This window comes from Chryseobacterium candidae (genome assembly GCF_004916905.1).
In the GTDB taxonomy this organism is placed as follows: Bacteria; Bacteroidota; Bacteroidia; order Flavobacteriales; family Weeksellaceae; genus Chryseobacterium; species Chryseobacterium candidae.
In genome coordinates this window covers 230,687-283,885 of sequence record NZ_SDLV01000031.1, presented here as the reverse complement: position 1 = coordinate 283,885, position 53,199 = coordinate 230,687, and the positions used below count along the sequence as shown (strand labels likewise).

Here is a 53,199-nt window from a genome sequence, read left to right as displayed (position 1 = left end):
TTTTATTCAATATGCTTTTGTAAAAGATATTATGAAAACCGTCTTTGATTAGTTAAAGATTTAATGTTATTTGAGGTAATATTCCATACCAGTAAAGTATGAGATATTGCTGATTAAAGGCAAAAGTTAGTAGCTAATCAAAATGTTTGCTTAAGCAGAAGAGAGAAAATGTTCTGTCTAAAGATAGGAAACATATTAAAATGCTTTTTAAACATTAAAAAAAATATAATTATGCAAGAAATTAAGAATCAAGAAACCCTATTTAATGAGGCATTAAAAGCTTTGTATCCGGATATAGAAGAGCAAAATAATGTCATAAGTAATTTAATGAATGCAAATTTAGATTTCACTACTACCACCAGAAACAGTTTTGACAATAATGATAATCGTGAAGGGGTTGCAGAGAAAAAAGGTCCAATGAATTTTATAAAAGATTTTTTCAGTATGGTTCCTGTTGGTAATAATTTTGAACTGGATGTATATGGTTCTACCGCTAGAAATCTGCTTACCAAACTGTATGATCCTACTATCCCGATTGAAGTTAGACTTGAAAAGCAGAAAGAAATAGCGAATTCTTTGCGAGAGCTTGAAGCCCCGTTTAAAGAGTATCTGGAGAAAGAGAAGGTTGCTGAGCTATTAAACCAAGGACAAGAATTATCGAAGGAAAATTATTATCAGATACAAAGGTTGGCAATGATTAAGGAAATGAGCCAACTGAAACAACTGCCACAAAATCATAAGATAGAAGCAGTGCATGCCTTGGCGAACTTAGTTTATTCCTATGATCTTTTAGATAAGAAACCTCAGAAATCGGGTATTAATGTTAGATTTATGGAAAGGGTATATACAGAAGACGACGACTACTTGTTACCTATAGAACCCTTAAAGCCAATATCAGGATATGAAGATTTTGGTTTTAAGACTTTAGAATCTTCTCTAATTGATGAATTTATTGAAAAATTTTCAAATAAGAGCATAGAATATGAGGAGTGGGATGAATCGATGGATGGATATCCTGAAATCATGTTTCATTCATTGGATGAAGTAGATATGAAGGAAATGACAGACAATTATATATCTAGATTGGGATTACAAAGCGATTATACTTCACTAGAACGCAATGAATATATCAGAGAATATATAGAAGATCTGAGCAGTGATAGAGGTAGTGATATTGATAGTGATGAAACGTTAGATTGGCAGGAACAGCTAGCACGTAATTTTGATAGAGGATATAAAAAGACATTAAGTAAATTGTATCCAGATTCTGAAAATCAGAAACAGATGAAAGATATCATAGAATCGTTAGATACTTCTGATTTGGCAGATGTTACCAGTATAGGGTCTCCCAAAAATGTAATAAAAGAATTTTTGAGTAAGCTATCTTTGGATACTACTGAAGATCTTGATTTATATGGTTCTACCGCTAAACAGCTGATATCCCAACTGCATGATAGCGATATTTCAGTTGAAGACAGAAGGAGTATGCTGACGGGAATAGCGACTGCTCTGGGGGACTGCTCCACTCCGGTTAGAGATTATTTGATGGCAAAGAATGTTGCAGAGCTCTTAAAGTCAGAAAAAAATGGAACAAGTTTATCGCCTAAAGAAGAGCACATAATAGAAAGGCAGGCTTTGATTGAGGATATGGGTAAAATAGGTAGTTTGAATAAATTAGATGTTAAAGGCGATACAATAGAGTCGATAAATACCTTGGCTAACTTAGTTTATTCGCAAAAGCATGTTGAAAAATTTTTTAAAGATAATAAAGGGAGAATTAAACCAGATGCTGAACAGAAATTTAATGAATTTAAAAGTAAGATAAATGTTACTCATGAAAGAAATCTACCTTCGACTTCAAAAAATATAGAATTTGGTTTTAAAACGTTAAAAACTGGTTTATTTGATGAATTTATTACGAAGTATACTAAGGAGGCTGAAGATAAAAGTGTTCGTATTTTGAATGAGGAAAAGCTAAATGAAATAACAGAAAAATATAAAGAAAAGGCTTTGGAACCTAACAATAATCTTCTTGAAACGACACGGTATCAGTATTACGGGATGTATGAAAAAGAAATTAAGGGGCTTATTAATAATAGCGATTTAATAAATAATACTGATCAAGCAGCATTAAAACTATTAGATGAAATATCTGAAAAACAGACATATTTTAAGAATTTGCTAGAAAAAATTACTACGGAAGAATCAATAAAACAGACATACACAGATTTTTTATCGGAACAAGAGAGTAAAATTAATAATTTTCTAAGTGTACCTAATACCCAAAATGTTCAGGCAGGCGCAGGGGGAACAACAGAACCAATTTCTTTACAACAGTTAGAGTTAATAGAAAATCCCGTTATTAATAATGGGAATCCTCCGGTGTCTGCCCAATCTAAAACAGCGGGACAGGGACCAGTATCGACTTCTTCAGAATCCCAGTCTCAACCTCAGGCAGGGTCAACGGAGAATAGGGATCATCACATGGCAATTACCCAAACTGAAACAGAGAGAGGGAAAACTGGTGAGCTTCTTCAGAAGACACCTCCCCAAAATCAACCTCAGGCAGCGGGACAGGGACCATTATCGACCTCTTCAGGATCCCAGTCCCAAACTCAAACAGCGGGAGGGGAAAATAATAGTCTTTTTCGGATGACATTGCCCCAAAATCAACCTCAGGCAGCGGGACAGGGACCATTATCGACCTCTTCAGGATCCCAGCCTCAAACTCAAACAGCGGGAGTGGGAATAGAATCGGATCCTTTAGCACCTCCGCCTACAAAAAGACCACGCCATTAAAAAGAGAGTCCGGCGAGCGGTATGGATCTCAATGAATACTATGGAAAGATATATAAATCCTAAGAAGTAGGAATTATAAGAAACTAGTACTCTAAAATATCCATTTTAGAGTACTAATTTATAGTTTATTATAATGAGATTATTTTATTCAATATGCTTTTGTAAAAGATATTGTGGAAATCGTCTTTTATTAGTTAAAAATTAATGTTAATTCTATTAATATTTTATACAGGTAGAGTATTAGATATTACGGATCATACGCAAAATTTTGTTATAATCAAAAAAATTTACTTAATCAGAAGAGAGAAAATGTTCTGTATAAAGATAGTAAACAGATTGAAATACTTTAGATTAATAAAACTTTAAAAATACTTTTTAAACAAAAAAATTATGGTTATGAATAAACAACAATTAAAAGAACTTAGCAGAAGAATAGAAGAGGCTAAGAAGCAAGAGCAGCAAGAAAAGAGGTTAGATTTGTCAGGGTTATCTTTAAATAACGAGGCTTTACTTAGAGCGATGTCTGAAATAGAGAAGATTTCGGGTATGACGGAACTTGATTTAGGTGGCAACAATCTTAATAAATTACCTAGCAATATATTCACCCTAATAAATCTTAAGAGATTGAAGTTAGATAGGAATAAATTTACAGATCTTCCTGAAGAGTTTGAATTATTGGATAATCTTGAAAAATTAGATGTAAGTCACAACAGACTTTTGTACCTACCTGACAAGATTGGTCGTTCATCAAACCTTAAAGATCTGAATGTTTCAAACAATGAACTCTTATTTCTTCCTGACTTATCAGGATTTAGAAAACTCGAACGTTTAGATTTAAGTAATAACCGTTATCTTATGAAATTACCTGAAGAGATTGGTAATCTATCAAAACTTACCAAACTGAATGTAATTGGAACTGGAATTGAAGATATTCCTGAAGACCTTAAATTATTGAACAATCTCGAAAGAGCAGAAGTAGGTTTAAACAAACTTTTTGACGAACCTGAAGAGATTGATAATCCATCAAACCTTAAAGCTCTGAATTTTTCAAATAATGAACAACAATTAAAAGAACTTAGCAGAAGAATAGAAGAGGCTAAGAAGCAAGAGCAGCAAGAAAAGAGGTTAGATTTGTCAGGGTTATCTTTAAATAACGAGGCTTTACTTAGAGCGATGTCTGAAATAGAGAAGATTTCGGGTATGACGGAACTTGATTTAGGTGGCAACAATCTTAATAAATTACCTAGCAATATATTCACCCTAATAAATCTTAAGAGATTGAAGTTAGATAGGAATAAATTTACAGATCTTCCTGAAGAGTTTGAATTATTGGATAATCTTGAAAAATTAGATGTAAGTCACAACAGACTTTTGTACCTACCTGACAAGATTGGTCGTTCATCAAACCTTAAAGATCTGAATGTTTCAAACAATGAACTCTTATTTCTTCCTGACTTATCAGGATTTAGAAAACTCGAACGTTTAGATTTAAGTACCAACAATCTTAAGAAATTACCTGAAGATATTGGTAATCTATCAAACCTTACCAAACTGAATGTAAATGGAAATTTAATTAAAAATCTTCCTGAAGGCTTTGAATTATTGAAGAATCTCAAAGCATTAGATTTTAGGAAAAACCGGCTTTCAGATGAAGCATTTAATACTATTAAAGACATTACAGAAAAAATAAAGCAGGTACATCAAAAATCTGATTATACATTAAGGACTTTGTATCCGAATGATAAAGAGCTTGAAGAAATCAGACTTAAGATAGAGAATCCTGATTTAGGTTCCACTAGTATCACTATAGGGGACAAGAAAGTGGAAATATTTTCCAAAAATGTAGTAGAAGAATTTTTGAGTGAGATACCTTTGGGTACTCGTAGTGATATTTCTTTATATTATCTACCCGCTAAAGATCAGCTAATGAAAATGATTAATGACGACTCTAATCTCATTGATGTAAGAGATCTTACACTGAATAAAGTAGCGCAATCTCTGGCAGACGGTAATATTAAAGATTATTTGACGAGTGTGGATGCCGAACGCCGAAAGCTATATCCATTATCGGAATTACCAATTGAATCTGCTCAATCTCAGGCAGAGTCACAAGGAATTGGATCTGCCCCTTTAACATCTCAAAAAGTTTTGCGTAGAGAGTCAACAGAGGATAAGGATAGTCAGATGGCGGATGCCCAACTTCAAATAAAGGCACAGGGAACAGTATCGTCTCTTTCAGCGTCCCCTGTCTCTCCAAGTGAAACAGGGGTGAGTGTAAATGATAGGCTTCGTCAGATGACAATTGTCCAACTTCCAGCTCAACCTCAGGCAGATTCACAGGTAGCAGTATCGACTTCTTCAGTATCCACGTCTCAAGATGAACAAAAGGTACATATCAGAAACAACTCATCTAGCCAAGAGAACTCACCTAAGATTTTAAAAAGATAGTCCAGAGCGTTATGGTTCTCAACGAAGCCTAGGAAAAGATATATAGATTCTAATAAGTAGGAATTAGAAGAAATTAGTTCTGTGAAATATCCATTCTAGAGAACTAGTTTATAGTTTATTATAATTAGATTGTTTTTTTGTAAAACATATTGTGGAAACCATCTTTGATTAGTTAGAAATTAATGTTATTTTAAGTAATATTTCATACATGCAAAGTATGAGATATTGCTGATCAAAGGCAAAAGTTAGTAGCTAATCAAGAAGTTTGCTTAATCAGAAGAGAAAAAATGTTCTGTATAAAGATAGTAAATAGATTTGAATACCTTAGATTAATAAAATGTTAAAAATACTTTTTAAACATAAAAAATATGTATATGAATGAACAAGAATTAAAAGAACTTAGCAGAAGAATAGAAAAGGCTAAGCAGCAAGAACAGCAGGAAAAAAGCTTAGATTTGTCAGGGTTATCTTTAGATGAAATCTTTTTAGATAAACTGATGGAATGATATAGGGCAGATCCCTAATCTTACGGAACTCAATTTAAGTAACACCAGGCTCAGTAGCTTACCTGACAGTATTGGTTACCTATCAAACCTTAAAAATCTGAATGTTTCAAACAATAAACTTTTATTTCTTCCTGACTTATCAGAATTTGGAAATCTCGTACGTTTAGATTTGAGTAACAACCATGTTAAGAATTTAACTAGTAGAATTAGTAACCTTAGTAACCTACAAGCCCTTGAATATCTGAATGTAAGTGCAAATAAACTTACAAATCTTCCTGATACCATGTTAAATATGACAAATCTCGAAAGTTCGAATTTAAGTGATAACTCTCTTTCACCGGAATCACAAAATCTTGTGAATATTATTAATGCAAGAATAGATTATTTACCCAAAATGTTCACGAAGGCGCAGAGGGAACAACACAACTGATTTCTTTAATATCTCAAACAGAGTGACAGGGAACAGAATCGGCCTCTCCAGTATCTCCGTCTCAAAATCAACCAGCTTTACAGGGATCGTCAATAGAGAGGCCCATGAGTACTAATAGGTACAGTCAGATGACATCTGTTCAAGTTCAACCTCCACGTGTTCAGAGAGTAGAATAGCGTCCTCGATCGCCTCAACCTCAAGGTACGCAGTTAATAGAAGCGGTCCCTTTATCATCCCGTTCTCAACCGCCTGGACAACGACGTTAAAAAAGAGAGTCCGGAGAGTTGTTCGGTTCTCAACATAGACCAGGAAAAAGTAGATATAGACCCTAAGTAGAAGAAATGATTTCTATAAAGTATCAATTATAGAGAACTTGTTTATTCTACTTTAATAGGCTATAAGAAGTCTTGAATATGAAATTTTATTAAATTTTTTTCAATAATTTTTTTTGTGGCTTGAGATTCAAAAAAATCGTTGTTGGGGTTGCAAAAGTTTTGATATGATTTCCTAGTCGTTTTAAATGTAAAAATTGTGGCCTTTATTTTACTTCAGAGAATAAATCTGTTAGTCTAAAAAACAAAAAAACTTGGTTTAGAATTGTCGGGAAACAGACTTATGATCAGATTCAGCAGAATCGGTATATTTCATAAGTGCTTTTCAACGGCTTTTTCATTTGATGCTAAATAAGGCTGCAAAACTCAGTTACAGTCATAATAAGGAAGTTTATTTACTCATCGTTCCTATTTTTCTAATGTAATCTGTCTGGTTGTTTATAGATCTAGTATTTTAAAAGAAACAACAGTTCACAAGTTGGGATAAGTATTTGTAAATCAAATATTTAAATCATTTTTTTTTTTTTTTTTTTGAAAATTTATTTTATATTTGCATAGTAATTTAATGTTCTTACTAATAAAAAAAATTATCATAATATCAGTTTTATGAAAGTATAGCAATTTTTATTATTATTTAACCTTCAAAATATTAGCAAGAGTCATTGTAATTGAAGCCTACGAGTAAAGTAAAGCCTCAAAATAAGAGTTGTTATTGCAGGAAATTAAGAGATTAATATGTAAGAGTGTTGATGAAATTTAAGATTTAGTTTTAAAATATAAAATACAAAAAAATGAGAAATTTAAAATTTAAGAAAAAAAAATTAATTGCATTGTTGTTTTTAGTGAGTAATCTATTGTATTCTCAAGCGGGAGGTGGGGGAACAATTGAAACGAAAATTACTGGATGGACTGCTACTCTTAAAACATCTTTGAATGCGGGTGTTGCTGCATTTGCAATTGTTGGTGCTTTCCTGATATTTATTCAATACATGCAGGGTAATGAGCAGGCTCAAAAGAATTTTATTCGTTTTGTTATTGGTTTAGGAGTTTTTGGTTTGGTTGATGTTATTACTCATGTTTTTATCTAGAATTAATATATTTTAATCTGTAAATCTGTTTAAACTTTTTTAATAAAAGAATTTTGAAAAAATTAGCAAATTAAATCTGCGAAAAATAAGATCTTAAACTCATTATGAAAATTAATAATTATTCAATTAAAAAGTTAATTATCAGGGAAATTAAAAGATAGATTTCGATCTGTATACGAAACAATTCAAAACAAAAGATCATTTGATAAGTGTTCTTTAATCTTTTTCAAAGTATAGACATCAATTTAAAAAGTATCATAAACAATGCTTAGTTTATGGCTTAAAATGTTATATTTTCAAGGAAAATATTTTGTCTGGTGTCAATAAAAAAAGATTTTTTATATCTGTCGTATAATTGAGTCACTTTATAAAAATTATGGTAAATTAATTTGCTGCTTAAGTAGCTCGAACACAGTTTACGCTAATTTTTTGGTGACATGATGATAACACAATCAAAATACAGGTTTACGTTGTATAAATTCTGAATTTTTTACTAGCTATATTAATAAGATATTCGAATTTAATGGGCATTTTCTAATTGGTTAGTTTTTGCAAAATTCACTCCTGCATACATTTGTCTAATAAGATTTCTTAAAAGTACAAAAAACAATAGGAAGTAGAGCATTTAGAATATATACAACTTGTATTTTTTTTGATGATTTGATTTTTAAAATTAAAATTCATAAAATAATCAGTTGTTAATCAGTGCTTTGTAGGATTAAAAATTTAATTTTATCGGACATATGTTTAGTAATATTTATCTAATTGTTAATTATATTTTCCAAGAAACTATAACTAACATCTGAAATTAAAACTTTCTCAATATGCGGATATTAGGGGCCTTTCTTAAATCTATAAATATCAAAGAAGAAGTGGATTTAGCATCGATGAAGGCTAAAGAGAACACATCAATGATGAAATATAACCTTTTGGAAAACAATGGTTTGGAGTGTGGAAAATGTAAAAGTAGCCAAAACGTTAAGTTGGCTAATATTTTTTCTCTATCAGAAAATACAGAAGAAAATATATTTTTATGTGAAAATTGCAGAAAAATATATTTTAAAGTTAAAATATTCAGATGAATTTATATATGGTATATGTGCTTAAGTCATAATAATATCTATGCCAATTTGTTTATCAAGTAGATATTCCGATTGTATTTAAATGATTTCATTCTATGAATTAAACTAAGCATTTTACTAAAATAAACCATCAAATCAAAAAGAGCTTTAGTATAATTGACAACAGAGCTTTATAAAGTATTTAAATAGAAATGGATTTAAAAAAATTACGTGAGATTCCCTCTACTTATTCTTTAGTTAAAAAAGCATTATTTCTCAGCTTTTTTATTACGCTAATAGCAATAGTTTCCAGTTCTGTCTGGGCAGTGTACGTAAGTAAGATTTTTACTAAAAAGATATATATTATAACCGAAAAAGGGCAGGCCGCCATTGCAAATTCCATGAATAATGATAAAGATTATGAAAATTATAGACTGCCTGAGATTAAGAATCATATTAAAGTGTTTCACAGATTATTCTTTGGATATGATCAATTTAGTTATGATAATAATATTAATGAGGCTCTTTATTTGATTGGAAACTCTGGAAAGCAATTGTATTTATCTCTTAAAGCAAACGGTCATTTTGCGAGAATACAATCTCAAAATCTGGTTCAAAAACTAGATATAGATTCAATAAAAGTTGATGATAAAGAATATCCTTATCATGCATCTGTTTACGGAAAACTCAATGTCTCCAGAGTTGATCAAAACGTGAGTACAAAAAACCTTTTCTATTCTGAATTTGATGTATATAATGTAGCAAGAACTGAAAATAATCCGCATGGTTTACTTATTGAAAATTATCTATTCAAAAGTAAAGGTTTTGAAAATGCTTCAGCCCATGATTCTGGCAATAATGTGCAAGAGGAAAGCTACTCTAATAAAGAGGAAGACTGATACAATGGTATCTTAACTCTTTTTATAGTTAAGTATTGTAAATAATTTAAAATTTCAAAAAGCGATTCTCTTATAATTTGTGTACAATGAAAAATGATAAATATTCTTTAGATATTTTAATTATATTTTCCTTTTTAATAAGTATCCTATTGGTTTTAATAGATATTTATTATTCCAAATATAGTTACGTAGCGGAGAGAAACCTAAGTAATGAATATGTTAATATATTCATAGTAAAGTTTTATAAAACCTTTGCATTAATTAAGAGTCCTTTCGCATTAAGGGCTTTAAGCCTTGCCATAATTACCTTTGGTTGCTTTGGTTTTGAAGTCAAAAGAGAAGTAAAAGAAGACTCTTCTTTATTGAGGTATATTGTAGTATCAGGGGTATCTCTTGTCATTTTTTTAAGCCTATCGGTTTTGAATATTGAAATAGTATCTTATACAATCATATCTTTTGTTTCATATATTATTTATATAGTTGGTTTTTTAAAAATGAGAAAATACTTCAACTTTTATGATAAGAAGGATGAATTTAATGATAAAAATCAAATTTTTGAACAGGAAAAGGTAGTTAAAAGCAATCCTTATTCTGTAAATTTTAAGACAGAAAATGGAGTGATTAATGTAGTGAATCCCTTTAGAGGCACTATGGTTTTAGGTACTCCGGGATCAGGAAAGTCCTACTCGGTTGTTGAAGAATACATACGACAGCATATTCAAAAGCAGTTTTCGATGATGGTGTATGATTTCAAATTTCCTGCACTGGCCAATGAAACATTTGCTTTTTATGAATACTATAAAGGGAAATACAAAATTGAACCGCGTTTTTGTGTGGTTTCTTTAGATGATCTGGAGAAATCTAATTTTGTGAATCCTCTGGATCCTCAATTGATCAGAAAAGCAGCAGATGCCATCGAAGCATCACAAACCATCTTATTTAATCTGAATAAGGAATGGATTACGGAAAAAGACTTCTTTGCACAATCAGCGATTTCTTATTTCGCTGCCTGTATTTATTTCCTGAGAATTTATGAAGACGGGAAGTTTTGTACGCTGCCTCATGCGATATCTTTAGCTTCTTTGCCCGATGAAAAAGTATTTAAAGTTTTTGGGAAATACTCAGAACTCAGATTCTTTATGACTCCTTTTGCAGACGCTTTAGCCAAGCAGGCTTACGAGCAGCTTTCTGGTCAGACAGCATCTGCGAGAATACCCCTGTCTCAACTGGCAACGAAGGAATTATTCTGGGTAATGGGTAATAATGTTTTTCCTGAAGAGAATATTTCACTAAGTATCAATAATCCGGAAAGCCCATGCATATTAATTATTGCCAACTCACCAAGCACCCAAACAACAAATTCTCCTGCTTTAGGGCTTGTGGTTACCCAGCTTCTGAAAGAAATTAATCAGCAGGGAAGACAGCCTTGTTCCGTGATCCTGGATGAGTTGCCCACCATGTATTTTATGGGGTTAGATAACCTGATTGCAACCGCCAGATCCAACAAAGTTTCTACAACCATTGGAATGCAGGATCTTGAACAGCTGAAGCGTGATTATGGCGATAAAGTAGCTGAAACAATATTCAATATCGTAGGGAATGTTTTTAGTGGTTCAGTAAGAAGTGATACAGCCAGTAAGCTTCAGGAAATATTCGGAAAGAAAAAGCAAAGATTAAAAAATGTAACCATTGATACCAATAATTCATATTCTATCAATGAGAATTTAGAGTATGCCATTCCGGTATCTGCTATATCTCAGCTTTCTCAGGGAGAATTCGTAGGAGTTATTGCCGATAATTTCGGAGAGGAAATTAACAGAAAAATTTTCAGAGGAAAAATAAAAGTAGAAAAACGTACTGATCAGATCAGGAAGGAGATCCCGACAGTTATAGAAGGTGAAATGATCAATGAGGTTCTCAATGGAAATTTTGAAAGAATTGTAAAAGAGGTTGATATTCTTATTGAAAACGAATTGTATAGAATTTCCCAGGAAGAAGAAGCTGCTATGAGCATTGGGCCTTCGTCTCATCCGGAGGAATAATAGAATTGATTTTGTACTTGAAAAACATAAAATGATGATAACTTCTTATGTATACATTACTTAGTAAAAGAAATAAAATACTTTTTGTCTGCTTTATTCTTTTTATCGTACTTCCTTATCAGAGAGTACAATCACAAACGATGATACCGCCGGTTGAATCGTATAAGAAAATTATTTCATCCCATTATGGGTATAGAAAGCATCCCATTGATAGAGTAGTTAAAAAGCATCAGGGCGTTGATTTCTCTGTACCTAGCGGAACTGCTGTATTCTCTACCTATTACGGTATCGTTTTAAGTTCAATGTACGAAAGGGGATATGGCAATACCATCTTAATAGATAACGAGGGAGGTTTCCGAACCCGATACGGACATTTAATGTCTTTGTTTGTTGGGAAAGGTGAATATGTAACACCCGGACAGTTGATAGGATTGAGCGGAAATACAGGACATTCTACAGGTCCTCATCTCCATTATGAAATAATAGTTGAAGGGAAAAGAATTGACCCATTATTGTTTCTGAATATTATGTGTAAAAATAGTTTATAAAATATGTTTGAAAATCTGGACAAAAAAAAGAAGATCATTATTGGAGTCGTTTTTGTGGCTGCTTTAGGTATTCTTACTTTGGTTATGAGTCTGATATTATTCCCAAAAACTAAGGAGTCAGATGATAAGTTGATTGTAACTCCTAATGTTGATGAGAAACAGCTTGAAGAAAAATCAAAATTAGAAATCTATAATCAGGATGAACGGAATTTAAAGAAGTATTTTTCGAAAGATGATCAGTATAATAAAGATACCGAATTTCCTGAAGATGAAAGATTATCGCAGGGACAGTTTCAGAGTTTTGATGGCACAACTGAAGAAAACGATTATGCCAAAAGGCAGGAACGCTATATGAAAGCTTTATCCAATATCGCTTCACCGGGAAGAAGCTACTCTTCCGGTTCCGGGTATAGTTCCGGATATGGTTCCGATTATGGTTCCGGCACTGAAAGCAGCCTTAGCAAAATATTTGAGCTTCAGGATAAAATCCGTGCAGGCTTAACGGAAGGTGCTGCCTCCCATAATTCTCCGGATTCACAGGATACTTTAAAAACCAAGGAAAGTAAAAAGGAGTTGGTTAAAAATGACGTTAGGGATCAAAAGAGTTTTTTTCAGGGAACAACAGTTGGCAATAACAAGAAGATTTTACAGCTGATTCCTTCAGAAACAATAGAGCAGAAGAGGATATTGGATAAAAATATTATTCCTATCAGAATAAAAGAAGATATGAGGCTTACAGATATCCCGGGCGGATTGGTAATTCCTAAAAACTCGATTGTTTATGGGAAAATATCCTTGGGGGAAGATCGTATTAATATTGATATTGAAAGCTATAAAAAAGATAATGTTTTGTACCAGTTAAACTTTAGGGTTTACGACTATGATGGAAGGCAAGGTATTCATATGAATAATCATTCCTGGCTGAAAATTCCATCAACAGTATCGCATGATGTCTTTGATTATGCCATTCAAAGAGGAACCAATGCTGGCGGTTCTGTTTTAGGTGGTGGTACTAATACAGGGGTCGATTTAAAAGAAGCCAGAAACCTGGCCATTTTATCAGCAGGAAAAGAAATAAGCAAAGAAGTATTTGAAAAAAGGAGAGTGTTTTTACCTAAGAAATATCAATTATGGATCAATATAAAGTCCTTCAATAATAGCTCTGGTTTTAATTAGAACATTCTTATTGAGAATTGAATTAAAATAATTTACTAATTAATTCCTAAGGTTATGAAAGATATAGATATCAAAACAACTTTTAACATATTGGCGGTAGATGATGATTTGTTAATCAGTAAAAAAGGAGATATAGGCTTAGTTTACAAGGTTATGCTTCCTCAGATATATTCGCTTGACAGCGATCAGATTGAACAAATTAGTGTTATTGTTGATAAAGTAATCAAATCTCTACCAGCCGGAACAATTTTGCAAAAACAGGATTTCTTTTTTGTAGATTCTATCAAAGAGCATGTATCTGACAGTCCTAATTTTTTAGCAGCAAGTGATAACAGGTTTTTCCATGAAAAGCCGACCATGAGCCATGAGTGTTATCTCACTATAATAAAGGACTCCAAAAGTAAAGTAAGTATACTTAATAAATCCAGCCAGTATAATAAATATTTAGATGGAATAGAAGACTTTATAAAGGCCGTAGAATCCAGTCTTTCATTTTTAACAAAGGAAGGGTTTTTCGCCGTAGAAAGATTAAATAATAATCAGATTATTACTCTTTTGGGAAAATATTTATCTCTTTCGAAAGAAGGGGAGACCAACCTGAGGGATATGTTTTTTGATAAGAACTTACAGATAGGAAATAAATTTGCAGAATTGTATACCATATCTTCTAATAATCAGCTTCCTATTACCATTAACAGCACTATCAAGAGCATTGAATATTCTACCCCTAAAACTGATTTTAGAATTCCTTTTATACAGCCGGTATCTACAGGTCTGGACGTCAACCATATCTATAATCAGGTGATTTTTATTGAGGATTCAGAAAAAGTTTTTTCTTCCCTGAAGACCAAGATGAATCAGTTTAAAAGTATGGCGATTCTTTCAAGAGAAAATCAGGTTACTTATTCTCAGGTGGAAGATCTTGTAGAAGATGTATTGGAAAGGGAATTAACATTTGTTTATCAGCATTTTAGTGTGATTGTCTGGAATGTTTCACAAAAAAAACTGGAACATGATGTCAACTTATTGGAAAATGCTTTCAGGGATTTGGGAATTACTCCTTATCAGGTAAAGTATGCTTTAAAGGATTTGTATATGAACAATTGCCCTGGCGCACCAGCTTATATTTCAGAGAATCATAAATTTATCGGTATATCCGAGCAAACCTCTTCATTACTGAATTTTGAATCTTATTATGAGAGCAATAAAGATGGAATTCTTTTCTGTGACCGTAAAAACGAATCTCCTTTACGTCTTGACTTATGGGATGAGCCTGTTAAAAAAGGAATCATTGTGAACAGAAACAGATTAATTTTCGGACCTTCAGGAACCGGAAAATCATTTTTGATCAATCATATTGCAAGTCAGTATTATGAGCAGGGACACCATATTGTAATGATCGATATAGGAAACTCTTATAAAAAGTTATGCGAATTGGTGGAGGGTGTTTACTTTACGTATGACTTAAAGTCACCTTTACAATTTAATCCTTTTTATTACTATGATGAAGATGAAATTAACATAGATAAGAAAACCTTTCTCCTGTCACTGATCTTTTTCTTATGGAAAGGAGAAGAGGGAGCTTCAAGAGAAGAAAAACAGATATTATCCACCTATCTGGATCTTTATTACGAACATGTAGTCAAGAATGATCTTTTTCCTTCTATGTCTACTTTCTATGAATTTATATCAGAAAATACAGCTGTTGAAGAAGAATCATGTTATTTTGACAAGGTCAGCTTTAAACTTTCTCTTAGAGATTTTTACGACGGACACTATAAAGATATACTCAATGCAGCAGAACCGGCCAACCTGATTCATGAGCGTTTTATTGTGTTCGAAATGGACAATATCAAAGATCACCCTACATTGTTTCCTTTAGTTACTATGTTGTGTATTAATCTGGTTATGACTAAGATACAAAAGATTCCCGGAGTAAAGAAATCAATATTTATAGATGAGTGCTGGAAGCCTATTTCCAAAGGGGAAATGGCTGAGTTTATCAAGTATTTGTACAAGACCGTTCGTAAATTTTATGGAGAGGTTGCCATTGCAACCCAGGATCTGGAAGATATTTTAGATACTGCTGCCGGACCTGCTATGGTGAATAATACAGATACTCTGATTATGCTTTCCCATAAAAAGAAAATGGCATCCAAAGACAAGTTTTCCAAATATTTGTCACTCAGTGAATCCGATCTTCAAAAACTTTACTCTACAGACAAAGGAGAGGTGTATGTGAAAGTAGGAAGTATGTCCAACGTGTATAAAGTAAAAGTATCTCCAGAGAGATATGCCTGTTATTCTTCCAATGCCGATGAAAACAAAGTAATCAGGGGAATATACGAAGCCAAGGGAAACATGTCTGTGGCCATTAACGATTTTATTGATTTAAATTCTCAAAAGAAATGAAAAAACACATTGTATTATTTATCCTATTTTTTATCTGTTCTCAGGTATCTTTCGCCCAGGAAATATTGGAGCCCTTATCTCAGCGTCAGTCAATTGAAGTTTCAGATGTGAAGACCACCCACATTATTTTTGATGAAAAAATAAAGTATGTGGATGTAGGTTCTACTTATTTTGTTGCAGATACCATTGGAAATATGCTCAAATTAAAGCATACAGGTGAAGAGCTAGGAAGCCCAAAGAGCCTACAGGCAAATCTTACGGTTATTAATGGCAAAGGAAGCTATTATTCTATTGATATGGGGTATAACAGAAACCCAGATATCACAACGTATAAAGCTGTTGAAACCATTACTAAGATAGATTACTTTGCAAAGGAAAATATAAACAAAATTGAACGGGAAGAGAAGTCAGCACAAGATCTTCAGGAATTATGTTTGTTATCTGAAAGTGCTCCTTCTAACATAAAGATTAATGATAATAATGACGGATTGAACCTGACTTTAAATGGAATCTATTACAGAAACTTTCAGGATAAAATTATCTTGCGTGTAGAAATTCATAATACGTCTAAAATCACTCTGGATATAGACCAGGTTCTTTTCAGATCAAAACTGAAGAATAATAATGCTGCCAAAAAAGATTACGTGTATCAGGAGAGAATACTGACACCTGTAAAATCCTGTGGGGAGCAGCGAAATATCAAACTGGGTGAAACAAGGGTTCTTACCTTCATCTTCGATAAATTCACATTGAATGAAGATGAAATATTAAGCATGGAAGTAGGAGAGCATGCCGGAGGCAGAAGCGTCAATATTCGTATTCCCAGAAAGAAACTTTTGTTTCCGGAATATATATAAACCTATTTAACATATTTAGTTATGAAATATCTGATTCCGCTATTACTTTTTTTTTCACTGCAATATAAGGGGCAATTGCCATACTTTGATCCCCCGGGTCTAGTGATAAGACTTTTTGAGAAGGATGCTACTAATGATTATGAAAAAGCTACAAAAAAAAGCTTGGATGAGCTGGGTCAAATTGATGCTATCAATGAATTTGAAAATTCAGCCAGGACTACGATTTCTAAAAAGGATCTTATTAATTTTTCCAGGTATTCCAACGTTTGTAACCTTTATCTTAGTCCTGTTAAAAAAAGTAAGTGCAGAAAGAAACTGGAGTACATTAAAGATGCGAACAACATCTTAGAAGATACATTTATAGCAGGGGTAGGGATAAAGGTTAACCGCGGAAACCGAGAAAAACTGGATGCAGGATTTATGAGTACTTTAAATTTTCTGATTCAGGAACTGGATCAAATGAAATATGAGGCGGAACAAAGCAATCTATTCTACAAATTAGGCCTTATCCCTAGGTAAATTCCATATTTTCATCTATAATAAGTTTATAATAATAAAGTATTATGAGAGCATTAACTATGTTGTTTTTTTTAACATTTCAGCTATTTTCAGCTCAGTTTGTACATATTGCTATTCATTTGAATAATACAGATTCAGATACAAGACAAAAGCTTGCAGAAATTCTTGGACATACCACTGCAAGAGCAGTGCAGCTGAAACTCCAAAATGATTACCTGGAAGAAATGATTAGGAATGATGAAGAATTTTTAGAAAGGAATTATAAAAAGTCAGCTCAATTTGATAAGCAAAATGATTTTATTGTTAAGTCTATAAAGACTGGTGTTTTAGGTATAGGACCTGTTATATTGAATAAGTTTAAAAAACTTCCCTATATAACCAATGTTAAGAATGATTATTTACAATCTCTGGCAATGGATAGATTAGTACTTTTTTCCCTCCAAAATGTTGATGCCTCAAAAATAAAGGCGGCTGAAAGGCAGGAAATTTATAGGATTCGTGACCAGCTGGTAAGGGTATATTCTAAAAATGATAAGGAAGTTTTTGCGGTCATGACTTTGCCTGCGTTGGCAATGCTGATACAAAGCAGTCCAGATCTCATCAAAATGATCAAGGATCTTGAAATTATTTTTTAGTTTTCTATAGAATTTAGTTTGTAACATAATTATAGAGTTATTTCAATATGTATAAGTTTCTAATATTATTATTATTATTGGTTTCAGTAAAGATTTATTCTCAACCGGTTGCCAATAACCCTATTGGCCCTATATCAGACGTTCCTTCAGGAATACTTTCAGGTGTAACTATTGGGCTTAATCTGGAGTTAAAAGGGAGAGAAGAAACAACAGAGAAAAGGATTCAGGATTTTTTAAAAGAGTATAGAAAGCGGCTTCAATATTATGATGCTATTGCCTGGCTATCTACGGTAAATGATATTATCAACAATGTTAAAGACAGATCTCGTCAGCTCATGCAGGATAATGAAAAGCTTTCTTTTCTGTATTATTCCAAAAAGAAAGAGAACAGGGTGTATTTGCTTTCAGCGGATAGCCAGATTGAGAATATTTCTTCCCATTTCTTGAATGGGGAAAAAATTACCATTTTGGGAGAAAAATTTAATCTTTATGAAGACCTGAGAGCATCCTTATCTGCAATTAACCGGAAACTTGATATGGTAGATGATAATATAAAAGAGAGTAATCTAAAGAGAAAATTCGTTCAACAATTTGTTAAATAATTAATATAAAATTGAAAGTCATGAATATGATATTTATTAATTTTAAATCATTCGGAGTTAAAGTATTTTTTTCAATATCATTATTGTTATCTATTTTTTCCAAAGCTCAGCTTATTACAATTAATGTAACGCTACCTTGGACAGCAAATGATCTTCTGTCAAGAGAGCTGTATAAAGATATGGTCTCAGCACATAGAAAACTGGAAGGATACGCCACAGCAAAAACAAGTATTGTGGCAAGAACAAAGGATGTTTATTTAGAACCTAATAAGGAGCTTACCCGTATATCATTTAATTTAGCTTCAAAAAAAGATGATGTGTTGAAATTTGTATCCGAAACAAGTTACGACTATATAAAAGATAAATATCCGATAGTCGCTACTTCCCCTCTTTCGAGAGGTAAAGTTTCAAATGTTGTGGTTAGGAAAAGATTTTCAAAAAAATTTGATTCGGAAAAAGAAAACATTACCAACTATCTGGATGCTGCTAATTTTATTCCTGAAGCAGAAAGATTACGTTTAATTCAGCAGGCATTAGACAAAGTAATAAGAGTAACACTCGAAGATGAAACGTATTAAATCTATATTCACATTCTTGTTTTTTTTTAGCTTTAGTTTTTTTTATACACAAACCTGGTCTTTTGACATAAATGATTATACTGTTGCAGGAACCAAAAGTGGAATTATTGCTGGATTAGGTGGTGAAATTTATCTAAAGGATGAACAAAATAAGTTATTGGAAAAGCTTATAAGCTTAGAAAAAGAAATTAATGATAAAAAGAGTGTGGCAAACATAAATAGCCTTGTACTTGCGTCTACTTCTCTTATTATGATTGAAGATACCCAAAAAGAGATAAGAAATATCGGAAATATTATTAATATCATAAAATACAATCCATTATTTATTAAATATTCATTGGCAAAGAAATCTGAGGATCTGGCTATTGAAGATAGATATTTAGATGAAGCTCAATCTGATTATTACGGATATTTAGCATCAGGACTTCTTTCGGGAGGTTTGGGTCAGGTTTATACAGTTTTTGGAAAGCTCTTAACAAGGATTTTGAAAATCAGAGCCAATGTTTTGTCCATAAAAAAAGATTTGCAATCACTATCTGTTATCAATAAAGTCTTAATTAAATAATTGATAATTACATATGTAAAATAAAAACTAAATGACAATAGATGAAATTTTAAATCAATATAGATCAATTCTTCAAACCAGATTTGATCTATTTATTAGTGAGTCCAAACCATATGTTTTTCTCATTGCCGTTACATTTACCTTTGTTTTTGTAGGGTATAAAGTAATGAAATCAATGTCTGATCCGGATGAAAAGATTGGACGTGATACGCTTTTAAGACCTATTCTCACTTTTATGGCGATCACATTATATATTCCTTTGGTAAAATTACTGTTATTTGATACTGTAGATATTTTAACAGAGATCGTAAAAAATGGTGCTTATAAAGTGACAGGTCGGAGTCCTGGTGATTTTGAGCAAGCCTTTCAGACCGCTATAACCCATGTGCAGGGAACAGGAGCAGATGGAAATGGGGTGTATGATGTTCTGCAGATCAATCCTTTTTTAGAACTTTTTCATATTATTATTTATTTTATTGCTTCTGTTGTTGGAGGATATATATTATTGAGGCAACTATTGATGATATTTATCTATTATGTTTTGGGAATATTTGTGTTACCATTTTCACTTATTGTATCAAATGAGAGAATTCTAAAGTCATGGTTTTTTGGCTTCTTGTCTATACTTTTATGGGAACCTGTATTAACGATTTTGAAAGTTATGATAGTTCTTTTACCTGTTGGAAATACAGAATTTACGAATGTTCTTCTTTCTATTGCTTTTCAGGTTATTATGATATTTATGATATTAAAAGTTCCACAATTTGCTAATCTTTTGGTAAATCCTGAATCAGGGAATAAATTTAGTAACAAGGCTGGTTCTGTTCTGAGAGGCTTACCTGGAAAGGCTTTTAATGCATCGGGAAAAGCTTTTAAAGCATTAAAAGATAATATATAGTTTAATATCTTTTAGTAATTTTTGATGTAAGCTAGCTATTAAAAATTTTTCCAACTAGGGAGATGCTGTAATAAAAACTGATACTTTACAAAGATTAAAAATGCTATATTGATATAGTCAGTAGTTGATTAGATTAAAGAGCTAACTAATAAAACTCTTAATGGTAGATATAGTAAGGATGAACTACTACTGATATAATTTTTTAATAAAAATATTGACTTATTCCTTTAACTCATAATGGAAAACAATTATTAGTAATCGGTTTTTAAACAGAAACGCTTCTCAGACAGTGGGGCTTCTCGAATACTAACCGAAATATTTAAACATTTTCAGGATAAGATTATCGAAACCTTTATTAGTAAAAGGGATAAGTCAATAAAATTAAAAACTAGAATTATGGTTAAAGAAAAACACAACGTTTCACTTTCAAATGAACACCTAAATACAAATATTGAAATACCTGAAGTTGTTTTCAGGATAGATTCAAGAAGCCCTTATGATGGGGGAAATAATCCAGGAATATTTAACGAAGGCTTTACAGCAAAAGGGACAGATTACAATTTAACAAATCATGTATTAGGAGGAAATAATAGAAATGCAAATAATTTAGGCTCTGATATATAACAACCACATCAAGTCCTACTACCTTTAATAATATTCTATCATCAATAACTCGTATTATTTTATTACCTGAAATAAAAAGTCGAAGTTTGACTTGTACAAATAGTGGACGAATTAAAATTAATGCTTATGTATATAACATAAAACCAACTAACTCTATTTTTTTTCAGTAGTTGATATCTTACCAGAAGGAGATACATTTGATTATAATCATGGACAGAAGGAAAGGATAACTATTGACCTAATTAACAGAGAACAAATTCAATCCGCGGTAGTATATGAAGCTATTTATAATGATTGCGTACTCGAAGGAAAGATTAAACCAATAAATATAATAATGAATCCCAACTATTCTGAAAATACTCAGGGATATTTTTCAGAATCTTTCAATACTGTTTATTTAGGGATAAAAAAATAAAAGCATCAGCAAAGTAAACCTAATTAGTCCTTTAAACTTAAATATATATATATATATATTATGTATAATACAGAAATCGAAGAATTAAACAAACATTTTGATGAAGAAAAAATAGATCTTCAGGAACAACAAAGATATTTTCAGAATACTGATTTGATAAATGAAAATAAAGATACGGACGACGTTCTAATAGAAAAGAATGAGGAAGAAAAAAGATTGCGTATTCTCAATACTATAGGAGAAAGCAGTTCATTTATTCAGAAGTCCTTAAAACCTATTTCAATCGGACTAGCTGCAGGATTTGCACTTTCAATACTTTTTCCGCCATTGGGAATAGCTGTGATGGCTATTTCTGCTATAGCTGGTGTATCTGCAATAGGGGCAAAAGTGTCTTACAGCTATGCTAAAACAAAAGATGAAAATAATTACACTAAAGAGAATTCTGAAACAAAAGCTGAAGTACTTCGTGAGATTATGAGTGAGCAAATGGAAGAAAGTTTATCAGAAGATAACAGGAATGTTGAACAACGGAACAAAAACAACTCTTCGGCAAATACTAATGAATCTGCGTTATCTATGTATACGAAGGCATTAAATGTTCTTAATCCTAATATAATAAGAGAGACTTCAGTTTTACTCCCAAAAGCACAGCAGGAAAAGCAAAGTGTCAATAAAAATTTGGGAATAAGTTACAATACATAATAAAGTATCTTTATAACCTGTTTAAAGTTTTTCAAAGAAAGAGTTTTCTGTTAATAATTTAGAGTTGCAAAAAATACTAAATTTTGGAACTCACTAGAAAAGATAAAATATAAAAATGGATAATTTCTCATGTGAGCAGAGGAAGGCGAGGATTTTCAACAAAATTTGATTTAAAGAAGGTATTCTGTTTATTATCAATCGGTTGAAAATAGCTGCCAATGCTTCGAATTAAGTATTAAAGAATATTTTTAAAGCCAAGTAATAAGTTGCATCTAACTTGTTATTATTTTAATAACTGGAGTAAGAATAGTTTTTTCAAACGAATTTGGAGATTCCTTCTTAAAAACAATAAAAGAAAATTTGATCTTTCCTGTGGTCAGTTCGATTGAAGTCATATGCTAAATAAAACAGGTGAGGAATCAGTATGATATCAGGGAGAAAATTCATCGAATAATTAGTCATTCCTTAAAACCCTCATAATATTTTGATTTTCAATTTTATGAATTCTGAATTCGTAAAAAAAATGTTATAAAAAATTGCATGAAATCGTATTTTTAGGGTATAAAAAGTGGCAAAATGTTAGGCAAAATAAGAGAGGATTTACAGCAGAATTTATTCAAGACCAGGCTTACGGAGCTTATTAATATGGAGCATCCGCTGGTAAAATTAGCTGGGGAGATTTCCTGGGATAAAATGGAGTTAGAGTTTGAGAAATTCTTTTCGGAAAACGGAAGGCTTTCTATTTCGATTCGCAAAATAGCAGGAATGCTTTTGCTCAAGGAAATGTTTAAAGAAAGTGATGAAAGTGTAGTAGAAAGATGGATTGAGAATGCGTATTGGCAATATTTTACCGGAGAAACCTTTTTCCAGACAGAACAGCCTTTCGATCCGAGCAATTTTGTACACTTCAGAAAAAGAATTGGAGATAAGGGTTTGGAATTTCTTTTGGGACAAAGCGTTTCTCTTCATCCCAAAGCCAAAACAGAAGATGAAGTTCAGGTAGATACGACGGTTCAGGAGAAGAACATTACCTTTCCTACCGATGCCAAATTAGCAAAAAAAGTAATTGACAATTGTACTAAAATAGCAGAAAAAGAGAGCGTCGTACAAAGACAAAGCTACAGAAGAGTGAGCAAACAATTAGTGCGGGACGCTTATTTTGGAAATCATCCCAGAAGAGAGAAGAAGGCAAAAATGGCAAGGAAAAAGCTTAGAACGATTGGTAAAAGAGTACTTCGGGAATTGGAAAGAAAACTTCCTAAAGATGTTTTGAAAGGCTACGAAGACGTTTTTAAAATTTACCTTAAAGCACTCACCCAAGAACGTACCACGAAAGATAAAATTTACAGTCTTCACGAGCCACAAGTTGCGTGTATTGCGAAAGGAAAATCGGGAAAAGCATACGAGTTTGGGACAAAAGTAGCGGTAGTAAGAAGTCGGAAAACAGGGATCATCAGCTCGGTAAAGAGATTTTCTGGCAATCTTCACGATAGTAAAACTCTTGAAGAATCATTGGCACAGAGTGAGAGGGTAAGAAAATCCGTTGGCGGAACAAGACCTGGGAAAGCCACTACAGACAGAGGATTTAAAGGAATCAAAGAAGTAGAAGGAACAGCAATTTTGCTTCCCGCAAAAAAAGAAAAAACAAGATATGGGCAACAAGCAGCCAGATTAAGATTCCGGGCAAGAGCAGCCATAGAACCTTGTATCTCTCATTTAAAAAGAAACCACTCCTTAGGATTAAACTTCCTGAAAGGAGTGGCTGGAGATATTAATAATGCATTATTAGCCGGGATTGGATACAATTTGAAGATGAGATTGAACCAAATCAAACAACAAATTCTTCTTTGGCTCGAACTTGTTCTACGAATCTTTTTAGGTAAGTATAATTTTCAAAGTCAAAAAACAGCTTTTTAAGGAATGACTAATTAGGGACAAATACTTTCAATGGAAAAATCTGTAAACTTTGAATATACATCAATGAGTATTTGCAATATTCAGCTTTTTCTATTTTATTTATATCATTTAATTATTAAAACTTAAAATAAAAGATATATTAAAAATAAGCATTATGAAATTAAATTTTTTGCCTTATTGCGTAATTATTGTATTAGGAATGGTTTCATGCAGCAGTGATCAAGATTTTGTTGTTGAGCCAAAGCCAAACCCTTCCGGAAAAGTTAGTGGATATGTTAATCTGTATAATGAAAGTACGATAATGATTGACAAATCGAACATGACGGTAAAGATAGTTGGAAGTAGTCCGGTAATTTCTGCAGTAACTGATACGAATGGGTATTTTGTATTGCCAGATGTGCCTTTTGGAGATCTTGCTCTTTCATATGAAAAATCTGGCTTTGGAACATTTAAAAAACTAGGGATTAAGCACCCGGCTGATGGTTCTTCAACAATTATTACAGCTACGCCGTCGTTAGGGCAAATTTCTTCTACACAAATTACTAATTTAACAGTTCAATTGATTAATAGTGATATTGTACTTTCTATTACGACCAACCCTTCTGGAAGCAATGCAGATAAACGGTACTTCCGTTATTTTCTTTCAAAAGATCCAAATGTAAGTTATCTTGATTATACATATTATTCCCCAGGTTTAACAAGTCAGATAAATCCTTACAAAGTTACATTGACTAAAAATGATTTGCTGGCTAAAGGCTTTCTATCAGGAGAGAAAATTTATGTAAAGGCATACGGAGATTCATTTTGGAGTAATGAATATGATGTACCTGGCTTGTTAAGAATTTTTCCGAATCTAAATTCAAATTCAGCTAATGCCGTATCTTTTACTTTATGATATTAGAAAGATGTTTTTGTGAAGAAATGAATATCTAACCTAATAACATTTTGATCAGTTGTAAACCAGAAGCTATCAATATTCTGATAAGTTAACGCATATTTAACTTCGCCAAATTCTTATTATGAAATCAAGTAAATTTAGCATATAAAAGCTACTTTTAAGAAATTGTTAGTTTGTCGAAATAGTTGATGATTGATTAGAAGAGAATGTAAACTTCCCGATAAATAGTACGACTAGAATTTAGACAAAAAGTGATATATCTAGTTTTACGACTCATTTTGGGGCAGAGGAAGATTGGTTTGCTTCGTAAATGTTGTCACAATGACCATTTTTGGAGAAAAAGTATCTGGAGATATGAATGCAAAAATTGTAGTAAAAGAATTTCCTTCAAGAATGGAAAGATTATGAAGAATTCCAAGCTTTTCTTTTTAATCTGGTACAACACAATGTTTCTGATGAGTTTTACAAAGAAAAAATTTTCGTCAAAGGAGATTCTTAAACAATTGGGGTTGAAGCGCTATGAGGGTGTTTGGACGATGGTTCATAAACTCAGAAAAGCAATGGGAACGTGTGAGGAAAATACACTTTGGAAGGGATGATAGAATTTGATGAAGGATATTTTACGGTGGAATCCAACGATTTAGAGCAGGGACAAAGTGTTCGTGGCTTAGTCTTTTCATTTGGAAAATTTGGAAACAGCTGAAAAATCAAAGTCTTGCAGATATTTTAAGGCGCTTAAGTTTTAGAAACCCATTTTTCTTTGGAAATCAATGAAACCATCTATTGGGAAATTACCATAAAATCAAAAGAAAGTGCCTTCAACGAGTTTATCTACAAATTAAATCGAAAGATATTTTGGAGACAAAGCCGTTGAAATGCTTATTATTGGCAAAATTATGAAAGTATGTGACAAAAGACAAATAAAAAAATTACTATATTTACTATATCTATTATTATTTTCTACTATTAATCAAATACAAATCTTGTCATGGAATATAAAACTCCGAAATCCTTAGAAAGAAAACCTATGATCTTTGGTTATCCTGTAATAACTGCTATGATAGTTATTTTATGTTTGATGTTGTTTCTTTTTACTGTATTTAAAAATATAATTTTATCATTAGTGTTTATAATAACACCTTTACTTTATTTATATATTATAAGAAAATATCCTAAAAGAGGTGAATTTAAAGAGTTTTTTTTTGACTTTAAAATTGGTGTAAAATGTATTAGATTTGATGAGAAATTAGAAAATTTAATTAATATGAATCCAAAAGATAGTATGAACAAAAAAGCTTTTTGATTTATATGTTTAATTTCTGTACTAATTTAACGTAAGTTCGATATAACTAATTAAATAAAGTTGTTTAGTATCTACAAAATTGTTTTTAAACAAAGGTTTTTTGTCCATGAAATTATATGCTATCAGTGCAGAAAAAATAGTATTGAAGTAATTGGCTATACTTCTGTGTCTTGAATGCTCCACCTGACAAATATTTTTAAGCTGATCAAAGATATTTTCCACAATAGCTCTTTTACGTATCATATAGGAATCGAACATTGGGGTTATAGATTTTGTTTTCATATTCTTTTTAAGCTTTGTTACCAGATGAATACCCTGAGAAAAAAGATTTTGAAAAAACTCTTTTGAGATATTTAAGAAAGGGTATTGAAAAAGGCGATTTATATTCATCCAAAATCAACTGAACACTGGTCAATTTTAATAGATTGTACAATTTTATATTTTAGAAGAGGCTGTCTCAAAAGTGAGGCAGTCTTTTTTTTGAGTATAAAAAAAGGAAAGCTTTTGCTTTCCTAATAGTTGCAAATTGATTAATTTGCTGTGTGTTAAGTAAATCAAAGGTAGTCTTTAAAGATTATAATCCCAAGCAAAATTTTCTTTTTCCTCCTGATTTGTCGGAGCTGATACAAAATAATCATCCTGTACGAACTGTTTCAGCTGTTATAGATGGTCTGGACATCACTAATTTACTCCGTAATTATAAACCCGGCGGTACATCGGCGTATCATCCCAAAATGCTTTTGAAAGTATTGGTTTATGGCTATTTGTGTAATATTTATTCGAGTAGAAAGCTGGAGCAGGCACTCAAAGAGAATGTTCATTTTATGTGGCTAAGTGCCATGAACCGTCCTGATCATAATACTTTAAACCGTTTCAGAAGTGAGAGGTTAAAAGGAGAACTCAAAGAGATCTTCGCACAAATTGTATTATATCTGGAGAAAGAAGGTCTGGTAAGCCTGCAAACCATCTTTACAGATGGGACTAAAATAGAAGCCAATGCCAATCGTTACACATTTGTATGGGGAAAGGCTATCAAAAAGAATAAAGAACGTATAGAGTCCCAACTTGAGGATTTGTGGAACTACACTCAGGAAATAGCCAGGGAAGAAATGAAAGATACTTCGGAGGTAACCTTTAAGTCTATGGACAAAGAAAAAATAAAATCTGTTATAGAAACGATAGATTCTACTTTAAAAAAGAAGAAAATTTGCTCTAAAGTTCGTCAGAAGATTAATTACGCAAAAAAGAACTGGCCTGAAAATCTTGAAAAATATGAGAACCAAGAGGCTATTCTTGGAAATAGGAACAGCTATTCAAAAACAGACCCTGATGCTACTTTTATGCGCATGAAAGAGGATCATATGCGTAACGGGCAGAGCTCAAAGCGGCTTACAATCTTCAGTTTAGTACCGAGAATCAGTTTATCATTAATTATACTCTGCATCCTAACCCTGGTGACACTAAAACCCTTTTTGCTCATATTAAGAATTTTGAACACCTTTATCATAAATCTCCCAACGAAATAGTGGCTGATGCAGGATATGGCTCAGAAGAGAACTATACTTTTCTCCAAAAGAGAAAAGTCAAAGCCTATATCAAGTATAATTATTTTGATAAAGATCAGAAAACCAAAAACATAACATCTTCGCCTTCTAACCCAAAACTTTCAAAGCTCCGGCATAAGGTTCATAAGCTTCTCAATACAAAACGGGGCATAATGCTTAGAAAACAAAGGTGCCACGATGTAGAACCTGTGTTTGCTCAAATCAAACATAACAAAGGATTTAAAAGATTTTTTCTCAGAGGACAAAATAAAGTCGAAATAGAAACCGGCTTGATTGCTATTGCGCATAATCTTAGAAAATTGGCTCTGGCAGGGTAAAAAACCTTCCTTTGCTTTATTCTACCATAATTAACTCAAAAATATAATCTAAAAAAAAAAATTCATTGAAAAATATGAGTTACAAAAAAATACAGCCATAAAAAGGCTGTCCTTTTGAGACAGCCTCTTTTATCATTATTCCCATAAAATGCTTGCAGTCTATTAACAAATAACAAAATGGTTGAAATGTAATTATGGAATTTACTAACTTTTTTTAAGCATTTCTTCTCTGAATTTACTAACATCTCTTTCCGAAAGCTTATCATAAATTTCAGCAAAATCAATCATTTTATAACCCATTGACTCAATAATAAGAACAATAGTTGCCATCGTTGACCTTTTCTTTCCGCTAAAAGCACCATTTACTGTAGCTTTGGTCAGTTCTGAATTAGAGTTTGCAGCTATTTTATCATAACTATTGACTATTTCCACACTACCATTCGATTTCGCTGAGGAATTCTTATTGTTACTTAGCATTTTACGCAAAGTAATTGCAGTTTTTATAATTATAATTTTTTCACTTTCTTTAATCATAAATGCAATTAAGCACATAATGAAAAATATTTTGGTGTAGTTTTGTATACCAAAATATTTTTTCTTATCTTTGTGAAAGAAGTTACTTAATTGTAATTTTGCGAAACTTCAAAAAATATTAGAAGCTATTCGCTTAGAATCTTGTATCAGAAAACTGGCACTTTTCATTTTACCACAAGACAATAAGCAGATTGCTCACGTTCTAAGCGTGGGCTCTCTTATTCGTGGTAAAGGGTATGCCAGTACCTCTGATACGGTAGGTAGAGTTCCACGCTGTTTTTTCAATGATGTCCGCCTTCTCTACATTTCTCTAAGCTGCTTTTACTATAAAGATTAGATAGGATACAATGGCAGCGCATCCATTGGAGCTTTACAGTTCACACTCGAGGTTAATTTCATTCATATTAATTCTTTATGATGTGTTTAGGTTGGAGGTTTTGTAATCTCCCAAAACCTCCTCCTAGACAATATTTAAAAACACAATGAAACCATAAAAGACCATCAAATGAAAATAAGCAGCACCTATTATAATGATACTTAGTTATCTTTTTGTTACAGAACAATAAGAAATAAAAAAGCCCTTTCCTTTAAAGTTTGCAGACCGTAGAGAAAGAGCTGTCGTTTAACGAATTAAACTTTTCAAATTTATGAAAAAATCCTATACCAGCATAGGGCACGTTTCATGTGTCCTTATGCTGACGGTAGCAGGCGTCTCTTTTCATGCACAGGTACAGAACAATTCTGATACTATTTCCCGAAAGAATACCCCTGAAGCTTCCGTAATCAGGGAAAAGACCGATACCTTATCCCCTTTAAATAAACCTCTTTCGGAAAAAGTAAGCAGCATTGAAGAAGTACTGCTAAATGCAGGATATTATAAGGTCAAAGATAAAGAACGCACCGGAAGCATAGCCAAAGTTTCAGCTAAGGATATCGAAAACCAGCCCGTTACCAATGTGCTATCCGCAGCTCAGGGAAGAATGTCAGGAGTAAGCATTACCCAGAACACCGGAACTCCCGGAGGCGGATTTGATATCCAGATCAGGGGAAAGAACAGTATCCGTCGTGAGGGCAATGAGCCTTTATATATTATAGACGGTGTTCCCCAGGCTTCCGAAACCCCTTCGTTGTATTCTAATAAGATCCTTCCGTGGTCCTCTATCAATCCCCTGAATGCTATCAATCCGAATGATATTGAGAGCTTTGAGATTTTAAAAGATGCTGATGCAACAGCCATTTACGGATCAAGAGGAGCCAACGGGGTGATCATTGTAACCACTAAAAGAGGAAATAAAGGACGATCTGAGCTCAAGCTTAATACCTCGTATTCCTTAAGCAGGATTACCAGGTCTATGGAAATGATGAACACGGAGCAGTACATCAGTATGCGCCGGCAGGCATTCCAGAATGATAATGTAGCCTATCCCGCTACCATGTATGACATCAACGGAACCTGGGACCAGATGAGGTACACCAACTGGCAGAAGGAACTGATCGGAAACATGGCAGATGCCTACAGCGTTCAACTGTTGATGAGTGGCGGCTCTGAAAACTTTTCTTACCAGATCAGCTATGGTCATAATGAGCAGACCACTGTTTTGCCGGCTGACTTCAAATATAAAACCAATAACATCAATGCCAATTTCAGCTATTTCACCCCTGACAGAAAACTGGAATTTAACCTGGTAAATACATTCTCTTTTCAGCAGAACAATGTGCAGAATGATGACCTTACGGTAAAGAGTATTATGCTGAGCCCCAATGCTCCGACGCTTTATACCGCAGACGGGAACATCAACTGGGAGAACGGAACCTTTAACAATCCGGTGGCTTCGCTTCTGAGCGAATATTCCAATAAGACCGCCTTTTTTAATAACGGCTTTAATGTGTCCTATAAGCTGTTTCCTTTCCTTTCATTAAAAATGAACGCCGGAATCAGCTATCAGAATTTCGAAGAACGCTCAATAAAGCCCCATACGATCAATAATCCTTCTTTTGGACAGACCAGCATGAATTCCACCTCTTCCCGGAATAACCAGGTGAACTTTTCCTATATCCTCGAACCCCAACTGGTGGGCGCTTACAAAACCGGAAATCACCAGTTTGAATTTTTACTCGGAGCAACCCTGCAGAAAACACAATCGGAGCAGGGAGCTATTCAGGGAAAAGGCTTTGAGAGCAATACTTTGATTGATAATATTGGAGCCGCCAGCGTAAAGACCATTTCTGATCAGGTTCGGAGCCAGTATAACTATACAGCCGTTTTTGCCTGCTTTAACTACCAGCTGAAAAAAAGATATATTGTGAACCTTACCGGAAGGCGCGACGGTTCCAGCCGTTTTGGAGCTAATAACCGTTTCGGAAACTTCGGAGCGGTAGGAGCAGCATGGCTTTTCTCAGAAGAGCCATTTCTGAAAGATATAAAATGGCTGAGCATGGGTAAACTCAGAGGAAGCATGGGAACTACAGGAAACGATAAGATAGGAGATTACCAATATCTCAATACCTATATTATTTCATCGGGTATCTACAACGGGCAGACTGGTTTAAATCCGGCGCGGCTTTATAACCCTAATTTCAGTTGGGAGAAGACTCTGAAAAAAGAATTGGCCCTGGAAGTAGGACTCTGGAACGGACGCTTTAATTTTTCAGGTGCCTATTATGAAAACACCTCTTCCAATCAGCTGGTAGGAATTCCCCTTCCAGCCACCACGGGCTTTCCTTCCGTACAATCCAATCTTCCGGCAAAGATCAGGAATACAGGCTGGGAATTTGATACCTCGGTTCAGGTTGTAAGAAAAGGAAAATTCAGGTATGAAACCTCTTTTAACCTGAGTATTCCCAAGAATACGCTTGTAGAATTTCCAAACCTCGAAGGTTCTACCTATTCCAATCAGTATATGATCGGATACCCTACGACTATTGCTAAGGTGTACCAGTATGAAGGCATAGACCCTGCCACCGGATTGTATAAGTTTACAGATTTCAATGGTGACGGTAAAATTACCTCCCCTGACGATAATAAGGCAGTAGAAAAACTGGGGGTCCGTTTTTTTGGCGGATGGTCAACTCAATTCAGGTGGGGAAACTGGTCAGCATCTTTCCTGTGGCAGTTTGTAAAACAGAGAAACTGGAATTACAACCGCCAGATGCTTCTGCCCGGAGCACTCAGCAATCAGCCTGTAGAAGTATTGGACGCATGGTCGCCATCTAACCCGGGAGGGAGCTATATGGAATATTCGGCAGGTTACAGTCCCCAGAAGCTTTCCCTGCACGGGTTCTTTCAGAACTCAACAGCGGTAATAAGTGATGCTTCCTATATCAGGCTGAAGAATGTACAGCTTAACTACCGCATTCCCATGCAAAAGCTGGGCATCAAAGAAGCTATGATCTATGTGCAGGGACAAAACCTTCTGACCATCACCAACTACTTTGGAATGGACCCGGAGTTTTATCTCGTAGGCTACCTTCCACCCCTAAAAACCTATTCCCTGGGATTCCAGGTGACTTTTTAACGATTAAGATGGATGATTAGTGATTAAGAATTAATGATAAAGATTTGGGATCATTAATGATTGAGATAATTGATGATTTTATATGTAATAACTTTTAGCAACTAACAATGAAAAATATTATAAACTCTATAATAGCGCTTCTTTTGATGCTTTATGCTGCTTTAAGCGCAGTATCGTGTGAGAAATTTATAGAAACAGATTTTCCGAACAACCAGCTGGCCACAGAACAGGTATTTGAAGATGAGAAAACCGCAGATGCGGCGCTCGCTGGACTGTACTCGGGACTATGGACCAGTTCCGTGATCAGTGGCACGACAGACGGTTCCGGTGCTTTACTCGGAAATTATACCGATGATATTACTTGCGTTTTCACCAGCGCCGGAAACGGCATCCTGGATATCTACCATAACCAGCCGCTGGCAACCAATGCTACCGTGAGCCAGGTTTGGACTACGGCTTATCAGCAGGTGTATATGGCCAACAGCATTATAGAAGGTGTGGAAAAATCCAAAAGCCTTTCGGTATCAGCAAAAAGCAGGATAAAGGGAGAGGCAATGCTGGTCCGCAGCCTTATTTACTATTACCTCTATCAGATGTATGGGGAGATTCCCTACACTACTACAACAGATTATGTCTATAACTCGACTTTAAGCAGAATACCTAAGAATGAATTCCTGCCAAGACTAGAAGCCGATATATCGGAAGCGGTGAACCTTCTGCCCTCAGCATACCGGAATGCAGAAAGGATTTATATTAATAAGGCAGCAGGCCTGGTTTTACAGGCAAAAATGAAAATGATGCTGGGAAGATGGCAGGAAACCGAAGCTTTATGCCAGACGATTATTCAGAATGCTGACTATGTTTTTCAAAATGACCCTTCTAAAGTATTTCAGAAAACAGGAAAGCATATTATCTGGCAGCTGAAACCTAAGAACAATACTGACCCGACAAGTGAAGCCGTGCTCTATAACTTTGTGGGTGCGCCTACTTCATTTATTTTGAATCCGGATCTTATAAGTTCTTTTTCAGCCACCGATCTTCGACGGCAAAACTATTTTACTCCGGTGTTATTTGGTTCACAGACCAATTATAAGCAGACCAAATATAAAATAACTACCGCTACCAATACGACAGAATATTCTATCATCTACAGGTTAGAGGATGTATGCCTGATGCTGGCAGAAGCTTTAACCATGCAGAACAAAACAACACAAGCAGTTCCTTTCATCAATCAGACAAGACAAAGGGCGGGGTTAACACCACTCAGTACTTCCATTTCACAGGCTCAGGCGATGGAAGAAATTAAAAATGAAAGAAGAAAAGAATTTTTTGCAGAACATGGAAGTCGGTTTATAGACCTGAAACGGTGGGGACAACTGGATCTCTTACAACCTGTAAAGCCTAACTGGAAAGCGACCAATCAATATCTGCCGTTGCCGCAGAAAGAAATGCTTTTGAATAGTCACTTAACACCACAAAATGATGGATATTAAGGCGTCACATATCGATTATATCACTTTCAAATCTTTCCTATGGCGAAATTTCTCTGTAGTAGTATGGATATTATGGATATTTCTTCTCATTATTATGCCACAAAACCTTTCTGCCCAGCGGTATGAGCATCTGGAAAAGCTGGTTAAGGATACCGAAGAAATGAAATTTCCCGAGGCTTCTGATAACGGTAAATGGCTGGCATGGTATATATTCTCTGTTGACGGGACAAAGAAGATGCTGCTGCAAAGAACAGGAGATAAAGACCACAGAACGGAAAGAAAAAATATTGATTTTATCATTTGGGTGGGAAACGATCTCGCGATACAGACAAAAGATACATTGGAGTATCTTTATCCCGAAACCGGAAAATTCCGTTTTTTTTATCATGTAAAAAAATGCATCTACAATAAACAGCAGCATGCCTTTATGGTGCTGTATACTGAAAAAGATGAAAGTAGGCTGGAAGTTTATGATACTGATCTTAGCCTTCGACAAAGTATTTCCGGTATTCAGCATATCTATTCTGAAGGGGATGAGACCATCGCCAGGAGAAAGACAGGTGATCTGATTGAAGCATTAATTTTAAAGAATGGAGTTTTTGAAACAATCTTTTCGACCCATGATGAGCTGAGCAATATTTTGCCTTCAGGAATGAAACAGAAAGGCTTTGTGATTCAGACCCGAAAGAAAGGCAAGACCAACCTCTATTATGTTTCTCAGGATAAAAAACAATATATTTTTGATGGAAGCAGTTACGCTGACTATGATCAGATGATGCTGAATCCTTCTCGTTCTGACAATAGTATTGCCCTTAAACTAGGAAAGAGAATTCTGCCAGCAAAAGGAATGGTTGATATCTGGTATGGGACGGACTTCGACCTTAAAAAGCATGCGAAGGTGGTAACCGAATTTATCCGGGTGGACTGGGAACCTGTAAGCGGTAAGCAGGTTCTGATGACCCGTTCCGGATATTTCGAGGAGACTGCTATCGGCCATTCACGCTACCTGATGTATGAGACTGATAAGCAGCAGGTGGATAAAATGGATAAAGCAGGAGGAAATAGCTTTGACAGGCTGTATTTGTGGAACGCGGTAACTGGTACCTATACCCTGATTACGGACCTGCGGAAACAGATGGTCATCTCACCATCCGGTCAGTACCTGCTGATTCAAAGGGAAAACAACTGGCAGCTGTACAATACGCTAACCCTGGTGATGGAAGATGTAAAGGTTTCTGCTGCTATGGTTCCTTATTTTATCTCCGGGAAAGAAGTTCTATGGGTAGGAGGAAATAGAATCTTAGAATATAATCTGACCACTCAGAAAAAAAAAGAAATATTTACTGCCAGCGATGATTCAGAAATCGAGCTGGTGGATTTTACAAGAATCAGTACGGAACTTGGATACGGTAGAGACTTCAGGACAACAGATATCAAAAAGAGCTTGCTTTTAAAAATAACGGATTCCAAGAACAGCTATACCAGCTATGCCTCATTAAAAAACAGCAGGCTGCAAATTATCCAACAACCGACCCCTGATGAGATCACCGAACTCAAAAGAATGAATGAGGATGAAAATTATTATTGGATCGAAGAAAACTATAATAAACGGCCAGGGCTCGTGGTAAAGAAAGGAAAAGAAGATTCAAAGGTGATGTATGTTTCAGAAGAGAATAATCAAAAATTTGAACAGGCAGAGCTGATTAAAATTTCTTACAAAGGCTCGGATGGAGAAACCATAAGTGGTGCCTTGTATATGCCGCTCGGGTATGACCGCTCAAAAAAATACCCAGTAGTTATCCATGTGTATGAGAAGCAGGATTATATGACCAAAAGATTTCTGCGACCTTCCTTCTCGAATCCAACCGGACTGAACATTCCATTATTGATGGAGGAAGGCTTTGCCGTACTGCTTGCTGATATCTCACAATCCGACAAAGGAGCAGGAATTTCAGCACTGGAAAGCATTAATAATGCCTTAGACGAATTGCAGAAAATCAGGAATGTGGATATGACAAAGATCGGGCTCATGGGGCAGTCTTTTGGCGGGTATGAAACCAACTTTATAGCGGGGCATTCAAACCGTTTTGCAGCCTATGTCTCCGGATCAGCAGTTTCTGATGTGGTAAGAACCTACTACGGCTATAATTATCATTTTAATGCTCCCGACTATTACAGATATGAAGGCCGCCAATATTGGTTTAAAGCTACACTGGCAGAAAATCCTGGAAAATACATTAAAAATAACCCGATAATGTTTGCCCAGAATGTCAGCGCACCCATGCTGTTGTGGACGGGGGCTGATGATGGAAATGTAAGCCCGGAAGGAACCAAATCGATGTTTATTGCTTTAAGGAAATACCGAAAACCCGTTATTGCCCTCTTTTATGATAAAGAAGGCCACAGTTTAAGCAGGGCAGAAGCTCAGAAAGACCTTACCCTGAAAATTCTGGATTGGTTTAATTATCATTTGAAAAATGAAAAAAATATCCCCTGGATACAGAAATACATAAAGGGTGCTCAATAAAGTGCACCCTTCTTTTAGTAATTAGTAATAGCTAACAGTTAAGGAATTCTGAATAATTCTGTTTCGCAACTGGATTCATACAGGTCATGGACACCAGAAGCGTCACTTACTGTACAGACAATACCAGTATTATCTGTCGTACAAAGCTGACTTGTCATGACACAAGGCTGTTCCGGATTTTCAAGATCAATTTTCCATCCAGGAATATCAGCTTTTTTAGTTTCTGATGCTACATTGGTAGCATACACGCTGCCTGCTCCGATTAACAGGATAGCCAATGGCAATGCGATTTTTCTCATTTTTTTCATTGTTATAAATTATTATTGGTGCCTACTCTTTGTAACAGGTTTTCGGCTTCCCCTGAAATGAAATGTTGAGTAATGTTTTGCGCAAAACGATATCTGATCAGTTCATTTTCTATCATTACATACAATTGGTTTCCATGTATGGTAAATTGTACACGTTGCTCCTTATTCCTGTTGGGAATACTGATACTGCCAAGGTATTTCTGCTCTTGAATAGAATAAAGATCAAGAATAATGGCTTTATTATCTCGGTCTTTTTCCAGCTTTCCCTTGCGGTCCGACTCCACAAACAGAACCCCTTTATAGGCAATCGACCTTTTGTTGACCACCAGGGGATTGTTAAGTTTTCTGCTGCCATCGGCTAAGTGGGAAAGACCTAGTCGCGGGATGCTGACGGTATCAATAGTTCTGAATACATGTTTTGGTTTCAGATTTCGATCAGTAACTACAAACTTGTTCTTATAATGGTAAACATAAATGACCTTACCTGTAAAAGAATCATAATTTAATTGCCCATCGGGTTCAAAAAATCCTTCTTTATGCTTTTCCAAAAGCTCTGGATTAAATCTTACAGAATCGTTGCTCCCTTTACTGATAATCCCCAGACTCTGAATCTGCTTTTTGCGGTGGAAAGCACCTATGACAAAATGATTATGGTCAATTCGTTTGATTTTCCTGAAATAAGTTTTTCCAATATTTTGCTCAGTGAGCTTATTGCTCCCGGTTGTTCCTTCAAAAATGATCGGGATTGTTCCGTCGTACAATGTGATAAGACCGTCTGTAATTTCAAACATGGGAGACCTGAAATTAATGTCTGTACGGCTGAGTTGCAGATTTCTTCGTTCCATTCCCGTAAAATTGGTAATCTTTGTGAGCGAGAACGGCGCTGTGTAATTCCCGAGATATAGGGTGTCGCCTGAAAAGCCTGCAAAATAATAGGAGTTCAGTTTTAAATCATACGTACCATTTTTAAGGATAGGATGCTGTAAAAATCTTCTTTGAAAACCATTATCTTTCTTAAGAATATATTCTGACTTTTGATACATGATGAGCATTCCGGTAATACAGAGCCCTGCTGTGATTAGGAGGCTGAAGAAGAGCTTCCCTTGTCTTTTCTGGTTTGCATACGTGTCTATACTAAGGGCAATTACAACAACCACGACGCATATTATGTTAAAAATGAGATGTGTTTGCCAATTTATTTTTTCAAGAATCCCACCGCAGGAACAGGGGATAAACTCACTATAATTGAGGATAAGATAAATGTAGATACTAAAGAGAAGCATCAGTATGTAGGAACCATACAATCCAATGAATCTCGTTTTATCAAATATCAAAAAGAAGCAGACCAAAAGTTCAAGGAAAAGTATTCCATAGGTAATTATTATAGCATAAGCACTTAACAATGGAGACTGCGCGATTTGAACCTGAAAGTTTTCAAAATCAAATATTTTGCTGATGGCTGCGTAGCAAAACAACAGGATAAAAAAATAAGCAATCCATATCGGAAATTGTGTCAGTTTCTTTTTCATATTAAAATTTTAACAATGGTATAACAATATCCAGCGTACTTTTACACCACAATAGTTAGGCATAGCAGATTTTTCATTTACCGTGATGGTAGTAGTAAGAGGTCCTACGGTTTTCCATATTCCGCTAACCGGGCAGTTGTTTCCTGATTCAATGATGAGTGGCAGCTGAGTTTCCATATTAGTCCGAAATTTGATTACTTATTGACTTTCCAGTTATCACGGTCTTTTGGCGGATCGGTCTCACCGATTTCCATTTCTTTTCCAAGTTGGGTACTGTCTACTTTTGAGACCATTCTTTCAGTCGTAAGAACAGGCATCTCCGGATAAGGAATCTGAGGAAGACTTTCTTCGCGACAGGATAAAATAATAAGAGAAAATAAAATTCCTGCAAAAATATGCAGCGTTACTATTTTGGTTTTCATGATTTTGGGATTAAAAAATTAACAATCCCGGCCGGTAGTTTTTTTAGAATTCTGAAAGCGAATTTAGAGCATGAATTTTTCGAAAAAAAAGATTTGTGGAGCCTATTTATAAATTTTTAGGAGCCTATTTATAAATAGGCTCCACATGTTTTGCATTTTAATTAACTGTAAATCATTGTTTTATGTTATGCTTGTTACATGCGGTTTCTAAAGTGTAGAAATAATTTTTTGCTTGGTTCATTTTGCTTAATTTTGAATCATATTTGTAATATTTTTAACATTATATTGTCAATTTATTTTTATTTTGAAAATAATATTCTGTTTTTTCGTGTTCTTTTGCTTTTTGGTTAATGGTCAGAAATATTCTGATTACAGGGTACGTTATGATAATTTTGAAGAAAACGATGAACGTGCCCTTGAATTTGTCAATGCCTATATTAAAGAAGCGAAAGCATTTAAAAATTATAAGGAGCTGACCCAGGCGTATCGGGATGCCGTCAGCTTTTCGAGAAATAAAAAAATTGAATACTCGGACAGTGCTGTATGGGCTGCTTCCCAAACAAGTTACCCCGATCTTATAGGGAATTCCTATCTTACAAAAGGAAGTGTTTACTATTTTACCTACAGAAAATATCAGAAGGCTCTTGATCAGTATCTGAGGGCTTGGCAATATTTAGATAAAAGTAAAGATCCCTATTTGCGTCATAAGAATATGTACCATATAGGAGTTGTCAAAAGTTATCTAGGATATTATGAAGAAGCCTTTACACTTTTTTCAAAGTGCCGTTCTTATTATAGAGATACAAGCGTTCCCGCAGATTTTCCCAATCTTCGATACAATATGAAGAAGGGATATCTGAACAGCCTTCATCAGATGGGTATCTGTTTGTTTTATCAATCAAAAATAAAAGAGGTTTCCGATCTTATTAATGAAGGATTGGAGGCTTCAGCCGAGGATAAAAATTTTTATATAGAAAGAAGCTATTTTTATAAGCTGAGCGGGATCCTAGACTACCTAAGAAAAAATGAAAGGGAGGCATTGTCGGATTTTAATATTGCTTTGGCAGGCATTGAAAAGAAAAGTGATTTTACCAATGCATCGCTGATCTATTTTTTAAAAGGTAAAATTCTATTAAGAAATCACAGGGAAAATGAGGGGATTAATTATTTAGAAAAAGTAGATAGTATATTTCTGAAACGAAATTTTGCACATCCTTCGGTAAGAGAAGCGTTTGAACTGCTTATCACACACTACAAAAATAAAAATGACAATAAGAAAGAATTGTATTATACCAAACAATTATTGCATTTTGACCGGGTGATGCATAATGATTTTAAATACCTTTCAGGAAAAATCACTAAAGAATATGATACCAGTGACTTGCTTACATCCAAAAAAAGATTGGAATCTTCAGCATTTTACGGATATATTGTAGCCGGGATTTCTTTCGGAGCTTTACTTTTACTTTCTGTGAGATATTTTAAAGTAAAAAAAAGAGTTAAAAAATACCAGATTGCTGGTGAGCAGACGTTAGGAAAAAATACGGTTTCAACTAAACTATCTAAGCTGCCCAGGATCCTTGCAGATGAAATATTGGATAAGCTCAAAATTATGGAACAAAACAAATTTTATTTAGAAAAAGGTCTTACTCAAAAAGACCTCGCGAAAAGGCTAAAAACGAATACTGCTTATTTATCGGCGGTTATAAATGAATATAAAGGAACAAGTTATAATACATATCTCAATAGCTTGCGGCTTGAGTATGTAATAGAAAAGCTAAGAACAAGTGCAGAATGGAGGAAGTATTCCGTTGATACGTTAGCTGATGAATGTGGATTTGCCAACAGACCCAAATTTTCTAAGTCTTTTATAGAATTAACAGGTGTAATGCCTTCGGAATATATTCAAAAAATCAATGATAAGTCTGGTGATTCATAATTTTATTGGGTTTCATGCTGTGTAATTTACCATTAAGCGTTTGTTATAATTCTTTAAAATTCATCTTATTATTTAAAATATGCATGCCAATTCGTTTTTTAAAAAGTGTAAGCGATTAGAGACTAGTTTAGGGAAAAAGCTTCAACAGATTAGTTTTGATCAAAAAAATATTCCTATTGATTTATATGAGAGATCATTGATGGAAATTGATTCTGTAATTAGAATCATAAAACAGGAGGTAAGTTTATATCAGTTTTCAACTGTTGCAGACGAAGTTTATTTCTTCAAGGAAATCAAGCCCGTTTTCATTTCGCAGTTTATTTATTTTTCAAAGCTTTTATCAATTGAGGCAGCCAAACCAAATGCAGGAGAGTTAAGCCTGAAAGAATATTTTGAATGCGAATTGGAAGTGTTGAAAAATTTTTATGAAAACCATACCGATTTTTACGAATATTATAGGCGTAAGGCTACCTATCTTGATCAAAAATATTTCGTCCGGAATCAGTTTGACCTGAAAACCAAAATAGAAGCCGGCCTTTATGATTATGACGAAAAATTTGCCACCTCACATGACCACCTTATTTCCCAAATTATGGCCAATGACCGACTGGAAAAATACCTTTTGAGATCTATTGCAGAAATTAATGTGTATGTATACGAAAAGATAACCGATAAATCCCCGCTCCAATGGTCGGCCTCAAAATCTGCTTTGGTAGAGCTTTTGTATGCGCTCCACAATACCCGTTCATTTAATGGCGGCAATATTGAGTTTAGTGAGATTATTAAATTTACCGAAAAATCACTCAATATTAACCTGGGAAACTTTTATAAGACACTTCATGAGATAAAAAGCAGGAAAACCAACCCTACTAAATTTCTTCAGCTGCTCAGTGACCATTTGAATCAATCATTCCAGGATGGTAATCAATAGGCATTTTTTCCTGTTTTTACACTATAAATCGAATTATTAGTGCTTTTTCAATAATTCCTTTATTGATGGAGAGTATATAAAAATCTTTCGGTAGTACCGAAGACCTACCGAAAGAAATCCGGCCTGATTTCGAAAATTTGTCAAACAAACAAATTTTGAAATCATGGCAATATCCATTATCACCAAAGAAGACCTTCAGCAATTTAAAATAGAGCTGTTGGAGGCAATTAGAGAAATACTTCAGACAAAAACGACGGAACAGAAACTATGGCTTCGAACTTCGGAGGTCAAAAAGCTTCTGAATATCTCTTCCGGGACCTTACAGAATTTGAGGATTAACGGAACCCTTTCTTATATGAAGATAGGGGGGATCTTGTATTATAACTACAAAGATATTGAGAAGCTGCTTACGGATTCTAAATAGTCACAGAAAACAGGAAATCATGAGTCAGACTAAAGATATCATCAATTTTTTTGCGCATGTGATTAAAGATAACCGGTTACATCCATCCCATATCAGTATTTATGTTGCACTTTTTCAATGCTGGAGCATGAACAGGTTTCAAAGCCCCTTTCGGGTTTATCGTGGTGAGGTCATGAGATTGGGTAAGGTAAAATCCCTTGGGACCTATCATAAGTGTATTAAAGAATTACATCTGGCAGGATTCATTATGTATTCCCCCAGTTACGACCCTTATATTGGAAGCCTGGTTGATATTGTTGACTTTGAGGAATCTGGAAGTTCTGTACATAAAGCATTCCGGGAGCAAAAATTATCAGTACAAAAAGAAAGCCTCTTTTCTGCACCTGAATTTCATGAAGTAGAATTGTATTTTAATGAACGTGATCTACCTTCTGTTCAGGCACATGAGTTTTATTCCTTTTATGATTCTCAGAATTGGAAATTAAGTGACGGGAAATTAATGAACAGCTGGCAGGCTGCTGCAAGGAATTGGATTTCTAAGGAAAACAAAGGTAGCTAAAATCAATAAAAGAAAGGAAATGAAAAAGATAGATCCGCAAACACCCCTTTGGAAGCTGACTGTCGAGGAATTTTTGGAAATTATCAAAAACCTCAATTCGGAAAACAGGCATGAATACGGACTGAAAGGATTAGCAAAAGTTCTGGGATGTTCCGTTTCAAAAGCTTCGGAAATAAAATCCTCAGGAATGTTGGATGAAGCCATTATCCAAAAGGGGAAAATTATCATCATTGATAAGCAAAAAGTACTGGAACTTTTTGCCAGGAAGTAGCAATGTATTATCAGGAGCTTATACAAAAGTTTTGGGAATCTGGTCCAAAAGCACAACTAAGTACCACTGCCGTTGCAATATACCTGTATTTGTTGAAATTGGCGAACGATAATAACGAATACGATGTTACTGTTTCCAATGTAGCAATTGCTGATACATTAGGAATAACGAGAAAAACGGTGAAATCTGCCAAAGAAGCGTTGCGGAACTCAGGGCTGGTTCGGTATGAAAGTAAAAATGGGTATTCCTGTTCTTACAGGATAGTTCTAGATTATCCTCTATCAACCCAAAAATATGAAAAGGATCAAAAGGTAAAAAGAAAAAATAACCCTCGGACTCCGGTCATAGACGGAAATAGAAATTTTTCATCGGTAGGCCTACCTGCCTTAAGTACTCCCAAAACTACAGAGCAGGAAGAGAAAGCATCCTTAGATAATAGTACGGCTAAATATTATAAAATAGCCAAAATACCAACTTTGAAAGAGTTTATGGACTACGCCTGTACGCTAAATGGCTATGAGATATCTATGAAGTCTTATATTAAGGAAAAATATGCGTTGTGGACCAATAATGATTGGTGCAATAATTTAGGAAAACCGATAACCAACTGGAAATCCACATTGAAAAATCTTTTGCCCTATATAAAAAACAGGACTGATAATGAAAAACTGTCTTTAGAGTCAATCCCCACTATCAAACCTCCAAAATGATCCTTATAAAGATATAAGCATTGATGTTTATTTGTTTTAGTTCCTCAAAAAGCGCAAAAATAAATTTCAACAATTACAATAATGAATGGTTTTGCCAAAGGATATAATGAGTAAATGGTTTATGAATGCTCATTATAGAGTTACAAAAATAAAGCTCCCTCCATCTAGAGGAAGCTTTTGACTATTTCTTGCTTTCTTCGACGGAAATTTTTCTAAAATCTTTTAGAAGCTTGGCTAATTCCAACGCTGCTTTTCTTGCTCTTGTTCCGGCTGCCTTATTTCCTTTTTCAAGCTGAAGGTTAGAGTCTGTTTTAAAAGTTTCAAATTCTGCGTTAATTTTTTCTAATAGTTCTTTCATAAAAATGATTTTAAGCCTGTAAATATAGAATAATATTGTTAATTTTTATTTTTTTAATTCCTGATAATCTGTATTCGTTATTCGTACAATAAAAAAGATTCACTATACTATAATAGCTAGCAAATTACCCCGTTACGCCCTTAATTAATTGTATTCTTAGCAAAGTCTGAAATTTTATATATATTTTTTGATATTACTTTAATTTTAGTAATACCTTTTTTGTAAGTTGATTCTGTTTAGAATCACTATATTTGAAATGAAAACTTTTCCAACAATCATCATTTTAGGTCTCCTTTACGAGGAGGCTTTTTTGCTGGATATGAAGATTATAAAATATTTTCTTTAGTGTCAAATAATGTATGTTGCCCTATTTTCGTAAGGATCCAGCAGAATGTAACGAGAGCTTTGAGAGCTGCATATCCCATATCGGCTCATTTTCATTGACCACCACAAGTGCTTTATTATTCAGATCGAATTCTTGTACAAAACAATAGTAAAGAAGCCGGGGAAGTATGTTTACATTTCTACTTTCCTTCTTATGCTCTCTAAATACCAGGTAAGAATACTCGTTTTCTTTCATAATGTTAATGGATACAATTTGTTCCTCTCCGTAAAAATGAGTGCCGACTCCCCATCCGCTCAAACGCTTCACCCTTCCTTTATTGGAAATTACATATTTACCTTCAAAGCCTGGTAATGGTTTCCATTCTTCCCCGGGAAGATTTTTAAGTGACAAATCCAAAATGGCAGGAGGACTATTTTTATCAATATAAGGCTTACCGAATCTTTCCCATAAAAGGTCATTAAAATTTTTTTTTGAATTCAGTATTGTCCGTATCTTAATTGGAGCTAATGCCTTTGATTCCTTAATCAGCTGCCTTTGATGATATAAAAAAAGCTTTGAGAGATCCATATCCCATAATGGCTTATTTTTATTGACAACAGCTAAAGACTTATTATTCAGATCGAATGTTTCAACAAAACAATAATAAAGCATACGGGCAATTGTGATACGAGGTCTTTTACCATTATGGTTTAGCAGGGCATAAATATAATAAGTGTCAGTATTTTTCAGCCGATTCATGTTAAGAGAAGTGATATGCTCATTCAAAAAAGTTTTAATCTTATTATCAGTCCAGGTATTGAGCCGTTTTATCCGCCCTTTATTAGAGATGGAAAATTGTTTTTCAAAGCCGGGTAATGGTTTCCACTCTTCCCCGGGAAGATCTTTAAGCGACAAATTCATACAGGCAGGCGGATTGTTTTGATCGATTTCAGGCTTTCCTAATTTTTTCCATAAAGCCTTGTTCAACAACTTATCCGATATTTCCTTTGCAGGAGGAAGTATGAAGTCTTCTTCAGATGGAGTATACCCCTTTAAAAATCATCGGAATCCTCCTGCTGTAAGCCCCTCTCTGTTTACTACAGTAAAGATATTCCTACTTCCTATACCAAGTATATTTTTGGCTTCGTTAATACTGTCGAAATCAGCTACAAAATCACCATCAACAGTATATTGGCTCACGGCTTGCTGGTAATCGCTTATATGATTTTTAGCCCTATCTGCCCAAAATCTTTTAAAATGTGCCTGACTAATGGATAGCTTCTCCAAATTCCTGCTGTGGATATGAAGCCTGTTATCATCTTTATAGGAAATAACAAGAGAACGGTCCTCGAGATCAAATTTTTCAACAAAATGATAATACACCAGTCGAGGTACGGAATTTCTATATTTTTTTCCTTCTGATGCAAGACAGCAGTGAACATTATAAAAATTACGATTGAGATAATTATTGGCAAATTTTGAGAATGTCAGTTTTATTATGATTTCAGGACGCTTCACCCGTTGCCCTTTCAATCCGATAACCCATCGCCCAAGGCTCTTTATCCGTCCGTAATTCGAAACTTCATAATTCTCAAAGTCTTTAATAGGTTTCCATTCCTCATTTGGAAGATTTTCTAAAGCCCAATTATACAGGACTTCTTTTACATACCGGTCTTCTAATTCAGGAGGTAATTTCATGAGTTGAAAATTTTTTTTCAAATTAATATACCTATTTTTTCAGCTTCTTCAACTAACAAAAATATAAAACTTTCAATAAAACCTGTTAATTTTTAGAATTCCGGTCTAGAATGTTGATGACAGTCTTAAGAAAATAAACTTCAAAATCACATGAGCAGAAGGAAAAATCCAATTATTCATTATTGTTTTAGATCATTCCAGGGTTAAAATAGTCACCTATTCAATTCATATATATAACTGTGGTTTTTCACTTTTTACTGTAGCAAATGTAGTACAGGTCGTTCACTCAAAAAAATCTTTTTGGGTTTCTACAAAAATTCTCTCCACTTCGTTCCAATAATTTTTACAGACACTCCTGAATCCTTCGGACAAAAAGATTTCGGAGCCTTCATTTCATTTTTCCATTCAGGTTTTAAGTGCCTGATCCTATACTATGGTCATTTAGCAAAGAAAAAGTCGGAACCTCAGTTATACGAATCAAACAGTCGCTCTTTAACATAAGAATAATCAAACAAAAAAAATAAATAATGCTTTTCCCATTGGAAAAGGTGAAAAGAAAGAAGCCGAGTGTCCTCGATACCGAATCAAATCACTATAATCGCCAAAACAAATTGTCTAGAATTTTAAAATAAAGTGTTAAAAAATCTTATATTTCATACTTACTGAAAATTTATATCTTAGCATATACAATTTTATTGAGATGTTAAAAGATTTTAAACCAACCTTATTTATTCTAGCCCGTTTTATACTAATTTATCTTATTTTACTAGCCATATATCAATACTTTCTTAATTATTATTCTGGAACTGGACTTGATCCATATTCAAAAATGATCACAGAACAAGTTCGATATATTCAAAATTACTTGGGATATCAAACACAATTGTATAATGATATAAAAAATGAACAAGTCTATTTTTATGTAAGAAATGATTATCCTACCAGAATGGTAGAAGGCTGTAATGCCATTTCTGTAATGATTCTTTTTATTGCTTTTGTTTTTGCTTTTTATAAAGGCTTAAAAATTTTTACTTTTATAATAATTAGTCTTATTTTACTATATATTCTGAATTTATTGAGAATCACAGGGTTAAATATTATAATGACGGATTATAAGGAATATGGCAAAATTGCTCACGATTTTATTTTTCCTTCTATAATTTATGGTGGCGTAGTAATATTATGGCTTATTTGGATTAAGCATTTTGTACTAAAAGATAAAGTTAGTAATGAGCTGAAAGACAAAATTTAACATAATAAAAAAAATACTTGTATAGTTGATTAAATTTATATATTTGTTATCTAATTTAAATTTTTTTATGATGAAAAAACTTTTTATTTTTGGCGCAATCGCCATCGGGACTTTAGCAAGTGCTTTCCCTTTTAGAACTTCTTGCGGTCAAGTTGTTAATGTTTCAGAAGGGATTACATTTCACACTGATGATACATTACAGGAGGCTTTGGCACAGTTAAACACAATGATTTGCCACACGCCTACAAAGCCTTCACAGATAGTCGTTTATACTCATTAAAAATTTTAAATGGTAGCACTAAGCTACCATTTTACTTTTAACTAATTTACATATGAAATATTATCTAATATTGTTTGTTATTATATACCCAAACTTATTTAGTCAAATAAAATTCAATGTCGATTATGAAGCTGATTACGAGTTAAATTACAGAGACATGAACACTCCTAATGCTTTAGTTGCTAAAACAACATTTGCATTGCTTCTTAATAAAAACGAGTCTTTTTTTAAGAATATGAATAAATATATATTAGACTCTTTGGTATATGAAAAAAAAATTTCTTATTCTGGAAATGCATACCAAGACATGAAAGTAACTGAAAAATATTATTCCGATTTCCCTGAGACCATTGGAACAACTTCTGCGAAAATGTATATAAGTCTCCCTATTTATAATAAGAATTTCAGATATGAAGAACCAAATGCTATAAATTGGCAACTATTTAATGAATTTAAAACGATCGGGAAATATAAGTGTCAAAAAGCAATAGCTAAAAAATACGGTAGAACTTGGATTGCATGGTTTGCCAAAGAAATACCTTTCCCATTTGGTCCTTACAAATTTAGTGGACTACCTGGGCTTATCTTAGAAGTTTCAGATGAAAGAAAGGATTATGTTTATACCATGTATAGTTTTAGAAAAAGGAAGTATACTTGCAATTCTGCTAACATGTATAAAGATTCCAAGTTAGTAGATAAGAAAAAAGTTTTTGATTTCAAACGAAAATCTATGCAAGATGTCAATAAATTCAAACAGATAATTGACGATCCTGAAATCATTAAAATAGTAACTAAAGAAGCTCCAAAAATGGCTAAATCATATAATCCAATAGAATTGAGCATTTACTAATAATAGCATCTAAAGCGCTGCAATCCCATTTCTAAAACATTGCCGAATGTTAGCCAATATGTTTTGAAAAAAGGTTGCGAGATTGATTTATAGCAATTAATTTCAAATTAATAAATTATTTTTTAATCGGATCGTTTTTGAGAATGAAGCAAAACATTCCTTAGCTCCATTGGATTTGCAATGAAATATGAGTGAGTCATTCCCCCAGTAGTAACAATTAAGCTTCCAAAATTTAACGTTTTACCTAAAAAGCTTTGGTGTAATTGCATTCCCTCGAGCTTATTTAATGAAAGATCGGAACGTGTTTTTCCTAATATCCCTGTGGTAAACGAAAGGTGATAATCCGTAATATAGATTTTGGTATTTTTATTTCGAATTATGGCGATGATCCCTTTTATAAAAAGAAAAATAAGAAACAGGGAAATAATGCCTATAAACCCTAACATAAATTTGTATCCGAGCAATAGAAAATAGAGAACTCCCACAGAACCGATTACTGTAAAGAAAACAGGAATAACATAGGAAATCCAGTGGACTCTTGCTTCATAATTTATAGATTCAGAAGATGTCTTGATATCAGTAAGTAAGTCTTTCATGGTCAAAGTTTTTCTTAAAATAAAATTATCCCAATTTAGTGAAAAATAATGAAAAACTATTGAGGATAACCTAAAATTTAGTTAAGAAAAAATCATGCGGCAAAAATGCAATTCCTTCTTTTGGTCGGAAACGCATTTTTGTGAGAAAATGGAGCAACCCCATTTAAAAACAATTCAAAAGCTGTTGCCTTATGTTTTTAAAAGAGGCTGTGGGTTTATATTAATGTTTTTTTTGCTAATCTTTGAAGAAGCTGATACAGAATTTATAATGTTTTTCAAATTCAAAATGTTAATGTATTAATCAATATTATCTAGTTCAAGCTTTACCCTATCTGCCTCAATCAGTTGTTTTAGCTCATTTTCATCGGGTAGGTATGTCCTATATTTACTTGCAAAAAGCTTTTTATTTTCGGACAGTACTGAATATTTTACAACTGTTTCATCTTTTTCCGTACACAGAATGATTCCGATGGTAGGGTTATCGTCAGCATTCTTTTTCAGGTCATTGTACATTCTCACATACATATCCATCTGGCCAATAGCTTCATGGGTAAGTTTATGAGTTTTCAAATCTACCAGAATAAAACATTTGAGATAATAATTATAAAATACAAGGTCAATGAAAAAATCAGAGGTATCAGTCACAATATGCTGCTGTCTTGCTACAAAAGCAAACCCTTTTCCAAGTTCCATAAGAAACTGCTGAAGATGAGAAATAAGAGCCGACTCTATTTGGGTTTCTGTCTGGGAGTTATCCGATGGAAGCCCTAAAAATTCAAAAATATAAGGGTCTTTAATAAAGTGTGAAGTTTCTCTACTGTCACTTTCCGGAAATTTCAAGAGTCTTCCCAAGTATTGACTATCGATGTTTCGTTGTAGCGTCCGTGTATTCCAGTTTCCTTCAATGGAATGGAGCATATATTGTAATCTGTGTTCAGGGTTTTCAATCCGGCTGATGATCCTGTAATGTGTCCAGCTTAATTCGGTACGCACTGCGTTCCAAATTGGAAATGAATTGAAGAAGGCTCTCATATTATTAAGATTCCGTTCATTAAACCCTTTCCCAAATTCCAGAGTCAGCTGATAGGCGAGGTTTTTCAGTATAGACTTTCCATATTGGGCACGGCTTTGTCCATTTTGTTCCTCTTCAATAATCAGCTTACCAATTTCCCAGTACATTTTTAATACTATTGCATTAGTATTTCTGTAAACCACAGATTTTGCATCAATAATAATTTGTGCAATCGAATTGTATAAAGTCTTACTGGAGTTTTGAGGTTTTTCTGCCATGTTTCAAAGATACAAAACTTGTTTTTTCAATTCCATATTAATTAATGGACTCTTGCAGACTTTATAAAAACTTTTTTCGGTATTCATAGTTTTCCAATAGTGCAAGTACTGCTTGCACAAATCACATGATATTATTCCTTACCTGAGTGTAAAATAGTAACAGGCTAAAGCTGAACCTGCGTAAAAATTACTCATGTTTTTTCCTAACCTGAGTAAATTTTACCCATCTTATTGCAAGACAGTGTATAAAATGTATCAGGTTAGCTTCTTACCCTGAGTAAAATTGATACAGGTTAGTGTATTCTCTGTACTTCGATATTTGCAATGTTTTTTCTTTTAACAGCAAAAACCATATAAATAAAATCAATGTTTTGATTACTAGTGATTTATGGTTTATCGTGGACGCTTTTCAGAACTCTGAAAAAAGCGGGCGACTTTACATAGCAAGATGTGTCTTTGTACGTACAAACTTTTCAAGTTATACCTACAAAGACGATCTTGCCTTTTTTTGCAAAAAGGAGAAAAAACTGCGGAACTTGTTTTTTTGTTTCGGAGAAAATTAGGAGCAATATTCCAGATTAGTCCAGTATATTCTTTTTTAATCTCCACATATTCCAGATGATTCCAGCATGTTCTTATTTAGCCCACGCTCGATGAATACTATTGTTTTCGCGATTTTTATGCCCCAATTTTGCAGAAGAAATTTTAATCAGAAAGCAAAATGAAAACACAGATTTATTTTTCTGTTATTTATCAGAGAGGAAATATTAACCCTTACTTGCCAAGAAGCGCAGAGCTGTTTAAATCGGAAAGCTTCACTGAGTTATTACTTTAGGAAAAATTAAAAATAGAAAAATGGAAAAGGAGGTAAGGATTTACATACGAATCCAAAAATCCAGAAAAGAGAACTGGAAGAAAATCTGCTCAGAAAAGCAGATCTCCTTGTCCAGCCTGATTATCCATTCGGTTGAAAAGAGAATTCTGGATGATGAGAGGCGGAAAGTTTTAAATTTCATTGAAGAACAGGACAACATTTTTGTGAGGATAGAAACGAACATCAATCAGCTGGCTCGGCATGTCAATACAATGAAAGCCATAACCCCTTCGGATGTAGACTATTTCAACAGGCAGTTGAATCATATTATTGAGTTAAAAAAAGAACAGAATAGCATTTTTAAAAAGATCTATTCCATGATTGGAAAATAAAACAAACAGTAAAAATCTAATAATATGCAGAAATTAATATATAATCTCGCAGGATTATTTTTCCTACTTCTAGCAACCGGAAATATTCAAGGGCAGGTCGGTGTCAATACCACCAGCCCAGCAGCAACCCTTGATGTTATCGGTAATACGGATAAAGGCAAAGCATTGGATGGCATTATTGCTCCAAGAGTGAAAGGAAGCGAGTTGGCTACCTATACGTACACAACTTTGCAAAAAGGGGCATTGGTCTACGTAACCGAAGCGGCGCCGGTACTTTCCGGTCAGGTTGTCCATATCAAAAGTCCTAATACCTATTATTATTTCAACGGTTCGGTATGGGAGCCGCTTTATGGGAGCTTATATGATGTAGTTGAAAGAGGAAACTTTGCCCCGAGATATATTTCGTTTACGGGAAGCTCCATCACAAAGCAAGGTACAACAGATGCTGCCTTAGGAATGAATCCGCAGACCTATTCGATGTATTTTGGAAATATGAACCAGATGCACACGGGAACGTATAATCTTTCTTACGGCTACCGAGCCCTGCAGAAGCTCTCCACTGCTTCAGGGAATGTCGCCTTTGGAAGCTACAGTTTGAATGGAGTAACAACCGGAGCATACAATACCTTTATCGGCCATATTTCGGGATATGATCTTTCCAATGCCGGAAAAATTATTACGCGAAATGTGAACGTAGGACTTGGAAATGCAACCCTGGCAAAACTGACTTCCGGATATAAGAATATAGCAATAGGCCAGTCGGCCCTGAACAGTTTGAATACCGGAAGCTATAATACCATTATAGGCCAGTCTTCGGGACAGTTTATTACGACTGAAAGCAAAAATGTGATGCTCGGGGCGCAGGCCGGAGGCTATATCCGGGGAGAAAACAATGTATTTATCGGAACAGGAGCCGGGCACAGCAATACGGTAAATACTGTAGAAACAGTGAACAACAGGCTGGTCATACACAGCAATGCAAGCCTGGTTCCTTCCGAAGCTATCGGAACAGAGAACATCGTTGATCTGAGCGCTTCCTGGACCAATGGTTTGATTATTGGTGACTTTGCTGAGCGATGGCTCAAGATCAATGGGACACTGAATCTCAATCCTACCTATCATATGGTACCGCAATCAGATACTTCTCATACCCTGAAAGTCGTTGCAAGACCGGATGGCAAACTGGGTTTAATTAACGATAATCTGGCGGCCTTCATATCCATTCTCGAAACAGCAACCCCGGCACAAAAAATACAGATCAAACAAATTTTAGGCATATAAAATAAGAGCAGAAAACTTTCAAGTATAATCCGTAAGTAGGCGGTTAACATAACCATAAAATTGGTCATAAAAATTATGGAACCTGCGGGTTCCAACTTTCCCGGAGTACAGTATAATGATAAAAAGATAGAGAAGGGGAGTGGTGAGCTGATGCTGATGAAAAATTTTCCCTCATTTATTAACGAGGATAGCAACCAGCAAGAGGTGCGGGAATATTTAAAATCCGTATCAAATAATGAAAGGGTAAAAAAGCCTCAGTTCCACGCCGTGATTTCCACCAAGTTCCGGGAGCATACCAAAGAAGAGCTTACCAGTATCGCAGAAAATTTTATGGATGAGCTGGGTTATGGAAAACAGCCCTTTATTGTGGTGTTCCATAATGATACGGAAAATAACCATACACACATTGTTTCCACCCGTGTCAGTAAACAGACTGGAAAGAAAATTAATGACAGTTATGAAAAGCTTAAGGCACAGCAGGCATTAAGCCGTACCATGGAAAAGCTGTATGGATTAAGTACACAGGGGCAAATAGAAAAATTATTGGGCTACCGATATGGTTCTATTAAACAACTTGAACTGCTTTTAGAAAGAAACGGATTCCGGCTTTCTCCCAATAGGAATGATGAGGGTGCTTTAGATATACTAAAAAACGGAGCCTGGGAAAAAACCATTAACGCCGCCGAGCTCAACTTCAGCAGTCAAAAAAAAGATTCCAGGGCATGGCAGTTAAAAAAGATTCTCTTAAAATACAAAGAACTGTAT

47 protein-coding genes and 4 pseudogenes (1 of these 51 running past the window's edge) are annotated in these 53,199 nt (G+C 34.2%); 40 read left to right on the top strand and 11 right to left on the bottom strand.

The window, feature by feature from the left end:
- Positions 1-231 precede the first annotated feature (231 nt).
- The 24 genes and pseudogenes from EK417_RS16310 (at position 232) to EK417_RS16200 (ending at position 26,254) form a co-directional block, all read left to right on the top strand.
- Positions 232-2,799: a hypothetical protein gene (locus EK417_RS16310; RefSeq protein ID WP_136522757.1), complete on the top strand. Its 2,568-nt coding sequence runs from the start codon at positions 232-234 to the stop codon at positions 2,797-2,799.
- A gap of 396 nt (positions 2,800-3,195) precedes the next feature.
- Positions 3,196-5,247: a leucine-rich repeat domain-containing protein gene (locus tag EK417_RS16305; RefSeq protein WP_168802016.1), complete on the top strand. Its 2,052-nt coding sequence runs from the start codon at positions 3,196-3,198 to the stop codon at positions 5,245-5,247.
- Between the two features lie 374 nt (positions 5,248-5,621).
- Positions 5,622-5,753: a hypothetical protein gene (locus EK417_RS21590; protein ID WP_262709825.1), complete on the top strand. Its 132-nt coding sequence runs from the start codon at positions 5,622-5,624 to the stop codon at positions 5,751-5,753.
- Between the two features lies 1 nt (position 5,754).
- Positions 5,755-6,183, top strand: a complete 429-nt coding sequence (locus tag EK417_RS21740; RefSeq protein WP_136522766.1) for a leucine-rich repeat domain-containing protein — start codon at positions 5,755-5,757, stop codon at positions 6,181-6,183.
- A gap of 1,123 nt (positions 6,184-7,306) precedes the next feature.
- Positions 7,307-7,603, top strand: coding sequence for a hypothetical protein (locus tag EK417_RS16290; RefSeq protein WP_136522755.1), 297 nt, complete (start codon positions 7,307-7,309; stop codon positions 7,601-7,603).
- Between the two features lie 1,273 nt (positions 7,604-8,876).
- A complete protein-coding gene (locus EK417_RS16285; protein ID WP_136522754.1) occupies positions 8,877-9,563 on the top strand; it encodes a hypothetical protein in 687 nt (228 codons plus the stop codon).
- Positions 9,564-9,649: 86 nt separating this feature from the next.
- Positions 9,650-9,994 (top strand): annotated as a pseudogene (locus EK417_RS21735) (YWFCY domain-containing protein); the annotation flags it as partial.
- A gap of 63 nt (positions 9,995-10,057) precedes the next feature.
- Positions 10,058-11,605 (top strand): type IV secretory system conjugative DNA transfer family protein, encoded by a 1,548-nt coding sequence (locus EK417_RS16280; protein ID WP_168802014.1) that lies wholly within the window; start codon positions 10,058-10,060, stop codon positions 11,603-11,605.
- A 47-nt stretch (positions 11,606-11,652) separates the two neighbouring features.
- Complete coding sequence (locus EK417_RS16275) at positions 11,653-12,153, top strand: M23 family metallopeptidase (protein WP_136522752.1); 501 nt, start codon at positions 11,653-11,655, stop codon at positions 12,151-12,153.
- A 3-nt stretch (positions 12,154-12,156) separates the two neighbouring features.
- Complete coding sequence (traM, locus tag EK417_RS16270; protein ID WP_136522751.1) at positions 12,157-13,329, top strand: conjugative transposon protein TraM; 1,173 nt, start codon at positions 12,157-12,159, stop codon at positions 13,327-13,329.
- A 54-nt stretch (positions 13,330-13,383) separates the two neighbouring features.
- Positions 13,384-15,741 carry a TraG family conjugative transposon ATPase gene (locus EK417_RS16265; protein ID WP_136522750.1) on the top strand — a complete coding sequence of 786 codons (2,358 nt, stop codon included), beginning with the start codon at positions 13,384-13,386 and terminating at the stop codon, positions 15,739-15,741.
- Complete coding sequence (locus EK417_RS16260) at positions 15,738-16,598, top strand: DUF4138 domain-containing protein (protein WP_136522749.1); 861 nt, start codon at positions 15,738-15,740, stop codon at positions 16,596-16,598. Before EK417_RS16265 ends, EK417_RS16260 begins: the two co-directional genes overlap by 4 nt.
- Before the next feature lie 21 nt (positions 16,599-16,619).
- The gene (locus EK417_RS16255; RefSeq protein ID WP_136522748.1) at positions 16,620-17,117 is read left to right on the top strand and encodes a hypothetical protein; all 498 of its coding nucleotides are present in this window, start codon (positions 16,620-16,622) and stop codon (positions 17,115-17,117) included.
- A 44-nt stretch (positions 17,118-17,161) separates the two neighbouring features.
- Positions 17,162-17,752 carry a hypothetical protein gene (locus EK417_RS16250; protein WP_168802013.1) on the top strand — a complete coding sequence of 197 codons (591 nt, stop codon included), beginning with the start codon at positions 17,162-17,164 and terminating at the stop codon, positions 17,750-17,752.
- 47 nt (positions 17,753-17,799) lie between these two features.
- Positions 17,800-18,354, top strand: coding sequence for a hypothetical protein (locus EK417_RS16245; RefSeq protein WP_136522746.1), 555 nt, complete (start codon positions 17,800-17,802; stop codon positions 18,352-18,354).
- 20 nt (positions 18,355-18,374) lie between these two features.
- Positions 18,375-18,932, top strand: coding sequence for a hypothetical protein (locus EK417_RS16240; RefSeq protein ID WP_136522745.1), 558 nt, complete (start codon positions 18,375-18,377; stop codon positions 18,930-18,932).
- Complete coding sequence (locus EK417_RS16235; RefSeq protein ID WP_136522744.1) at positions 18,919-19,497, top strand: hypothetical protein; 579 nt, start codon at positions 18,919-18,921, stop codon at positions 19,495-19,497. Before EK417_RS16240 ends, EK417_RS16235 begins: the two co-directional genes overlap by 14 nt.
- A 31-nt stretch (positions 19,498-19,528) precedes the next feature.
- Positions 19,529-20,395 carry a hypothetical protein gene (locus EK417_RS16230; protein WP_136522743.1) on the top strand — a complete coding sequence of 289 codons (867 nt, stop codon included), beginning with the start codon at positions 19,529-19,531 and terminating at the stop codon, positions 20,393-20,395.
- Between the two features lie 396 nt (positions 20,396-20,791).
- Positions 20,792-21,019, top strand: coding sequence for a hypothetical protein (locus EK417_RS16225; protein WP_136522742.1), 228 nt, complete (start codon positions 20,792-20,794; stop codon positions 21,017-21,019).
- A gap of 475 nt (positions 21,020-21,494) precedes the next feature.
- Positions 21,495-22,136 carry a hypothetical protein gene (locus tag EK417_RS16220; RefSeq protein ID WP_136522741.1) on the top strand — a complete coding sequence of 214 codons (642 nt, stop codon included), beginning with the start codon at positions 21,495-21,497 and terminating at the stop codon, positions 22,134-22,136.
- Between the two features lie 576 nt (positions 22,137-22,712).
- Positions 22,713-24,053: an IS5 family transposase gene (locus tag EK417_RS16215; protein ID WP_136522740.1), complete on the top strand. Its 1,341-nt coding sequence runs from the start codon at positions 22,713-22,715 to the stop codon at positions 24,051-24,053.
- Positions 24,054-24,207: 154 nt separating this feature from the next.
- Positions 24,208-24,948: a carboxypeptidase-like regulatory domain-containing protein gene (locus EK417_RS16210; protein ID WP_136522739.1), complete on the top strand. Its 741-nt coding sequence runs from the start codon at positions 24,208-24,210 to the stop codon at positions 24,946-24,948.
- A gap of 293 nt (positions 24,949-25,241) precedes the next feature.
- A pseudogene (locus EK417_RS16205) lies at positions 25,242-25,756 on the top strand (IS1595 family transposase); the annotation flags it as partial.
- A gap of 183 nt (positions 25,757-25,939) precedes the next feature.
- Complete coding sequence (locus tag EK417_RS16200; protein WP_136522738.1) at positions 25,940-26,254, top strand: VirB3 family type IV secretion system protein; 315 nt, start codon at positions 25,940-25,942, stop codon at positions 26,252-26,254.
- 21 nt (positions 26,255-26,275) lie between these two features.
- Here the strand turns inward: EK417_RS16200 and EK417_RS21730 are convergent.
- Positions 26,276-26,605, bottom strand: a pseudogene (locus EK417_RS21730) (transposase); the annotation flags it as partial.
- 191 nt (positions 26,606-26,796) lie between these two features.
- Here EK417_RS21730 and EK417_RS16190 point away from each other — a divergent pair.
- A pseudogene (locus EK417_RS16190) lies at positions 26,797-28,136 on the top strand (IS1182 family transposase).
- A 204-nt stretch (positions 28,137-28,340) separates the two neighbouring features.
- On the opposite strand, the gene EK417_RS16185 reads toward EK417_RS16190, so the two are convergent.
- Positions 28,341-28,670, bottom strand: a complete 330-nt coding sequence (locus EK417_RS16185; protein WP_136522736.1) for a hypothetical protein — start codon at positions 28,668-28,670, stop codon at positions 28,341-28,343.
- A gap of 647 nt (positions 28,671-29,317) precedes the next feature.
- Here EK417_RS16185 and EK417_RS16180 point away from each other — a divergent pair.
- The 3 genes from EK417_RS16180 (at position 29,318) to EK417_RS16170 (ending at position 36,205) form a co-directional block, all read left to right on the top strand.
- Positions 29,318-32,185, top strand: coding sequence for a SusC/RagA family TonB-linked outer membrane protein (locus EK417_RS16180; protein ID WP_136522735.1), 2,868 nt, complete (start codon positions 29,318-29,320; stop codon positions 32,183-32,185).
- 107 nt (positions 32,186-32,292) lie between these two features.
- Positions 32,293-33,678 (top strand): RagB/SusD family nutrient uptake outer membrane protein, encoded by a 1,386-nt coding sequence (locus EK417_RS16175; RefSeq protein WP_136522734.1) that lies wholly within the window; start codon positions 32,293-32,295, stop codon positions 33,676-33,678.
- Complete coding sequence (locus tag EK417_RS16170) at positions 33,665-36,205, top strand: alpha/beta hydrolase family protein (RefSeq protein WP_136522733.1); 2,541 nt, start codon at positions 33,665-33,667, stop codon at positions 36,203-36,205. Before EK417_RS16175 ends, EK417_RS16170 begins: the two co-directional genes overlap by 14 nt.
- A gap of 38 nt (positions 36,206-36,243) precedes the next feature.
- On the opposite strand, the gene EK417_RS16165 is transcribed toward EK417_RS16170, so the two are convergent.
- The 4 genes from EK417_RS16165 to EK417_RS16155 are packed head-to-tail and all read right to left on the bottom strand — an operon-like array spanning position 36,244 to position 38,464.
- Positions 36,244-36,513, bottom strand: coding sequence for a DUF6520 family protein (locus tag EK417_RS16165; protein ID WP_136522732.1), 270 nt, complete (start codon positions 36,511-36,513; stop codon positions 36,244-36,246).
- A 2-nt stretch (positions 36,514-36,515) separates the two neighbouring features.
- Entirely contained in the window at positions 36,516-38,042 is a 1,527-nt protein-coding gene (locus tag EK417_RS16160) for a MauE/DoxX family redox-associated membrane protein (protein WP_136522731.1), read from the bottom strand.
- A 9-nt stretch (positions 38,043-38,051) separates the two neighbouring features.
- Entirely contained in the window at positions 38,052-38,219 is a 168-nt protein-coding gene (locus tag EK417_RS21170) for a hypothetical protein (protein WP_168802012.1), read from the bottom strand.
- Positions 38,220-38,236: 17 nt separating this feature from the next.
- Entirely contained in the window at positions 38,237-38,464 is a 228-nt protein-coding gene (locus EK417_RS16155; RefSeq protein WP_136522730.1) for a hypothetical protein, read from the bottom strand.
- Between the two features lie 304 nt (positions 38,465-38,768).
- Here EK417_RS16155 and EK417_RS16150 point away from each other — a divergent pair, with 304 nt between their 5' ends.
- The 6 genes from EK417_RS16150 (at position 38,769) to EK417_RS16125 (ending at position 43,298) form a co-directional block, all read left to right on the top strand.
- The gene (locus tag EK417_RS16150) at positions 38,769-40,403 is read left to right on the top strand and encodes a helix-turn-helix domain-containing protein (protein WP_136522729.1); all 1,635 of its coding nucleotides are present in this window, start codon (positions 38,769-38,771) and stop codon (positions 40,401-40,403) included.
- A gap of 199 nt (positions 40,404-40,602) precedes the next feature.
- Positions 40,603-41,334: an RteC domain-containing protein gene (locus EK417_RS16145; RefSeq protein ID WP_228457954.1), complete on the top strand. Its 732-nt coding sequence runs from the start codon at positions 40,603-40,605 to the stop codon at positions 41,332-41,334.
- 163 nt (positions 41,335-41,497) lie between these two features.
- Complete coding sequence (locus EK417_RS16140) at positions 41,498-41,758, top strand: helix-turn-helix domain-containing protein (protein ID WP_136522727.1); 261 nt, start codon at positions 41,498-41,500, stop codon at positions 41,756-41,758.
- 19 nt (positions 41,759-41,777) lie between these two features.
- On the top strand, positions 41,778-42,317 hold the full coding sequence (locus tag EK417_RS16135; RefSeq protein ID WP_136522726.1) for a hypothetical protein: 540 nt from the start codon (positions 41,778-41,780) through the stop codon (positions 42,315-42,317).
- A gap of 19 nt (positions 42,318-42,336) precedes the next feature.
- The gene (locus EK417_RS16130; RefSeq protein ID WP_136522725.1) at positions 42,337-42,588 is read left to right on the top strand and encodes a DUF3853 family protein; all 252 of its coding nucleotides are present in this window, start codon (positions 42,337-42,339) and stop codon (positions 42,586-42,588) included.
- A gap of 2 nt (positions 42,589-42,590) precedes the next feature.
- The gene (locus EK417_RS16125; RefSeq protein ID WP_136522724.1) at positions 42,591-43,298 is read left to right on the top strand and encodes a helix-turn-helix domain-containing protein; all 708 of its coding nucleotides are present in this window, start codon (positions 42,591-42,593) and stop codon (positions 43,296-43,298) included.
- Positions 43,299-43,479: 181 nt separating this feature from the next.
- Here the strand turns inward: EK417_RS16125 and EK417_RS16120 are convergent, their stop codons facing one another.
- The 3 genes from EK417_RS16120 to EK417_RS16110 all read right to left on the bottom strand — a co-directional run bounded on the left by EK417_RS16120 (position 43,480) and on the right by EK417_RS16110 (position 45,679).
- Entirely contained in the window at positions 43,480-43,656 is a 177-nt protein-coding gene (locus EK417_RS16120) for a BF3379 family histone-like protein (RefSeq protein WP_136522723.1), read from the bottom strand.
- A 367-nt stretch (positions 43,657-44,023) separates the two neighbouring features.
- Positions 44,024-44,971: an NUMOD4 domain-containing protein gene (locus EK417_RS16115; protein WP_136522722.1), complete on the bottom strand. Its 948-nt coding sequence runs from the start codon at positions 44,969-44,971 to the stop codon at positions 44,024-44,026.
- 69 nt (positions 44,972-45,040) lie between these two features.
- Positions 45,041-45,679, bottom strand: coding sequence for an NUMOD4 domain-containing protein (locus EK417_RS16110; RefSeq protein ID WP_136522721.1), 639 nt, complete (start codon positions 45,677-45,679; stop codon positions 45,041-45,043).
- Between the two features lie 700 nt (positions 45,680-46,379).
- Between EK417_RS16110 and xrtF the strand changes: the two genes are divergently transcribed.
- The 3 genes from xrtF (at position 46,380) to EK417_RS16095 (ending at position 48,061) form a co-directional block, all read left to right on the top strand.
- Complete coding sequence (gene xrtF / locus EK417_RS16105) at positions 46,380-46,931, top strand: exosortase family protein XrtF (RefSeq protein WP_136522720.1); 552 nt, start codon at positions 46,380-46,382, stop codon at positions 46,929-46,931.
- A 67-nt stretch (positions 46,932-46,998) separates the two neighbouring features.
- The gene (locus EK417_RS16100; protein WP_136522719.1) at positions 46,999-47,211 is read left to right on the top strand and encodes a hypothetical protein; all 213 of its coding nucleotides are present in this window, start codon (positions 46,999-47,001) and stop codon (positions 47,209-47,211) included.
- Between the two features lie 52 nt (positions 47,212-47,263).
- Positions 47,264-48,061, top strand: a complete 798-nt coding sequence (locus tag EK417_RS16095; protein WP_136522718.1) for a GLPGLI family protein — start codon at positions 47,264-47,266, stop codon at positions 48,059-48,061.
- A gap of 122 nt (positions 48,062-48,183) precedes the next feature.
- On the opposite strand, the gene EK417_RS16090 is transcribed toward EK417_RS16095, so the two are convergent.
- Both EK417_RS16090 and EK417_RS16085 read right to left on the bottom strand, forming a co-directional pair.
- Complete coding sequence (locus EK417_RS16090) at positions 48,184-48,657, bottom strand: PH domain-containing protein (RefSeq protein WP_136522717.1); 474 nt, start codon at positions 48,655-48,657, stop codon at positions 48,184-48,186.
- A gap of 297 nt (positions 48,658-48,954) precedes the next feature.
- Positions 48,955-49,947, bottom strand: coding sequence for a PDDEXK nuclease domain-containing protein (locus EK417_RS16085; protein ID WP_136522716.1), 993 nt, complete (start codon positions 49,945-49,947; stop codon positions 48,955-48,957).
- A gap of 855 nt (positions 49,948-50,802) precedes the next feature.
- Here EK417_RS16085 and EK417_RS16080 point away from each other — a divergent pair.
- The 3 genes from EK417_RS16080 to EK417_RS16070 all read left to right on the top strand — a co-directional run.
- Positions 50,803-51,153: a hypothetical protein gene (locus EK417_RS16080; protein ID WP_136522715.1), complete on the top strand. Its 351-nt coding sequence runs from the start codon at positions 50,803-50,805 to the stop codon at positions 51,151-51,153.
- Positions 51,154-51,177: 24 nt separating this feature from the next.
- On the top strand, positions 51,178-52,434 hold the full coding sequence (locus tag EK417_RS16075) for a phage tail-like protein (RefSeq protein WP_136522714.1): 1,257 nt from the start codon (positions 51,178-51,180) through the stop codon (positions 52,432-52,434).
- A gap of 75 nt (positions 52,435-52,509) precedes the next feature.
- Positions 52,510-53,199, top strand: partial view of a relaxase/mobilization nuclease domain-containing protein gene (locus tag EK417_RS16070; RefSeq protein WP_317129514.1) — the start only. It continues 783 nt past the right edge of the window; 690 of the gene's 1,473 nt are visible here — the first part of the coding sequence; its start codon is at positions 52,510-52,512; its stop codon lies beyond the right edge, outside the window.

Bases quoted from the DNA above. Each gene is read 5' to 3' on its own strand.
- EK417_RS16165 (WP_136522732.1), bottom strand. From the start codon at position 36,513: ATGAAAAAAATGAGAAAAATCGCATTGCCATTGGCTATCCTGTTAATC.
- EK417_RS16080 (WP_136522715.1), top strand. From the start codon at position 50,803: ATGGAAAAGGAGGTAAGGATTTACATACGAATCCAAAAATCCAGAAAA.
- EK417_RS16305 (WP_168802016.1), top strand. From the start codon at position 3,196: ATGAATAAACAACAATTAAAAGAACTTAGCAGAAGAATAGAAGAGGCT.
- EK417_RS16310 (WP_136522757.1), top strand. From the start codon at position 232: ATGCAAGAAATTAAGAATCAAGAAACCCTATTTAATGAGGCATTAAAA.
- EK417_RS16240 (WP_136522745.1), top strand. From the start codon at position 18,375: ATGAATATGATATTTATTAATTTTAAATCATTCGGAGTTAAAGTATTT.
- xrtF (WP_136522720.1), top strand. From the start codon at position 46,380: ATGTTAAAAGATTTTAAACCAACCTTATTTATTCTAGCCCGTTTTATA.
- EK417_RS16140 (WP_136522727.1), top strand. From the start codon at position 41,498: ATGGCAATATCCATTATCACCAAAGAAGACCTTCAGCAATTTAAAATA.
- EK417_RS16290 (WP_136522755.1), top strand. From the start codon at position 7,307: ATGAGAAATTTAAAATTTAAGAAAAAAAAATTAATTGCATTGTTGTTT.
- EK417_RS16255 (WP_136522748.1), top strand. From the start codon at position 16,620: ATGAAATATCTGATTCCGCTATTACTTTTTTTTTCACTGCAATATAAG.
- EK417_RS16145 (WP_228457954.1), top strand. From the start codon at position 40,603: ATGGAAATTGATTCTGTAATTAGAATCATAAAACAGGAGGTAAGTTTA.
- EK417_RS16135 (WP_136522726.1), top strand. From the start codon at position 41,778: ATGAGTCAGACTAAAGATATCATCAATTTTTTTGCGCATGTGATTAAA.
- EK417_RS16215 (WP_136522740.1), top strand. From the start codon at position 22,713: ATGTTAGGCAAAATAAGAGAGGATTTACAGCAGAATTTATTCAAGACC.
- EK417_RS16230 (WP_136522743.1), top strand. From the start codon at position 19,529: ATGACAATAGATGAAATTTTAAATCAATATAGATCAATTCTTCAAACC.
- EK417_RS16245 (WP_136522746.1), top strand. From the start codon at position 17,800: ATGTATAAGTTTCTAATATTATTATTATTATTGGTTTCAGTAAAGATT.
- EK417_RS16130 (WP_136522725.1), top strand. From the start codon at position 42,337: ATGAAAAAGATAGATCCGCAAACACCCCTTTGGAAGCTGACTGTCGAG.
- EK417_RS16155 (WP_136522730.1), bottom strand. From the start codon at position 38,464: ATGAAAACCAAAATAGTAACGCTGCATATTTTTGCAGGAATTTTATTT.
- EK417_RS16275 (WP_136522752.1), top strand. From the start codon at position 11,653: ATGTATACATTACTTAGTAAAAGAAATAAAATACTTTTTGTCTGCTTT.
- EK417_RS16170 (WP_136522733.1), top strand. From the start codon at position 33,665: ATGATGGATATTAAGGCGTCACATATCGATTATATCACTTTCAAATCT.
- EK417_RS16100 (WP_136522719.1), top strand. From the start codon at position 46,999: ATGATGAAAAAACTTTTTATTTTTGGCGCAATCGCCATCGGGACTTTA.
- EK417_RS16090 (WP_136522717.1), bottom strand. From the start codon at position 48,657: ATGAAAGACTTACTTACTGATATCAAGACATCTTCTGAATCTATAAAT.
- EK417_RS16075 (WP_136522714.1), top strand. From the start codon at position 51,178: ATGCAGAAATTAATATATAATCTCGCAGGATTATTTTTCCTACTTCTA.
- traM (WP_136522751.1), top strand. From the start codon at position 12,157: ATGTTTGAAAATCTGGACAAAAAAAAGAAGATCATTATTGGAGTCGTT.
- EK417_RS21590 (WP_262709825.1), top strand. From the start codon at position 5,622: ATGAATGAACAAGAATTAAAAGAACTTAGCAGAAGAATAGAAAAGGCT.
- EK417_RS16280 (WP_168802014.1), top strand. From the start codon at position 10,058: ATGAGAAAATACTTCAACTTTTATGATAAGAAGGATGAATTTAATGAT.
- EK417_RS16185 (WP_136522736.1), bottom strand. From the start codon at position 28,670: ATGATTAAAGAAAGTGAAAAAATTATAATTATAAAAACTGCAATTACT.
- EK417_RS16225 (WP_136522742.1), top strand. From the start codon at position 20,792: ATGGTTAAAGAAAAACACAACGTTTCACTTTCAAATGAACACCTAAAT.
- EK417_RS16250 (WP_168802013.1), top strand. From the start codon at position 17,162: ATGAGAGCATTAACTATGTTGTTTTTTTTAACATTTCAGCTATTTTCA.
- EK417_RS16120 (WP_136522723.1), bottom strand. From the start codon at position 43,656: ATGAAAGAACTATTAGAAAAAATTAACGCAGAATTTGAAACTTTTAAA.
- EK417_RS16265 (WP_136522750.1), top strand. From the start codon at position 13,384: ATGAAAGATATAGATATCAAAACAACTTTTAACATATTGGCGGTAGAT.
- EK417_RS21170 (WP_168802012.1), bottom strand. From the start codon at position 38,219: ATGGAAACTCAGCTGCCACTCATCATTGAATCAGGAAACAACTGCCCG.
- EK417_RS16200 (WP_136522738.1), top strand. From the start codon at position 25,940: ATGGAATATAAAACTCCGAAATCCTTAGAAAGAAAACCTATGATCTTT.
- EK417_RS16175 (WP_136522734.1), top strand. From the start codon at position 32,293: ATGAAAAATATTATAAACTCTATAATAGCGCTTCTTTTGATGCTTTAT.
- EK417_RS16220 (WP_136522741.1), top strand. From the start codon at position 21,495: ATGTATAATACAGAAATCGAAGAATTAAACAAACATTTTGATGAAGAA.
- EK417_RS16180 (WP_136522735.1), top strand. From the start codon at position 29,318: ATGAAAAAATCCTATACCAGCATAGGGCACGTTTCATGTGTCCTTATG.
- EK417_RS16285 (WP_136522754.1), top strand. From the start codon at position 8,877: ATGGATTTAAAAAAATTACGTGAGATTCCCTCTACTTATTCTTTAGTT.
- EK417_RS16095 (WP_136522718.1), top strand. From the start codon at position 47,264: ATGAAATATTATCTAATATTGTTTGTTATTATATACCCAAACTTATTT.
- EK417_RS16235 (WP_136522744.1), top strand. From the start codon at position 18,919: ATGAAACGTATTAAATCTATATTCACATTCTTGTTTTTTTTTAGCTTT.
- EK417_RS16085 (WP_136522716.1), bottom strand. From the start codon at position 49,947: ATGGCAGAAAAACCTCAAAACTCCAGTAAGACTTTATACAATTCGATT.
- EK417_RS16210 (WP_136522739.1), top strand. From the start codon at position 24,208: ATGAAATTAAATTTTTTGCCTTATTGCGTAATTATTGTATTAGGAATG.
- EK417_RS16260 (WP_136522749.1), top strand. From the start codon at position 15,738: ATGAAAAAACACATTGTATTATTTATCCTATTTTTTATCTGTTCTCAG.
- EK417_RS16160 (WP_136522731.1), bottom strand. From the start codon at position 38,042: ATGAAAAAGAAACTGACACAATTTCCGATATGGATTGCTTATTTTTTT.
- EK417_RS16110 (WP_136522721.1), bottom strand. From the start codon at position 45,679: ATGAAATTACCTCCTGAATTAGAAGACCGGTATGTAAAAGAAGTCCTG.
- EK417_RS16125 (WP_136522724.1), top strand. From the start codon at position 42,591: ATGTATTATCAGGAGCTTATACAAAAGTTTTGGGAATCTGGTCCAAAA.